The organism is Flaviaesturariibacter aridisoli, assembly GCF_004343705.1.
Classification (GTDB): Bacteria; Bacteroidota; Bacteroidia; order Chitinophagales; family Chitinophagaceae; genus Flavisolibacter; species Flavisolibacter aridisoli.
Window position 1 is genome coordinate 1 of the sequence record NZ_SKFH01000009.1, and the last position, 55872, is coordinate 55872.

General features: G+C 60.0%; 55 protein-coding genes (1 of these 55 only partly in view). 31 read left to right on the plus strand and 24 right to left on the minus strand.

The features are described from left to right. Window positions 1-99: 99 nt before the first annotated feature. Together E0486_RS07430 and E0486_RS07435 are read left to right on the plus strand one after the other, a co-directional pair. On the plus strand, window positions 100-678 hold the full coding sequence (locus E0486_RS07430) for a Crp/Fnr family transcriptional regulator (RefSeq protein WP_131851522.1): 579 nt from the start codon (window positions 100-102) through the stop codon (window positions 676-678). A gap of 76 nt (window positions 679-754) precedes the next feature. Next, window positions 755-1270: a cupin domain-containing protein gene (locus E0486_RS07435; RefSeq protein WP_131851523.1), complete on the plus strand. Its 516-nt coding sequence runs from the start codon at window positions 755-757 to the stop codon at window positions 1268-1270. Between the two features lie 3 nt (window positions 1271-1273). Here E0486_RS07435 and rfbD read toward each other — a convergent pair whose 3' ends face one another. From rfbD to E0486_RS07465, 6 genes are read right to left on the minus strand one after another with little or no spacing between them, the layout of a single operon-like run. After that, window positions 1274-2134, minus strand: coding sequence for a dTDP-4-dehydrorhamnose reductase (gene rfbD / locus E0486_RS07440; RefSeq protein WP_131851524.1), 861 nt, complete (start codon window positions 2132-2134; stop codon window positions 1274-1276). After that, on the minus strand, window positions 2131-2691 hold the full coding sequence (gene rfbC / locus E0486_RS07445; protein ID WP_131851525.1) for a dTDP-4-dehydrorhamnose 3,5-epimerase: 561 nt from the start codon (window positions 2689-2691) through the stop codon (window positions 2131-2133). The genes rfbD and rfbC overlap by 4 nt, the downstream gene beginning before the upstream one ends. A gap of 2 nt (window positions 2692-2693) precedes the next feature. After that, window positions 2694-3983: a nucleotide sugar dehydrogenase gene (locus tag E0486_RS07450; RefSeq protein ID WP_131851526.1), complete on the minus strand. Its 1290-nt coding sequence runs from the start codon at window positions 3981-3983 to the stop codon at window positions 2694-2696. Between the two features lie 13 nt (window positions 3984-3996). After that, a complete protein-coding gene (locus E0486_RS07455; protein WP_131851527.1) occupies window positions 3997-4980 on the minus strand; it encodes a UDP-glucuronic acid decarboxylase family protein in 984 nt (327 codons plus the stop codon). Between the two features lie 2 nt (window positions 4981-4982). Further along, window positions 4983-6296 carry a UDP-glucose dehydrogenase family protein gene (locus E0486_RS07460; RefSeq protein ID WP_131851528.1) on the minus strand — a complete coding sequence of 438 codons (1314 nt, stop codon included), beginning with the start codon at window positions 6294-6296 and terminating at the stop codon, window positions 4983-4985. A gap of 6 nt (window positions 6297-6302) precedes the next feature. After that, on the minus strand, window positions 6303-7433 hold the full coding sequence (locus E0486_RS07465) for a DegT/DnrJ/EryC1/StrS family aminotransferase (protein WP_131851529.1): 1131 nt from the start codon (window positions 7431-7433) through the stop codon (window positions 6303-6305). Between the two features lie 102 nt (window positions 7434-7535). Between E0486_RS07465 and E0486_RS07470 the strand changes: the two genes are divergently transcribed. Next, complete coding sequence (locus E0486_RS07470) at window positions 7536-8783, plus strand: 3-deoxy-D-manno-octulosonic acid transferase (protein WP_243697399.1); 1248 nt, start codon at window positions 7536-7538, stop codon at window positions 8781-8783. Here E0486_RS07470 and E0486_RS07475 read toward each other — a convergent pair. Next, window positions 8756-9613, minus strand: a complete 858-nt coding sequence (locus tag E0486_RS07475) for a hypothetical protein (RefSeq protein WP_131851531.1) — start codon at window positions 9611-9613, stop codon at window positions 8756-8758. The two genes, E0486_RS07470 and E0486_RS07475, sit on opposite strands and share 28 nt — an antisense overlap. Before the next feature lie 107 nt (window positions 9614-9720). Between E0486_RS07475 and E0486_RS07480 the strand changes: the two genes are divergently transcribed. Next, complete coding sequence (locus E0486_RS07480) at window positions 9721-10299, plus strand: thymidine kinase (protein WP_131851532.1); 579 nt, start codon at window positions 9721-9723, stop codon at window positions 10297-10299. A gap of 71 nt (window positions 10300-10370) precedes the next feature. Here the strand turns inward: E0486_RS07480 and E0486_RS07485 are convergent, their stop codons facing one another. Continuing rightward, a complete protein-coding gene (locus E0486_RS07485) occupies window positions 10371-11222 on the minus strand; it encodes a DUF6263 family protein (protein WP_131851533.1) in 852 nt (283 codons plus the stop codon). Window positions 11223-11342: 120 nt separating this feature from the next. Here E0486_RS07485 and E0486_RS07490 point away from each other — a divergent pair, with 120 nt between their 5' ends. The 6 genes from E0486_RS07490 to E0486_RS07515 all read left to right on the plus strand — a co-directional run bounded on the left by E0486_RS07490 (window position 11343) and on the right by E0486_RS07515 (window position 16572). Continuing rightward, complete coding sequence (locus tag E0486_RS07490; protein ID WP_262709625.1) at window positions 11343-11978, plus strand: heme exporter protein CcmB; 636 nt, start codon at window positions 11343-11345, stop codon at window positions 11976-11978. A gap of 136 nt (window positions 11979-12114) precedes the next feature. Further along, window positions 12115-12849 carry a cytochrome c biogenesis protein CcsA gene (ccsA, locus tag E0486_RS07495; RefSeq protein ID WP_131851535.1) on the plus strand — a complete coding sequence of 245 codons (735 nt, stop codon included), beginning with the start codon at window positions 12115-12117 and terminating at the stop codon, window positions 12847-12849. Next, complete coding sequence (locus E0486_RS07500) at window positions 12849-13058, plus strand: CcmD family protein (RefSeq protein WP_131851536.1); 210 nt, start codon at window positions 12849-12851, stop codon at window positions 13056-13058. The genes ccsA and E0486_RS07500 overlap by 1 nt, the downstream gene beginning before the upstream one ends. Before the next feature lie 40 nt (window positions 13059-13098). Further along, window positions 13099-14517: a Glu/Leu/Phe/Val family dehydrogenase gene (locus E0486_RS07505; RefSeq protein WP_131851537.1), complete on the plus strand. Its 1419-nt coding sequence runs from the start codon at window positions 13099-13101 to the stop codon at window positions 14515-14517. Window positions 14518-14705: 188 nt separating this feature from the next. Further along, on the plus strand, window positions 14706-14966 hold the full coding sequence (locus E0486_RS07510) for a hypothetical protein (protein WP_131851538.1): 261 nt from the start codon (window positions 14706-14708) through the stop codon (window positions 14964-14966). A 61-nt stretch (window positions 14967-15027) separates the two neighbouring features. Next, a complete protein-coding gene (locus tag E0486_RS07515) occupies window positions 15028-16572 on the plus strand; it encodes a protein adenylyltransferase SelO (RefSeq protein ID WP_131851539.1) in 1545 nt (514 codons plus the stop codon). A gap of 55 nt (window positions 16573-16627) precedes the next feature. On the opposite strand, the gene E0486_RS07520 is transcribed toward E0486_RS07515, so the two are convergent. The 3 genes from E0486_RS07520 to E0486_RS07530 all read right to left on the minus strand — a co-directional run bounded on the left by E0486_RS07520 (window position 16628) and on the right by E0486_RS07530 (window position 19251). Then, window positions 16628-17215: a hypothetical protein gene (locus tag E0486_RS07520; protein ID WP_131851540.1), complete on the minus strand. Its 588-nt coding sequence runs from the start codon at window positions 17213-17215 to the stop codon at window positions 16628-16630. A 209-nt stretch (window positions 17216-17424) separates the two neighbouring features. Then, entirely contained in the window at window positions 17425-17928 is a 504-nt protein-coding gene (locus tag E0486_RS07525) for a pyridoxamine 5'-phosphate oxidase family protein (RefSeq protein ID WP_165917236.1), read from the minus strand. A gap of 258 nt (window positions 17929-18186) precedes the next feature. Beyond that, window positions 18187-19251 (minus strand): App1 family protein phosphatidate phosphatase, encoded by a 1065-nt coding sequence (locus tag E0486_RS07530; protein ID WP_207906217.1) that lies wholly within the window; start codon window positions 19249-19251, stop codon window positions 18187-18189. A gap of 13 nt (window positions 19252-19264) precedes the next feature. Between E0486_RS07530 and E0486_RS07535 the strand changes: the two genes are divergently transcribed. The 9 genes from E0486_RS07535 to E0486_RS07570 all read left to right on the plus strand — a co-directional run bounded on the left by E0486_RS07535 (window position 19265) and on the right by E0486_RS07570 (window position 27314). After that, a complete protein-coding gene (locus E0486_RS07535) occupies window positions 19265-20164 on the plus strand; it encodes a diacylglycerol/lipid kinase family protein (protein WP_131851542.1) in 900 nt (299 codons plus the stop codon). 546 nt (window positions 20165-20710) lie between these two features. Continuing rightward, entirely contained in the window at window positions 20711-20899 is a 189-nt protein-coding gene (locus tag E0486_RS07540) for a CsbD family protein (protein ID WP_131851543.1), read from the plus strand. A gap of 199 nt (window positions 20900-21098) precedes the next feature. Next, a complete protein-coding gene (locus E0486_RS07545) occupies window positions 21099-21638 on the plus strand; it encodes a DinB family protein (protein ID WP_131851544.1) in 540 nt (179 codons plus the stop codon). 418 nt (window positions 21639-22056) lie between these two features. Beyond that, window positions 22057-22401, plus strand: coding sequence for a four-helix bundle copper-binding protein (locus E0486_RS07550; protein WP_131851545.1), 345 nt, complete (start codon window positions 22057-22059; stop codon window positions 22399-22401). Window positions 22402-22508: 107 nt separating this feature from the next. After that, window positions 22509-23078 (plus strand): DUF1572 family protein, encoded by a 570-nt coding sequence (locus E0486_RS07555; protein WP_131851546.1) that lies wholly within the window; start codon window positions 22509-22511, stop codon window positions 23076-23078. Between the two features lie 283 nt (window positions 23079-23361). After that, window positions 23362-24318: a cytochrome c family protein gene (locus E0486_RS07560; protein WP_131851547.1), complete on the plus strand. Its 957-nt coding sequence runs from the start codon at window positions 23362-23364 to the stop codon at window positions 24316-24318. A gap of 148 nt (window positions 24319-24466) precedes the next feature. Further along, window positions 24467-24595 (plus strand): hypothetical protein, encoded by a 129-nt coding sequence (locus E0486_RS19275; protein ID WP_262709623.1) that lies wholly within the window; start codon window positions 24467-24469, stop codon window positions 24593-24595. Between the two features lie 60 nt (window positions 24596-24655). Continuing rightward, window positions 24656-26539, plus strand: a complete 1884-nt coding sequence (locus E0486_RS07565) for an ABC-F family ATP-binding cassette domain-containing protein (protein WP_131851548.1) — start codon at window positions 24656-24658, stop codon at window positions 26537-26539. Between the two features lie 142 nt (window positions 26540-26681). Next, window positions 26682-27314 carry an MgtC/SapB family protein gene (locus E0486_RS07570; protein ID WP_131851549.1) on the plus strand — a complete coding sequence of 211 codons (633 nt, stop codon included), beginning with the start codon at window positions 26682-26684 and terminating at the stop codon, window positions 27312-27314. Here the strand turns inward: E0486_RS07570 and E0486_RS07575 are convergent. After that, window positions 27311-27928, minus strand: coding sequence for a MarR family winged helix-turn-helix transcriptional regulator (locus tag E0486_RS07575; RefSeq protein WP_131851550.1), 618 nt, complete (start codon window positions 27926-27928; stop codon window positions 27311-27313). The genes E0486_RS07570 and E0486_RS07575 overlap by 4 nt on opposite strands. Window positions 27929-28024: 96 nt before the next feature. On the opposite strand from E0486_RS07575, the gene E0486_RS07580 reads away from it, so the two are divergent. Continuing rightward, a complete protein-coding gene (locus tag E0486_RS07580) occupies window positions 28025-30469 on the plus strand; it encodes a TonB-dependent receptor (RefSeq protein WP_131851551.1) in 2445 nt (814 codons plus the stop codon). Here the strand turns inward: E0486_RS07580 and E0486_RS07585 are convergent. The 4 genes from E0486_RS07585 to E0486_RS07600 form a co-directional block, all read right to left on the minus strand. Continuing rightward, window positions 30466-31479 (minus strand): glycosyltransferase family 9 protein, encoded by a 1014-nt coding sequence (locus tag E0486_RS07585; protein ID WP_131851552.1) that lies wholly within the window; start codon window positions 31477-31479, stop codon window positions 30466-30468. The genes E0486_RS07580 and E0486_RS07585 overlap by 4 nt on opposite strands. Window positions 31480-31539: 60 nt before the next feature. After that, the gene (locus E0486_RS07590; protein WP_131851553.1) at window positions 31540-32763 is read right to left on the minus strand and encodes an MFS transporter; all 1224 of its coding nucleotides are present in this window, start codon (window positions 32761-32763) and stop codon (window positions 31540-31542) included. Further along, window positions 32760-33437: a DedA family protein gene (locus tag E0486_RS07595; RefSeq protein WP_131851554.1), complete on the minus strand. Its 678-nt coding sequence runs from the start codon at window positions 33435-33437 to the stop codon at window positions 32760-32762. Before E0486_RS07595 ends, E0486_RS07590 begins: the two co-directional genes overlap by 4 nt. A 111-nt stretch (window positions 33438-33548) precedes the next feature. Next, the gene (locus E0486_RS07600) at window positions 33549-34787 is read right to left on the minus strand and encodes a dicarboxylate/amino acid:cation symporter (protein WP_131851555.1); all 1239 of its coding nucleotides are present in this window, start codon (window positions 34785-34787) and stop codon (window positions 33549-33551) included. 153 nt (window positions 34788-34940) lie between these two features. On the opposite strand from E0486_RS07600, the gene E0486_RS07605 reads away from it, so the two are divergent. The 3 genes from E0486_RS07605 to E0486_RS07615 all read left to right on the plus strand — a co-directional run bounded on the left by E0486_RS07605 (window position 34941) and on the right by E0486_RS07615 (window position 37884). Beyond that, window positions 34941-36491: an amino acid permease gene (locus tag E0486_RS07605; RefSeq protein WP_131851556.1), complete on the plus strand. Its 1551-nt coding sequence runs from the start codon at window positions 34941-34943 to the stop codon at window positions 36489-36491. Window positions 36492-36661: 170 nt separating this feature from the next. Continuing rightward, window positions 36662-37384, plus strand: a complete 723-nt coding sequence (locus E0486_RS07610; protein ID WP_131851557.1) for a YebC/PmpR family DNA-binding transcriptional regulator — start codon at window positions 36662-36664, stop codon at window positions 37382-37384. A gap of 101 nt (window positions 37385-37485) precedes the next feature. Then, window positions 37486-37884: a thiol-disulfide oxidoreductase DCC family protein gene (locus E0486_RS07615; RefSeq protein ID WP_131851558.1), complete on the plus strand. Its 399-nt coding sequence runs from the start codon at window positions 37486-37488 to the stop codon at window positions 37882-37884. Window positions 37885-38020: 136 nt separating this feature from the next. Here the strand turns inward: E0486_RS07615 and E0486_RS07620 are convergent, their stop codons facing one another. From E0486_RS07620 to E0486_RS07630, 3 genes are all read right to left on the minus strand, one after another. Further along, window positions 38021-38827: a PhzF family phenazine biosynthesis protein gene (locus E0486_RS07620; RefSeq protein WP_131851559.1), complete on the minus strand. Its 807-nt coding sequence runs from the start codon at window positions 38825-38827 to the stop codon at window positions 38021-38023. 140 nt (window positions 38828-38967) lie between these two features. Next, the gene (locus E0486_RS07625; RefSeq protein ID WP_131851560.1) at window positions 38968-39594 is read right to left on the minus strand and encodes a trimeric intracellular cation channel family protein; all 627 of its coding nucleotides are present in this window, start codon (window positions 39592-39594) and stop codon (window positions 38968-38970) included. 139 nt (window positions 39595-39733) lie between these two features. After that, the gene (locus E0486_RS07630; RefSeq protein WP_131851561.1) at window positions 39734-42115 is read right to left on the minus strand and encodes an alpha-ketoacid dehydrogenase subunit alpha/beta; all 2382 of its coding nucleotides are present in this window, start codon (window positions 42113-42115) and stop codon (window positions 39734-39736) included. Window positions 42116-42223: 108 nt separating this feature from the next. On the opposite strand from E0486_RS07630, the gene E0486_RS07635 reads away from it, so the two are divergent. The 5 genes from E0486_RS07635 to E0486_RS07655 all read left to right on the plus strand — a co-directional run bounded on the left by E0486_RS07635 (window position 42224) and on the right by E0486_RS07655 (window position 46734). Continuing rightward, entirely contained in the window at window positions 42224-42667 is a 444-nt protein-coding gene (locus E0486_RS07635; RefSeq protein WP_131851562.1) for a DUF1573 domain-containing protein, read from the plus strand. Between the two features lie 30 nt (window positions 42668-42697). Further along, the gene (locus tag E0486_RS07640) at window positions 42698-43195 is read left to right on the plus strand and encodes a DUF1573 domain-containing protein (RefSeq protein ID WP_131851563.1); all 498 of its coding nucleotides are present in this window, start codon (window positions 42698-42700) and stop codon (window positions 43193-43195) included. A 180-nt stretch (window positions 43196-43375) separates the two neighbouring features. Further along, window positions 43376-44569 (plus strand): pyridoxal phosphate-dependent aminotransferase, encoded by a 1194-nt coding sequence (locus E0486_RS07645; RefSeq protein WP_131851564.1) that lies wholly within the window; start codon window positions 43376-43378, stop codon window positions 44567-44569. Between the two features lie 217 nt (window positions 44570-44786). Further along, window positions 44787-45737, plus strand: coding sequence for an SRPBCC family protein (locus E0486_RS07650; RefSeq protein WP_131851565.1), 951 nt, complete (start codon window positions 44787-44789; stop codon window positions 45735-45737). Window positions 45738-45906: 169 nt separating this feature from the next. Continuing rightward, entirely contained in the window at window positions 45907-46734 is an 828-nt protein-coding gene (locus E0486_RS07655; protein ID WP_165917237.1) for a universal stress protein, read from the plus strand. 69 nt (window positions 46735-46803) lie between these two features. Here E0486_RS07655 and E0486_RS07660 read toward each other — a convergent pair whose 3' ends face one another. Further along, the gene (locus tag E0486_RS07660; RefSeq protein WP_131851567.1) at window positions 46804-47388 is read right to left on the minus strand and encodes a GNAT family N-acetyltransferase; all 585 of its coding nucleotides are present in this window, start codon (window positions 47386-47388) and stop codon (window positions 46804-46806) included. Between the two features lie 225 nt (window positions 47389-47613). Between E0486_RS07660 and E0486_RS07665 the strand changes: the two genes are divergently transcribed. Next, entirely contained in the window at window positions 47614-47862 is a 249-nt protein-coding gene (locus E0486_RS07665; RefSeq protein ID WP_131851568.1) for a hypothetical protein, read from the plus strand. Window positions 47863-47871: 9 nt separating this feature from the next. On the opposite strand, the gene kduI is transcribed toward E0486_RS07665, so the two are convergent. From kduI to E0486_RS07685, 4 genes are read right to left on the minus strand one after another with little or no spacing between them, the layout of a single operon-like run. After that, window positions 47872-48702, minus strand: a complete 831-nt coding sequence (gene kduI / locus E0486_RS07670) for a 5-dehydro-4-deoxy-D-glucuronate isomerase (protein ID WP_131851569.1) — start codon at window positions 48700-48702, stop codon at window positions 47872-47874. Window positions 48703-48739: 37 nt separating this feature from the next. Next, the gene (locus E0486_RS07675; protein ID WP_317129410.1) at window positions 48740-49507 is read right to left on the minus strand and encodes an SDR family oxidoreductase; all 768 of its coding nucleotides are present in this window, start codon (window positions 49505-49507) and stop codon (window positions 48740-48742) included. Between the two features lie 2 nt (window positions 49508-49509). Next, complete coding sequence (locus tag E0486_RS07680) at window positions 49510-51045, minus strand: RagB/SusD family nutrient uptake outer membrane protein (RefSeq protein WP_131851570.1); 1536 nt, start codon at window positions 51043-51045, stop codon at window positions 49510-49512. Between the two features lie 17 nt (window positions 51046-51062). Then, window positions 51063-54263 carry a SusC/RagA family TonB-linked outer membrane protein gene (locus tag E0486_RS07685; protein WP_131851571.1) on the minus strand — a complete coding sequence of 1067 codons (3201 nt, stop codon included), beginning with the start codon at window positions 54261-54263 and terminating at the stop codon, window positions 51063-51065. 246 nt (window positions 54264-54509) lie between these two features. On the opposite strand from E0486_RS07685, the gene E0486_RS07690 reads away from it, so the two are divergent. Next, window positions 54510-55220 (plus strand): FadR/GntR family transcriptional regulator, encoded by a 711-nt coding sequence (locus tag E0486_RS07690; RefSeq protein ID WP_131851572.1) that lies wholly within the window; start codon window positions 54510-54512, stop codon window positions 55218-55220. Window positions 55221-55241: 21 nt separating this feature from the next. After that, on the plus strand, window positions 55242-55872 hold the start of the coding sequence (locus E0486_RS07695) for a polysaccharide lyase 6 family protein (protein ID WP_131851573.1). It continues 1649 nt past the right edge of the window; only the first 631 of its 2280 coding nucleotides appear in the window; the start codon lies at window positions 55242-55244; its stop codon lies beyond the right edge, outside the window.

Consider the following 55872-nt stretch of genomic DNA (forward strand, 5'->3'; position numbering starts at 1 on the left):
CTTCGGGAGGCGTTTTTATTTGTTGAGCCGAACGCGGTAGTTTCTTTTGCAGGAAGACGCTCATTGTGCCACCTTGACCGATTACGCTATTTTCGAAAAATGGACGAGCGCTCATTTTTCCTGGACCGACTTCAATCTTACGGACCGCTCACGGACGAAAGCCGGGCGGCGATGGAAGGATGCCTGCGCCTCAAAACCTACCCCCTCAACGACTATTTCATCCGCGCCGGCGGCCGCGCGCGCACGGTGGCCTTTGTGTGCAAGGGACTGTTTTCGCAGAACTTCACCACCGACGATGGAGCGGTAATCATCAAGCGCTTTTTCCCGGAAGGATATTTCTGTACCTCCTTCGTATCGCTGCTTTCAGGAGCGCCCAGCGATTTCTCCATTAAGGCCCTGGAAGATTCGGTGGTGCTGGAATACGACTTCGACACATTTCGCGCCCTCACCCGCAATCACCCCGATATCGCTGCCATTTACATCCGCTACCTCGAAGTGCATTGGGTGATCGAAAAAGAACCGCAGGAGATCGCGCTGCGCCACGAGACGGCCCGCAGCCGCTACCTGGACTTCTGCCGGCAGTTCCCAACGCTGGAGCCGCGCCTCCGGCAACACGAGATCGCTTCCTACCTCGGCGTCACGCCCACGCAGCTGAGCCGCATCCGGGCCACGCTGTAATTTTTTCGGGTCTCAACATAGGTACATGTTTTCGCGAAAGAGCGCTTCTAGTTTTGCCGGCACAAAATCACCAGTTATGACAAACAGCAGCACCGAAAACGTATTTACCGACCGCCTGGAGAATGCAGCGACCATCATTCTTCCCGGCGAAGGCGAGCGCCTTACGGCCGGCGAAGGCTCTTGCACCTTCCAGGTTACGAGCGCCCTATCCGGCGGACAGATGGGCATTTACGAGATCGTGGTGCCGCCGCATACCACCGGTGCGCGGCTGCATTACCACCGCTATATGGACGAAGTGTTCCTCGTGCGCAAAGGACTGCTTACCGTGCAACTGGGCACCGAACAGCGCGAGCTGCCCGAAGGCGCCGTCGTGTATGTGCCGCGCTTCACGCCGCACGCTTTCTCCAACGGCAGCGACGAGCCGCTCGTGCTCACGCTGATCTTCAACCCGTCGGAAAAAAGGGAAGGCTATTTCAAGGGATTGTTTACGCTGCTCAACGAACCGGAGCTGGACGTGCAGCGCTTCCTCCAGCTATCGCACAAATACGACAGCCAGCCGGTGGATGAAGTGCAGCTGCGTACCTCCTGGTAAGGATCAGGATTGTGCGGACAGCAGCGCAAGGCATTCATCGAGGCACTCTTCCCAGCTACGGATGCTGAGGCCCCAGGTGTCGCGGATCTTGGCCGTATCGAGCACCGAATAGGCAGGCCTGCGGGCCGGCGTCGGGTACTGGTCGGTAGTGATCGGCTGCAGGGCGCAGGTGAGGCCCGCGCGGTCGCGGATCGCTTCCGCGAAGCGGAACCAGGTGGTGGGTCCTGCGTTGCTGAAATGGTAGATACCCGGCACCCACTTGCCCGAGTCGATGATCTGCAGCAGGGCCCCGGCGAGGTCGGCAGCATAGGTCGGACATCCCTGCTGGTCGTTTACCACCGAGAGGCTTTCGCGCTCGCGCATGAGGCGCAGCATCGTCTTCACGAAGTTGTGGCCGAAAGAAGAATACACCCAGGCGGTACGCACTACGATGCTGTCGGGCGCCACCTCGAAGGCGAGCTCCTCTCCTTTCCGTTTCGATGCGCCGTACACACCCTGGGGGCCCGTAGGATCGTCTTCGCGGTAGGGCCGCTCGCCGTCGCCGGCGAACACGTAATCGGTAGATACGTGGAGAAAGCGTGCGCCCTTGGCGGCGCAGGCCGCGGCGAGAAAGCGCGTGCCTTCGGCATTGACGCGGAAGGCCGGCTCGGGCTCGGTCTCGGCCTTGTCGACGGCCGTATAAGCGGCGGCATTGATGCAGTAGTCGGGCTCTTCATCCGCAATGGCCTTCCACACGGCTTCGGCATCGGTGATGTCGAGGTCGGTTACGGAGCGGAACACAAACTGGTCGGTGGGGCGTGCCGCAGCCAGCACTTCGAGCTCGGAGGCCAGCTGCCCGCCGGCGCCGGTGACGAGTATCTTCATCGGTCGAACGTAAAGTTGTGCGATACGTCGCGCAGCAGTGGCAGCGAGCGATCGCGGTCGGAAGTAATGGCCTTGTCCATGTCGATGCCCCAGTCGATGCCGAAGGCCGGGTCGTCGTAGCGCACACCACCTTCGCTTTCCTTGTGGTACAGGTGATCGCACTTGTACAGGATGGTGGCCGTGGGCGACAGCACCGAGAACCCGTGGGCGAAGCCCGCCGGGATGAACAGCTGCTTCTTGTTGTCGGCCGACAGCTCCACGGAGTAGTGCTGCCCGTAGGTGGGCGAGCCCTTGCGGATGTCGACCACCACGTCGAGAATGCGGCCTTCGAGGGCGCGGATCAGTTTGGCCTGTGCGTAGGGATGCAGCTGGAAATGCAGCCCGCGGATCACGCCGTACGACGACTGCGACTGGTTGTCCTGCACAAAGCGGTTGTGAATCCCCGCGGCGGCGAAAGCGGCCTCGTTATACGACTCATAGAAATAGCCCCGGCTGTCTGCGAAGACGCGGGGCTCAATGAGGAAAAGACCAGGGAGGGGCGTGGTCTGTACATTCATAATTAGAAGCTCCAGTATTGGCGGTTCTTGACTGTAGTGCGGAAGACACCTTTGATGTCGGCGATCATTGCGTTGGGCTTGGTGATCGACGTAAAGAAGGCGTCGTCGTAGGAGGCATAGGTATCGTGGCAGACGGTAACGATCACGGCGTCGTAGTCCTTGCCGATCTCGGGCGTCAGTCCGAAGCCGTACTCGTGGCGCAGCTCGGCGTCATCGGCGTAGGGATCGTGCACGTCAACGTTGAGGAAGAACGACTGCAGCTCGGTCACCACATCGGCCACCTTCGAGTTGCGGATGTCGCTCACATTTTCCTTGAAGGTCGCGCCGAGCACCAGCACGCGGGCGTTCTTCACGTCGTTTACATTCTTGATGATGTGCTGCACCACTTTACGGGCGAGGTAGTTCGCCATGTTGTCGTTGATGTAGCGGCCGGCGAGGATCACGCGCGAGTTGTAACCGAGCTCGGAAGCCTTGTAGGTGAGGTAGTAGGGATCCACGCCGATGCAGTGACCGCCCACGAGGCCCGGGGAGAACTTCAGGAAGTTCCACTTCGTGCCGGCGGCTTCAAGCACCTCGTAGGTGTTGATTCCCATCTTATCGAAGATGATGGAAAGCTCGTTCATCAGGGCGATGTTGAGGTCGCGCTGCGTGTTCTCGATGATCTTGGCGGCTTCGGCCACCTTGATGGAGGATGCGCGGTGCACACCGGCGTCCACCACCAGCTCGTAGGTCTGTGCGATCTCTTCCAGCGACTCGGCGTCGCAGCCCGCGGCCACTTTCACAACGGTGCGGATCGTGTGCTTCTTGTCGCCCGGGTTGATGCGCTCGGGCGAGTAACCGAGCTTGAAGTCGACGCCCATTTTGAGTCCCGACAGCTTCTCGATGATGGGCAGGCAGTCCTCTTCGGTGCAGCCCGGGTACACGGTGGATTCGAACACCACGTAGTCGCCTTTCTTGATCACCTTGCCGATGGTTTCGGAGGCTTTCTTCACCGGCGTCAGGTCGGGCACGTTGTGCTCGTCTACGGGCGTCGGCACGGCCACCACGAAGAAGTTGGCTTCGCGCAGCTCGTCGATGGAGGCGGTGAAGTAGATATCGGTGCCGTCGAAGGCTTCCTTTTCGAGCTCCTGGCTGGGGTCGATGCCCTGGCGCATCAGCTCCACGCGCTTTTCGTTGATGTCGAAGCCGATCACGGAGATGCGGCGGGCGAATTCGAGCGCGATGGGGAGGCCTACGTAGCCAAGGCCGACAACGGCCAGCTTGGCCTTTTTATCTAAGAGTTCCTGGTACATGGTCGTATTGTGCTTAGTGGGATTTCGTAAATTCCTTGGGTTGCTTGCTCCACTCCTCTTTCGGGAGATTCTTGAAATAATCGTAGGTAATGCGGAGGCCTTCGCTGCGGTGCACTTTGGGCTCCCAGCCGAGCAGTTCCTTCGCCTTGGTAATATCGGGCTTGCGTTGCTTCGGATCGTCCTGCGGCAGCGGCTTGTAGGTGATTTTGACGGCATTGCCGGTCAGCTTGAGCACTTCCTCGGCAAAGTCCTTCAGCGAAATCTCGTCGGGGTTGCCTACGTTCACGGGCTGGGCGTAATCGCTCAGCAGGAGGCGGTAGATGCCTTCCACGAGGTCATCGACGTAGCAGAAGGAGCGCGTTTGCGAGCCGTCGCCGAACACCGTGAGGTCTTCACCACGCAGGGCCTGGCCGATGAATGCCGGCAGGGCGCGGCCATCGTTGAGGCGCATGCGCGGACCGTAGGTATTGAAGATGCGCACGATGCGCGTTTCCACGCCGTGGAAGGTATGGTACGCCATCGTGATCGATTCCATGTAGCGCTTCGCTTCGTCGTATACGCCGCGCGGGCCCACGGGGTTCACGTTGCCCCAGTATTCTTCGGTCTGCGGGTGCACCAGCGGGTCGCCGTATACTTCGGAGGTGGAGGCCACCAGCATGCGCGCGCCCTTCGCCTTGGCAAGTCCGAGGCAATTGTGGGTGCCCATGGCGCCGACTTTCAATGTCTGGATCGGGATCTTCAGGTAGTCGATCGGCGAGGCTGGCGACGCGAAGTGCAGGATGTAATCGAGGCGGCCCGGCACGTGGATGAATTTCGTCACGTCGTGGTGGTAGAATTCAAACTGTGCGAGCGGGAACAGGTGCTCGATATTCTTGAGGTCGCCGGTAATGAGATTGTCCATCCCCACCACCTGGTAACCTTCCTTGATAAAGCGGTCGCAGAGGTGCGAGCCGAGAAAACCGGCGGCGCCGGTAATGAGTACACGTTTCTGCTCCATGGTTATACGGTTATAGGTTTACGGCCAATGCTTTCATAATGGAAGCCCTTCTTTTCCATATCTGCAAGGTCAAAGAGGTTGCGGCCGTCGAAGATGACCCTTTCCTTCAGGAGCTCGGAGATCTTGTCGAAGTTGGGCGTGCGGAACTCGTTCCACTCGGTAGCGATAATGAGGGCGTCGGCGCCTTCCAGGCACTCGTACTGGCCCTCGGCATAATTGATTACGGAGTCCATCACCCGGCGTACGTTTTCCATCGCTTCCGGATCGAACACGGTCACGGTGGCGCCTTCGCCGATGAGGGCTTTGATGATGTACAGGGCCGGCGCCTCGCGGATGTCGTCGGTGTTGGGCTTGAAGGCCAATCCCCAGAGGGCGAAGTGCTTGCCCAGCAGGCTGTCGCCGTAGTATTTTTTGATCTTGGGAAGGAGGTGCAGCTTCTGCTCTTCGTTTACCTGCATCACCGACTCCAGGATCTTGAAGTCATAGTCCACTTCGTGTGCCGAGCGAACGAGCGCCTGCACGTCTTTGGGGAAGCAGGAACCGCCGTAGCCGATACCGGGAAAGAGGAAGCGTTTGCCGATGCGCTCGTCGGTGCCGATGCCGCGGCGCACCATGTCCACGTCGGCGCCGACCTTTTCGCACAGGCGGGCCACTTCGTTCATGAACGTGATCTTGGTGGCGAGGAAGGAGTTGGCGGCATACTTGGTCAGTTCGGCCGAAGGCTCGTCCATGTAGATCACCGGGTTGCCCTGGCGCACGTAAGGGGCGTACAGGTCGCTCATTACTTTCTGGGCCCGCTCGGAGGTGGTACCGATCACCACGCGGTCGGGCTTCATGAAGTCTTCCACGGCCACGCCTTCACGCAGGAACTCGGGGTTGGAGATGACGTCGAATTCACCCTTGTAATTGGCGGCGATGGCATCGCGAACCTTTTTGGCCGTGCCTACCGGCACCGTGCTTTTGTTCACGATCACCTTGTAGTCGGTGAGCAGCTTGCCGATGTCGTTGGCGACGCCGAGCACGTATTTCAAGTCCGCGGAGCCGTCTTCGCCGGGAGGTGTAGGCAGGGCAAGGAAGATCACTTCCGCGTCCTTGATGCCTTCGGCCAGGTTGGTGGTGAAGGTGAGGCGCTCCTCTTTGAGGTTGCGCAGGAAGATCTTTTCGAGACCGGGCTCGTAGATGGTGATCTTACCGCCCTGGAGCTTCTTCACTTTGTCTTTATCGATGTCCACACAGGTGACCGTGTTGCCCGTTTCGGCAAAGCAGGTGCCCGATACGAGCCCTACATACCCGGTTCCAATTACCGCGATGTTCATGTTGGTTTATTTATTTGTATAGTTAAGGACGGAAGTGATGATGTGCTGCTGCTGCTCTTCTTCCATCTCGGTGTGGATGGGCAGCGACACAACGCGTTCGGTGAGCCAGTCGGTCACGGGCAGGTCGAGCTCGCCGATGTTGAAGGAGGAGAACATCTGCTGGCGGTGCGCCGGCACGGGGTAATAGATCATGGCCGGCACGCCCTGCGTGGCGAGGTATTCCACGAGACCGTTGCGGTCCACGCCGTCGAGGATGAGCGTGTACTGGTGGAACACGTGCTTGTTGTTGGCGGCGCGGAAGGGCGTCGTGATTTTCGGGTTATTGGCGAAGGCCGCGTCGTAGGTGTCGGCCACCTTGATGCGCGCGTCGATATAGGTGTCGAGGTGCTTCAGCTTGATCTCCAGGATAGCAGCCTGGATCGTGTCGAGGCGGCTGTTGCAGCCCACCACGTCGTGGTAGTAGCGTTTGCTCTGGCCGTGGTTGGCTACCATGCGCAGCTGGCCGGCAAGGGCGTCGTCGTTGGTCATGATGGCGCCGCCGTCGCCGTAGCAACCGAGGTTCTTGGAAGGGAAAAAAGAGGTGCCGCTTACGTTGCCGATTGTGCCCGTCTTCACGGTGCGGCCGTCGGAGAAGTGGTAGTCGCCGCCGATGGCCTGCGCATTGTCTTCGATCACGAACAGGTTATGCTTGCGGGCGATGGCCATGATGGCTTCCATGTCGGCCGACTGACCATAGAGGTGCACCGGCACGATGGCCTTTGTTTTAGGCGTGATGGCGGCTTCGATCTTTGCCGGGTCGATATTGAAGGTCTTGGGGTCCACATCCACGAATACGGGGCGGAGACGCAGGAGCGCGATCACCTCGGTGGTGGCGATATAGGTGAAGGAGGGCGTGATCACTTCGTCGCCGGGCTCGAGGCCGAGGGCCATCATGGCGATCTGCAGGGCGTCGGTGCCGTTGGCGCAGGGGATCACGTGCTTCGAGCCGTTGTAGGACTGAAGGGCCTCGGCGAAGCGTTGAACCTGGGGGCCGTTGATGAAGGCGGTGCTTTCCAGCACGCCCAGCACAGCTGCATCGATCTCGGATTTGATCTTGGCATACTGCTGCTTCAGGTCAACCATCTGGATGGGGCGCATAACGTAAAGGGGTTTGGTAAAAGTGGCGCAAAAATAGGAAAAAGCAGGGCCGGAAGGGCGGCAGCGGCTACATTTGTCGCGTAAGCCACCCATTGTCAAATCGTGTTTTTTTATAATTTATTCATTACGCTCTACGGCCTGTTGCTCCGCCTCGCCGCTCCTTTTGTACCAAAGGCGAAGGCCTGGCGCACCGGCCGCCGCAGTTGGGAAAAAGAACTGCAAAAAAAGCGGGCCGCGGGTCCCTGGATCTGGATGCACTGCGCGTCGGCCGGTGAATTTGAGCAAGGAAAGCCGGTGCTGGAGGCCCTCCGCGCCGCCTGGCCCGGACACCGCATCCTGGTGTCGTTCTTCTCCCCTTCCGGCTACGAGGTGGGGGTGAAATACAAGGGAGCCGATGCCGTTACCTACCTCCCGCTCGACACAGCCGCCCATGCCCGCCGCTTTGTGTCGATCGTGGATCCCGCGCTGGTCGTGTTCGTCAAATACGATTTCTGGTACCACCACCTGGAGGCGGTGCACGAGCGGGGCATCCCGCTCCTCCTCGTTTCGGCGCTGTTTCGCCCCGGACAGTCTTTTTTTAAATGGTACGGCGGCGTGCAGCGGCGCCTGCTGCATTTCTTCACCTGGCTGTTTGTGCAGGACGAAGCTTCGGTAACGCTGCTGAAAGGCATCGGCGTCACCCACTGCAGCGCAGCCGGCGACACCCGCTTCGACCGCGTGGCCACCATTACGCAGGCCCCGGCGCCGCTCCCGCTCATCGAAGCCTTTGCGCAGCACGGCAACGAGCCCATACTGGTGGCCGGCTCCACCTGGCCGGAAGACGAGGCCCTGATCGAGAAGCTTCCCTGGCAGAACGGGCTCCGCCTCATCATCGCCCCCCACGAGATCGACATCGCCCATATCGACGCCCTGCGCGCGCGCTTCGGCGCGGCGGCGGTAGCCTACAGCGAGCTCGAGCTGCACGACAGCGCAGCGGCGCTGCGCGTACTCCTCATTGATAATTTCGGGATGCTCTCGCGGCTGTACCGCTACGGCTCGATCACTTATATCGGCGGCGGCTTCAATAAGAGCGGCATCCACAACACACTGGAAGCGGCCGCCTGGGGCAAGCCCGTTATTTTCGGGCCCAACTACCACAAATTCCGCGAAGCGCGCGGGCTGGTGGCCGCGCGCGCAGCCTTTTCCGTAAGCACGTCCGACGAGTTGGCCGAGGTCGTCGACGGCCTGCTGGCGCACAGTGCCAGGCGGCAGGAAGCCTCCGAAGCGGCGGCGCGCTACGTGCAGCAAAACATCGGTGCCACGCCGCGCATCATTGCCTGGATTCAGGAAAAGCGCCTTCTCACCAACTGATCGAAGAGCCGCACGGTAGTGGTATCAGGCCAGCCCAACTTCAGCTTCAGCTCGCGGTTGATCCAGTATTCGGCTTCCGGCAGGATGTGAAACGCATTGATCGTTTTGATACTGCGGTCATACATCGCCTCGTCGCCGCGGAAAAGCTCCGACACGAAGAGGTAGCGGTCGTTGATGCCGATGCCCTTGCGGAGGTCGCGGATGGGCGTATCCACCAACTTGTGCCCCAGCTCCTGCTCCTCGCGCCGCAGGCGATCGTTGAGCGATTCGCCCGGTGTATGCTGCTCGAATACTTCGCGGCCTGGCCCGGGCGGCGTTTGCTGCGTCAGCGTGGGCACCTCCTCGATCGGGTTGAAAGCGGGTGGCCTCAGGTAATAGGGTTGGGAAGGTTCTGAGGGTTCTGAAGGTTTTGCCGGTTCAGAAGGCGGAACAGGTTCAGACGGTTCAGCGGGTGCGGGAGGTGGAGCAGGTTCAAAAGCGGGCCCGGAAATGGGCGCCGGTTCTTCGCGCTCCGGTGTGGAGAAATGGTCCTGCGCTTCTACCCGTTCATCGCCGGCCGAAGCCTTCGGCGAAGGCAGGGGGGAAGAAGTCGGAGAATGGGTTTCGACCATGGGCTGGCGCAACGCCCCTTCCCTTTGAGTAGGGACCGGGGCATGCGTCCCGGCGGGCATGAGCACCGCCACGCGGCTGCTTTGCGGAAACACCGGGCGAGGAAGCAAAGCCTCCAATTCGGCGGCGAGCTGCCGCACGGTAGACAGCAGGTCGGCGGGGCCTTCCCCGGCGGCTTCCTGCGCACTGATCTTGTGGATTAAATCACGAACACGTTCCATTTGTTTACCCTAGTTTTGGCGGCCCCTGTCCCCCGCGCTTTGTGAAGGATGGGCCGTCGTGCCTAAAAGTACAAAGCACGCGCAATTAACCGGCATAAAGCTGCCTTATGTTTATCGAACCCCATATAAAAGGCGAATTCGGAGGATGGATCGAGGTGGTCTGCGGATCGATGTTTTCCGGTAAGACCGAAGAACTCATCCGGCGCCTGAAGCGGGCCAAGATCGCCAACCTGAAGGTCGAGATCTTCAAGCCCGCCATCGACACCCGCTACGACGAGGTCAACATCGTCTCGCACAACGAAAACTACATCCACTCCACCCCCGTGGATCATTCCAACAAGATCCTCCTGATGGCGCAGGACTGTGACGTGGTGGGCATCGACGAGGCGCAGTTCTTCGACGACGGCCTCCCCGACGTGTGCGACGCGCTGGCCCGCAAAGGCATCCGCGTGATCGTGGCCGGTCTCGATATGGACTTCCTCGGCAAGCCCTTCGGGCAGATGCCCTTCCTGTTGGCCAAGGCCGACTACATCACCAAGCTCCACGCGATCTGTATGAAGTGCGGCAACATCGCTTCCTATTCGTATCGCAAGATCCCCAACGAAGACCGCATCATGCTCGGCGAAAAAGACGTGTATGAGCCGCGCTGCCGGCGCTGCTATACACTCGACGGCGAGCTCGACTAACGCATTTCCTACCCGGGTAAAATAAAAGAGGGCGCCTTTCGGGCGCCCTCTTTTATCAGGTAACGGTGCGTTTATTTCAGCTTGCCCGAAAACGTGCACACGGTGTTCATGATCATGTCGCCGTTGAACGACTGGCGCAGCTCGCCGCTGCGCGTGAGGCCGGTGGCGGTTTCCAGCACCATGTTGCCGCTCTGCGTGCCCTTCATAGACACTTCGCCCGTGAGCTCCAGGTCGGACACTACATCCACCATCACGAGGTCGCCCTTGATGGCCTTTACGGTATAGGTGGTGTTGATCGACATCGGGGTGTTCTGGCTGCGGAAGGAACGCTTCCAGCTGTCGCCTGCCTTCACCACTTTGTTGGGGTACAGGTTGAAGGCCTGCGAAAAGCTTTCCTTCAGCGAAGTGGCGTTGAACTGACGCTCGAAGCCCGCGCGCACAGCGCCTTCGCGGTCGGCGGGGAGGTTCATTTCGCGGAACACGGCGGCGGTCATTTCTTCCACGCTGTCAACAGCTACGACCTCGCCCTCGCGGCTCACGGTCATGTAAAAAGATTTCTCGAGGATGGCGTGCAGCATCCGGTCCATCATCGCGTCGGCCGAAAATACCGCGGTATCCAGCGGGTGGTCGGAGTCGCCGGAGATCGACATCGTGGGCAATTCCATCGAGATGGCCATGCGGCGGTACGTGGAGCGAACGCGCAGGTTGTCGCCGGCAACGCCGGTCACCGAGAGGTCGTAGAGTCCCTCGATGCGCATATGGATCTTCTGGCCCTGGATCTCCTGGTTGATATCGTAGTTGGCGCCATACGAGTAGGTTTTGCCGGCCTGCAGGTTGAAGGCGAGCAGCACTGTAGATTGGGCCTGTGCGGCGGCGCCCAAAAGCAGGAAGAAGAGTACGGTCAGCAGTTGGTTTCGTTTCATATTTATTTTTAAAGTGATGCAAATTACTGATTTTGACGAACGCCGCCGACCGGCGTATTTTCGCAACCTTCCAAAAACATCACAAAACCGGTCAACGCCATCAAAACCTTCTCCGCGATACTGTCGCTTTTCAAGAAAGACCTGCTGCTCGAGATCCGGCAGCAATACAGCTTTTATGGGGTGGTGCTGTACATAGGCTCCACGATCTTCGTGCTGTACATGGCGCTGGAGTCGCCGGAAAGCCGCGTGTGGAATGGATTATTCTGGATCGTGCAGCTCTTTATCTGTATCAACGCGGTAGCCAAAAGCTTCCTGCAGGAAGCGCCGGGGCGGATGCTGTATTACCAGACGCTGGTGAGCCCGCTGGCCTTTGTGCTGTCGAAGCTGTTGTTCAACGCCGGCCTGATGCTGCTGATGAGCACCCTCAGCTACGGGCTGTTCGCCCTCTTCCTCGACCACCCGGTGCTGCGTCCCGGCCCCTTCTTCGGGTTGGTGCTGCTGGGCGGGGTCAGTCTATCGCTGGTGTTCACCTTCCTGGCGGCCATCGCCGCAAGGGCACAGCAGAACGCGGCCATCATGGCCATCCTCGGCTTCCCCATCATCATCCCGCAGCTGATCATGCTGATGCAGATCTCGGCGGCCGCCTTCAGTGCGTCCGGCACCTTTCCCGCCGCACCGATCCTGATGCTCTTTGCCATGGACGTACTGGTGATCCTGCTGGCGGCCATCCTGTTTCCTTTTCTCTGGAAAGACTGATACGGGGAAGAGGATAAGTGGAAAGTCGGAAGTCGGAAGTCGGCGCAGGGATACAGGAATCACTTCCGACTTCCCACTTCGGACTTAAATACTTTGTTTATTCACTTACTTTTGCGCCATTAAATGGCCGTTTCGTATGCGTAAAGCTTGGTGGAAAATACTCTCCGTGGTGCTGCTGGCCTACGCTGTTTTATTCGGACTCAACGTCTTCAACATCCGCTGGTTCGACGTGCCGCGCACACCCATTCTCCACGAAACGATCCGGAATCTCTATTACCATGTAGGCATGTGGTTTTCGATGATGATCCTCTTTATCATCTCGGTAGTGCACGCCGTCAGCTTCCTGCGCACCAACAACCTCAAATACGATATCCTGTCGCGCCAGTACGCCGTTATCGGGATGCTCTTCGGGGTGCTCGGCTACCTCACGGGTTTTATCTGGGCTTCGGTCACCTGGGCCGACCCGAACCAGCCTGCGGGAGCTTCCTTTGGGGCCATTGCCCGCGAGCCGAAGCTCGTCGGCGCCGGTATCGCGCTGCTGATCTACGCCGCCTATCTGGTGCTGCGCGATTCCATCAGCGACATCGACAAGAAAGCCCGCATCTCGGCGGTATATAACATTTTCGCGTTCGCGTTCCTGTTTCCGTCCATCTGGATCATCCCCCGCCTGTTGCCGAGCCTGCACCCGGGTGGTGAGGTGGCGCCGGGCGTCCGCAGCGACAATCCGGCCCTCGATCCGAAAGCGCTCAGCAGCCATATGCGCGCGGTATTTTACCCGGCCGTACTGGGCTGGACCCTCCTGGGCGTGTGGATCGCCACGCTGAAGATCCGCCTGCGCCTGCTCCAACAAAAAACGTTAATCAACGACTGATGAAAAAAGCTTTCTTTGCGCTGCCGTTGCTCTTCCTCCAGCTGTGGGCGTCCGCCCAGGGCAACCGGACGGAAATGGCGGACACGTTCCGTTCCAACGGTAAAATTTATGTCGTAGTTGCGGTGATCCTGACCATCTTTGCGGGAATCATCCTTTACCTGGTGCGCCTCGACCGGAAGATCAGCCGGTTGGAAAGGCACCGGGACTAATAAAACCGGGTATTTAACCTTTTAATAAACGATTCGCTTTATGTCTACAACTGGATACAGCTTCTTCGAGAGCGTTGTGAAAAGCTTCGACAAGGCTGCCAAATTTACCAAATGGGATCCGGGTATCCTCGAACAGATCAAAGAATGTAACTCCGTTTACCAGATGCGCTTCCCGGTGCGTATGGACGACGGCCGCATCGAGGTGATCGAAGCCTACCGCGTGCAGCACTCGCAGCACAAGACCCCCACCAAGGGTGGCATCCGCTTCGCCGCAGAGGTGAACCAGGATGAAGTAATGGCCCTCGCCGCGCTCATGACCTACAAGTGCGCCATCGTGAACGTTCCGTTCGGCGGCGGCAAGGGTGGCATCAAGATCTCCCCCAAGAAATACAGCGTGTACGAGCTCGAGAAGATCACACGCCGCTATACGGCCGAACTGGTGAAGAAGAACTTCATCGGCCCCGGCACCGACGTTCCGGCGCCCGACTACGGCACCGGCCCGCGCGAAATGGCCTGGATCGTAGACACCTACCAGAGCCTGCGCCCCGGCGAGATCGACGCCGCCGGCTGCGTAACCGGTAAGCCCGTCACCCAGGGTGGCGTGCGCGGCCGCACCGAAGCCACCGGCCTCGGCATCTTCTACGGCATCCGCGAGGTGTGCTCCATGACCGACGTTATGGAGAAGCTCGGCCTCCCCAACGGCCTCGAAGGCAAGCGCATCATCGTGCAGGGCCTCGGCAACGTGGGCTACCACGCCGCCAAGTTCTTCCACGAAGCCGGTGCCAAGATCGTAGCCCTCGCCGAATACGAAGGCTCCATCTACAACGACAACGGCCTGGATGTGGATGCTGTCTTCCAGCACCGCAAATCGTCCGGCTCCATCCTCAACTTCCCCGGCGCGCAGAACTTCGCCAAGAACACCGACGCCCTCGAGTACGACTGCGACATCCTCATCCCCGCGGCGCTTGAGAACGTGATCAACGGCGACAACGCCCTCCGCGTAAAAGCCCGCATCATCGGTGAAGGCGCCAATGGCCCCCTGACCCCCGAGGCCGACGAAGTGTTCATCACCAAAGGCACCCTTGTGGTTCCGGATATGTACCTCAACGCCGGCGGTGTAACGGTATCGTATTTCGAATGGCTGAAGAACCTGAGCCACGTGCGCTACGGCCGCATGGAGAAGCGCTTCACCGAGAACATGAACCACCACATCCTCGGCCAGATCGAAGAGCTGACCAGCAAGAAGGTGAGCGATGCCGAGCGTAAGTTCATCATGCACGGCCCCGAAGAAGCCGACCTCGTATACAGCGGCCTCGAAGAAACGATGATCACCGCCACCCGCGAGATCATGGAGGTATGGAAGGCCAACCCGCAGATCCCCGACATGCGCACGGCCGCTTTCGTGGTAGCGATCAACAAGGTAGGTACGTCCTACGCCGAGCTGGGCATTTTCCCTTAAGCCTTCGGCTGCGCTCAGGCTGACAAAGTTCATCGTGAGCCCGTTAACAAATAAACAGGAGCCCTGCAGTGATGCGGGGCTTTTGTTTATTGGTTGGTCCGTCGGTTGATTGGTAACCGGGCCGTACCAGCCTCCTGAACCGTCTGAACCTACGAAACCATCTAACCTCCTGAACCTATCTTTACGCCATGACACCTGACGAAATGAGGAAGCGGCTGGCGGAGCTGCAGGAAGAGTGGAAGCAGTACGAGTACCTCGTAAAGGCAACATTTCCTACCGATACAGAGTGGAAGGCGTTCCAGGCCGCGAACAAGACGCAGCTGGAGCGGGCGCGGGCGCTGAAGGAAGAGCTCATCCGCCTCCGCTGGACACTGCTTTCGCCCGAAGAGCAGGAAAAGGCCCGTGAAGTAGGCCGCATCATGCGGGATGAAGACGAAAAAAAATCCTGAGCGGCCGTGGCCCCTGGCCGGCCGGTAACTTTACCCGGCACAATCCCTGCACCACAAACGCATGGCACAACTTCACAACAGCAGCTACCGCAACGAATTCACGGCGGCCTTCCCGGGCGATGACAGCGGCGACCGCCGGCCCCGACAGACGCTTGGAACATTCTGGGCAAAGGCGGAACCCACCGCCGTGCCGAAGCCCGCGCTGCACGCCTGGTCGGATGCGCTGGCCGAAGAACTCGGTCTCGACCGCCCCGATGCAAAAACCGTAGAAATACTGGGAGGCAACGGACTCGCCCCAGGGATGCATCCCTACGCGGCCTGCTACGCCGGGCACCAGTTCGGCAACTGGGCCGGCCAGCTCGGCGACGGACGCGCCATCACCCTGGGGGAACTCGTAACACCCAACGGCGAAACGCGCGAACTCCAGCTGAAGGGCGCCGGCCCCACGGCCTATTCGCGCCGCGCCGACGGCCGCGCCGTACTCCGCTCCTCGGTGCGCGAATACCTGATGAGCGAGGCCATGCACTACCTCGGCGTCCCTACCACGCGCGCCCTCAGCCTCGTCGGAACCGGTGAGAAGGTGCTGCGCGATATGTTTTACGACGGACACCCGTCGCGCGAGCCGGGTGCGATCGTAGCCCGCGTGGCGCCTTCCTTTCTCCGCTTCGGCTCTTACGAAATGCCGGCGGCACGGGGCGAAAAAGAAGCGTTGCAACAATTGGTCGACTGGACGATCGACCGTCACTTTCCGCAACTGGCGGCATCGGAAGAACGCATCCTGCATTGGTTCGGCGAAGTGGTCCGGCGTACGGCTTTCCTCATGGCCGAATGGCAGCGCGTGGGCTTCGTGCACGGCGTTATGAATACAGACAACATGTCGATTCTCGGGCTTACCATCGACTATGGTCCGTACTCATTCGTGGATGCCTTCGAGCCGAACTTCACGCCGAACACCACCGACCTGCCGGGTCGCCGCTATGCCTTCGGCAAGCAGCCCGCCGTGGCCAAGTGGAACCTCGGCTGCCTCGCCGGTGCCCTCCTGCCGCTGTTCGACAACCAGGACGGCCTTGTGGCAGTGCTCGACACCTACGACGGCATTTACTGGAAATACTGGTTCCGCATGATGGGCGACAAGCTCGGTCTCGCCACCATTACTTCCGACGACCAGGCCCTGTTGGAACAATGCGAACTCGTGCTGGCCACGCTCCAGCCCGACTACACGATCTTTTTCCAGCTCCTTGCCGAATGGGCGCCCACGGAAAAAGATGCGCTGGCCCACTTCGCTCCGTGCTTCTACGGCGCGCCGACCGACGATGGCGAAAGCCTGCTGCTGGAATTTCTCCGCAATTGGAAGGAACGCATCGCCACGGAAGAATCCGCGGACCTGCAAAGCCGGATGCGCCGCGCCAACCCGCGCTTCATCCTGCGCAACTACCTGCTGGTGCAGGCCATCGAAGGACTGGAAAAGGGCGACGATACCCTGTTCCGCGCACTCGAAGCGGCACTGCAGGAACCCTACAGCAGCAATCACGATCAGTTTATGGAAAAGCGTCCCGATTGGGCGAATGCGCGCGCCGGCTGCTCGATGCTGAGCTGCAGTTCCTGAGAAATTTCAGGTGCCAGCTGTTGGATTCCAGATTTTTTAAACGACAAATCAGGAATCAGAGATCTGAAATCAATCCATCCACCAGCGCTTTCCACTGCAGTTTCGAGGCACCGGCGATGGCGCTGCTGCCGATCAGGGCATTACGGGCCTTGTCCCAAAGCGTTTCGGCACCGGCATTGGGCCTTTCGTTGCGGCCGTGCACGGCGGCGATGACGTCGTTGCCTTCGCGGCGCACGAGAAAGTTGGAGGTGGCGTCGCCGGAAAAGAAGTGGGCGACGTCGTTGTGGTCGTTGTTGGGATTGCTGGCGGGGCGCACACGGATGAGCGTGAACGGGCAGTCTTCCGTCTCACCTTCTTCCACGGCTTCGACCTGCACCCAGTCGAAGCCGGCGCCGGTGGCGGGCCCGGGGCCCGGGATGTCGATCTTGAAATGATCGCCAGGCTGCACGGCGCGGTCCACCTCGAGGCCGGAGGCGTCGGTGAGCTGGAAGCGCGCCGTGGCATCACCCGCCAGCAGCTGCCAGCGGTTGACGTTGCGCAGGCGCTTCGCCACCACTTCATAAAAAGCCTGCGCTTCGTCGCTGTCGCCGAAGGAGCGGCGTGCTTCTGTATCGCTCTGGCCACCCGTTTCCTGCTGTGGCACCAAACCTTGTTTTTCGGGATCCATGACTACACAAAACGAAAAGTCGTGCCGGAGGAAACACGACACGACTAGTCATTGCCAAACAAGGGAAATACCTTGATGAAGTTTATAAGTGGGAAGTTGGAAGTCGGAAGTAGTTGGGTTCCTGTGCATCAATTGCCAACAAGGGCGGAAGCAGTCTTCCCACTTCCCACTTCCGACTTTCTTACTTAAATCTTCAGGTTGCCCTGCGCGCTGTCGGCGATCCTGGAATTGCCGGTTGCTGCGCCCACGGCCATTTTGAGGAACTGGACCATCTTGCCGCTTTCACTGTCCCAGTAATAGCAACGCTCGGGATGCACGTGCAGCAGGGCCACGTTGGGATCGTCGGCGCCGCCGGGGAACCAGGCCTTGACGATCGGGCTCCATTTTTCCTTGATGAGGGCGCGGTCGGTCACCACGTGCGACATACCCCAGAGGTCGAGGTAGCTTTCCTTGCCGGGGTGGGCGAAGGTGAGGTGCACCTGGCGGGCCTTTGCTACTTCCTCCACCTTGATGGAGCGGATATCGGTAAAGAACCAGAGCTTGCCATCCTCGTCTGTAGACACCACCGACATCGGGCGGGTGTGGTCCACGGCGTCGTCGGCATTGGTGATGAACATACACACGCGGATCTCCTCGACCAGCTTTTTGAACTTGGCCAGGGCTTCTTCGTTCTGCAAATGCTTTTCCATACTGAGGGATTGTTTTTGTGCGGTGGATACGGTTAAAACATCATGCCACAGACCCATCCTCCCGGTGCCTCCGCAGACCCATCCTCCCGGCCTCTCCGCAGACCCATCCTCCCGGCCTCCTTCCCAAGGGGAAGGAGGAGTGCGACCTCACCCCGGCCCTCTCCGAAGGAGAGGGTGCCTCAGGGGCGACGTCTTTTTTGTTCCTTACAGCTTGTTGGTTGACGTCTCTGAAAAACGCTTGCGGAGGCCGGGGATGGGTCACGCCTTACTCAGTTCTTTCGCCACCTCGGCATCACTGATAAGCCCGATTTTCCGCGAATGCAGGATCGCGTCCTCGCTGTGACCGAAAAAGCAGGTCGCCACGCCCATCGCCTCGATGTTCCGGAGCACGGTCTTGACCTTTTCGTGGTTCTTCTTATATACATCCCGGATATACACCGCGTGAATGCGGCCGGGGAAGTGCTTCACCAATGATTCGTAGATGTAGGGATCGTGCTGCGAGGAATCGCCCAGCAATACAAAGCGCTGCTTCGGGAAGCCCTCGATGATGCGCACGATCCGCGCAAACTTACCCTGGTGGTTGTTTTGTCCCGTCTTGAGCAACTCGTTGAGCTGCTTCAGCACATTGAGCAGAAACACACCGCTGGGCAGGCGCTGCACGCGGGTAAACTCGAGCAGGTAATCGTAGAGGTTCCACTCCGAGCTCGACACGTAAAAGAACGGGTTGGGCGCATCGGGCGTTGTATTGCCGAGAGCCAGCAGCTGGTAATGACGCACGACGCCTTCGAAGGGCATGCGGCTCCGCGCGTTTTGCGTAAACAGCACAAAGAGGCGCTTGCGCATATTGGCCGAGTGCGACACCAGGAAGGTATCGTCCACATCGGAGATAAAACCGTACTGTGTGGGGTAAGGGATGTAGATGGACCCCGTGCCGGTAGCGAGCACCGAGTCGTCATCACCAAGGAGCTCTACCTCGATCTCGTTCCAGCCCTGCTCGAGCGGTGGGATGTCTTTCCATTCAAACTTATAAAAGCCCGCTTTGTCGGCCTCGGTGCAAAGCGTGATGCCGTTCCAGTGCGTGCGCAGGCGGGCGCAGGCCCAGGGCTGCACCATAAAGAGGCGCAGCAGGGCCCAGCTGTTGTTGAGCACACTCTGCCGGTAGCGCTTGCGCGGGAGCGCGCTCTGGCGGAAAACATGCCCGTACAGCACGAGCTGCTCCGCATGCCCATAGCCGTGGTATACTTTTATTACCGTCTCGCGGGTAAGGCCCAGCCTGTGGAAAGCCCAGCTTTTCAGCCGGTGATAAAGCCTGCGTAATCCCATATCAAAGTAAGCTATGCAGAAAGAAGGCCAACTCCGTGTGCTGTTTGTGATCAACCCTGTGTCGGGCGGCAAGGCAAAGACGGATTGGGAGACGCAGATCCGGAATACGATCCGCGACTCCATTCACGAGATGGAATTTTTCCTGCTTACGGGCGAGGACGATGAAAGCTCCGTGCGCCACCACATCGAGCGGGTGCAGCCCGACCGCGTGGTGGCCGTGGGCGGCGACGGCACGGTGAAACTGGTGGCGGGCCTCCTGCTCGACCGCAACATTCCCCTGGGCATTTTGCCGGCGGGCTCGGCCAACGGCATGGCCCGTGAGTTCGGCCTGCCCCTCGACGTGGAAAGTGCCCTCAAGGTCGTGCTCGGGGGTATCCCCACGCCCATCGATCTCCTGTCGGTCAACGACGGCGACATCTGTATCCACCTCTCCGACCTCGGCCTCAACGCGATGCTGGTGAAATATTTCGAGGGCTCCAAAAAACGCGGGATGTGGGGCTACGGCCGCGCTGTGCTCCGCGTGTTGTGGCAGAAGCAGAAGATCCACGCATCCATTGAGACCGACAAAGAATCCGTGCGGCGCGGCGCCTACATGATCGTGCTGGCCAATGCCCGCAAGTACGGCACCGGTGCCAACATCAACCCCGACGGCGACCCCTCCGACGGCTACTTCGAGGTAGTGATCGTGCGGCGCCTCAACCTCGTGGAGATCCTCAAGGCGCTGTTTACGAACCGCTCCTTCGATGCGTCCAAGATCGAGGTGCTGAAGGCGCGGCAGGTGACCATTCAAACGAGCAAGCGGACCTACTTCCAGGTGGACGGCGAATACCGCGGTAAGACCGGCCGCGTAGTGGCGCACATCCTGCCCGCCGCGGTGAAGGTGCTGCTGCCGGCGAAAGATCGTGAAAGCTGAGTCGTCGTCCCTTCGTCATCGTTCCTGCGGAAAGGGGTCCTGTGCCCCCCGGCAGCCTCGACCTGGGACCAACGTCCTGCTTTTGGCCCGGCCCCAACCCTGGGAGGGGTTAAACCGCGTGGATTGAACCGTTCCATAGCCTGGGAAAGGACTAATCGGGCGCGTTCAGCCCCTCCCCACCCTATGGAAAGGACTAATCGGGCGCGTTTAGCCCTTTCCCTACCCTATGGAAAGGACTAATCGGGCGCGTTTAACCCCTCCCCACCCTATGGAAAGGACTAATCAGGCGCGTTTAACCCCTCCCGACCCTATGGAAAGGACGAATCGGGCGCGTTTAACCCCTCCCCACCCTATGGAAAGGACTAATCGGGCGCGTTTAGCCCTTTCCCTACCCTTGGGGAAGGACCAAATTCAAGCGTTTAGCCCTTTCCCTACCCTTGCGAAAGCGTGCTATCAATACGGTGGCCCTTCCCTGCCCCTACAGCCGGGCAGCGAGGCGCCGGAACTGGCACAATTCTTTTCCCCTTTGCCCTAAACTCCCCGATCATGGACAGACTGGAATTAAAAGGCAAATGGAACGAGTGGAAGGGTAAGGCCAAGCAGGCCCACGGCGATCTGACCGATGACGACCTGCGCTACGAAGACGGCAAGGAAGACGAACTCTTCGGCCGCCTGCAGCAAAAGCTGGGCAAAACCCGCGACGAGGTCATCACCTGGTTGCGCGGCCTCGGCTAAGCGCTTTTCCCTGCAACATCCCCAAGCCCGCCCCGTGCGGGCTTTTCTGTGTGAGCGTAGGGCGGGTGCGGAATTGTGCCCTGGAGGGCAGCTGAAAAGAATAGTATACGTTGGTGAGCGACGACGACAGGCTACTGTACCTTAAAAAAAGCGCGTAGCTGTACCGATCAAAAGCACCGGTTGCGGTGTAGCTTAGCTGATGCAAACTTCCGCAGCGCCCAACCCCATTTCGATCGAACGTTCGATCGAGCTCCTCGAACGCACCCCGTCGGTGCTTCGCAGTCTTTTGCAGGACCTGCCCGCGCATTGGACCACCGCCACCGAAGGTCCCGGCACCTGGAGTCCCTACGACGTGGTAGGCCACCTGGTGCACGCCGAACGCGTGGCCTGGATCGCGCGTGCGGAACTCATTCTTTCAGACCGGGAAGACAAGACCTTTCCACCGCTCGACCGCTTTGCCCAGTTCGAGGAAAGCAAGGGCAAAACAATGCACCAACTGCTCGATGATTTCGATGCCCATCGTTCCGCCAACCTGAATGCCTTACGGCAATTACCTTCGGGCGAGGCGCTGCAGCGTACCGGTGTTCACCCGCAATTCGGCAACGTCACCCTCGCGCAGTTGCTCGCAACGTGGACGGTGCACGACCTCGATCATATCAACCAGATCGTACGCGTGCTGGCGAAGCAGTACGGCGAAGCCGTTGGTCCCTGGAAGGCCAACCTGCGGATCCTCCGCTGAACCGCGCCCCGGCACCCCTCTTTGTTTTAGTCGTGCCTGGAAAAAGTTCCCGCGGCAAGCAACAAAAATGCCTTGGCCGGTCGGACCATTTCCAGGCATCGGTGGCGGAACAATTACCACATTCTTCAGCTTTCCTGCACGCGGGGGCACCGGCGCCGGAAACGCCGGCGGATACTAGCAGGCTGGCAATCATATTTTTAGCGCACTTGCTTCGCCCGGCGCGCCGTCTTTTAATTTCCGGGCCACGCAGGGGAACGGTTTTTTTATTTTACGGGATATCCCCTTCTCTTCCCTTCGCTCCTTCCCCGGAGCCACACAGCGGGCCACACCCCGAATACAGAAAGAACAACAAAGCTTTCCGGCGGTTTCCCAACCGTCTCCATCGTTCTTTCATTTATCAACATAAACCGTCCAAAACATGGAACACAATTCCCGCAAGTACCAGTACTGCATCGAAGCCTGCCAGCGCACCGCCGCCCTCTGCCAGCAATGCGCGAGCGCCTGTACGAGAGATGAAAACATTTCGAAGATGGCCCGCTGCATCCAGTTGACCATGGAGTGTGCCGCCCTGTGCACGGCTACGGCGCAACTACTGTGTATGAACAGCAGCATGGCCATGGAGCTGTGCAACCTCTGCGAAGAGCTTTGCGAACAGTGTTGTGCCGAATGCACTGCCTGCAACTCCGACATTTGCCGTGCCTGCGCCGAAGCGTGCAAGCGCTGCGCCGAGGAGTGCCGCCAGCTGGCCCCTGTTGCCGCCTGACCGGTCCAATGAACAAATGCAGCATGCAGGCCCTGGTGCCTGCATGTTGCATTTGTGGCTAACTTTCCGGACCGTTGTTTCTCGTCGCCTCCTGTAAAATATCTGCCATGCATCCCTCTTATCTCGAAAGCGTCATCAAGCAATTCGAATACTATAAGCTGCTGGGCGAAAAGACCTTCGCGCAGCTGAAAGAAGACGACCTCTTCTGGCAACCCAACGACGAGAGCAATTCCATCGCACTTATTGTAAAGCACCTCTGGGGCAACATGCGCAGCCGCTGGACCGATTTCCTTACCACCGATGGTGAAAAGGAATGGCGCGACCGCGAATCGGAGTTTGACAACGACACAGAGAACGCCGCCGCGGTGCACGCCCGCTGGAACGAAGGCTGGTCCGTGCTGCTCGACACCCTACGCTCGCTGACGGAAGCGGACCTGCAAAAGACGGTGTATGTCCGCAACCAGGGACATACGGTGCTCGAAGCCATCAACCGCCAGCTGGCGCATTATCCCTACCACGTGGGCCAGATCGTTTACATCGGCAAGCTCCGCGCGCAGCACTGGGCCTCGCTCTCCATCCCGCGCGGCGGCTCCCGGGCCTTCAACGCCGAAAAGTTCGCGCAGCCCAAACACGATGCCCACTTCACGGATGAATTCCTGAAGCGGTCCTCGGGCTAAAGCCCGAGGCAAAAAAGTAATGCCGCTACGCGGCAAAGCGCCGTGCCCTGTAAGCGCCAGCCTCCACTGCTTGCAACCCTCCCTCACCCCGGATTCCAAACGACCTTCCCTTACCGCAGCACCGCCCGGGTGCTCGTTGGTAGCACACGCGTTCCTGTGCGCTTGGTGAATCGCGCTTCGGCCCATGCAGCAAAATCAACGGTTCATGCGCCCCGCCCCTTCCGCCCTCCGAAGGAAATCGAACCTTTGTGCCGCATTCGCAACGAAACCCAAAAACACCAACATGAAAAAAGTATTGCGGTACCTGCTGTTTACCGTGCTCGGCCTGGTCGTCCTCGTCGGCCTGGCCGCTTCCTTTGTCGCCGTGCGCGGCATTCCCACGCAAAAGGCGCAACATATCGACCTGAAAGTGGACCCTACCCCGGCGCGCCTCGCCCGCGGCGAGCAACTGGCCTCCCTCCTGTGCAAAAGCTGCCACCTCGATCCCAACACCAATAAATTCACCGGCAAGCGCCTCGACGACGCTCCGCAGTTCGGCAGCATCTATTCGCGCAACATCACGCAGCATCCCGAATTCGGCATCGGCAAGTGGAGCGACGGCGACCTCGCCTACCTGCTCCGCACCGGCGTACGTCCCGACGGCACCTACATCCCGCTGATGGTAGCGCTGAAGGAAAGCTCCGACGAAGACATCTACTCCATCATCGCCTTCCTGCGCTCCGGGCACACCTGGGTGCAGCCCGACAACACGCGGCAGCCGCAGACGAAGTATTCCTTTCTTACCAAGTTCCTCACCAACGCCGGCATCCTGCTCAAGCCGGGCACCTATCCCACGAAGCCCATCCCGCAGCCCGACACGACCAACAAGGCCGCCTGGGGCCGCTACATCGCCCTTCAGCTCGATTGCTGGGTGTGCCACTCCAAAGACTTTCTGAAGCTCGACTCCGACCATCCCGAAAACTCGCTCGGCTACTTTGGTGGCGGCAATGCCCTCAAGACGCCCGACGGCAAAGACATCTTCAGCCGCAACCTCACCATGGACGAGGCCACCGGCATCGGCCGCTGGAGCGAAGCGGATTTCCTGCGCGCCGTGAAGTTCGGCCAGGCGCCGGCCGGCCAACCCGCCCTCCGCGAGCCGATGCCCAAGTTTTCCACGCTCAGCGACGCCGAAACGCGCGCCATCTTCGCCTACCTCAAAACGGTGCCGAAGATCAGCAACCCCGTGGAGCGGAAATTCTAGCGGCGCGGGCGGCAAATGCCGGCGCAATGAACGAAAAAGGTACCTTTGCAGCCCTGCCAGCTGCAGTTCCGGGGGAAGGACCGCATCTTCCGTAGAACTACTGAAAGGCCTCCGTATCTTCATTCCTGCCGCCCAAAACGACCGCCCTATGCAAATAAAGAAACTCCTGGCCCTCATCGTGGTGGCGATCCTCATCATGGTGGTGCTCTTCCTGATCAATTCGCAGTTCGACACCTTCAAGGATCCCGCGGAAATGCAGGAATACACCGAGAACTGACCGGGCGACACCCGCCGAATCGCATAAGGCCCCCTTACACAGGGGGCTTATCTTTGCGCCATGCATTATGTGACGGCACAGGCACTGACGAAGTCGTACGGCGTAAAGCCGCTGTTCGAGAATCTTACCTTTCATATTTCCGAAGGCGACAAGATCGCCCTGGTGGCCCGCAACGGTTCGGGCAAATCCACCCTGCTCAAGATCATCGGCGGACAGGAGATCGCCGACGACGGAACGGTGTGGGTGAATAAAGACGTGGACACAGCCTTCTTTGAGCAGGAACCCCGCCTCATCGAGCACGCCAACATCCTCGACAACATCTTTTACCACGACAACCCCGTGCTCAACTGCATCAAGGCCTACGAGGACGCCCTCGATGCCCGCGACGAAGCCCGCACCAACGAGCTGCTGCTGCAGATGGACGAGCTCGGCGCCTGGGATTTCGAGGCCAAGGTGAAGCAAATCCTCGGCAAGCTCAACATCCACAACCTGCAGCAGGCGGTGGGCACACTTTCCGGTGGCCAGAAAAAACGCGTGGCCCTCGCCCGCACCCTCATCGACATCGGCTTCGAGCACAAACACGTGCTCCTCATCATGGACGAACCGACCAACCACCTCGATGTGGAAATGGTGGAATGGCTCGAGCACTACCTCAATAAGGAAAACACCACGCTGCTGATGGTGACCCACGACCGCTACTTCCTCGACGCCGTGTGTGAAGAAGTGTGGGAACTCGACAACGGCATCCTCTACATACATAAGGGCGACTACGCCAACTACCTGGAAAAGAAAGCCGCGCGCGAGGAGAGCGAAGCCGCCTCGATCGAAAAGGCACGCAACCTCTATCGCAAGGAGCTCGAATGGATGCGCAAGCAGCCGAAGGCCCGTACCACGAAAAGCAAGAGCCGCCAGGATAATTTCTACGAGGTGGAAAAGCGTGCCAAGCAAAAGATGGCCGAGCAGCAGCTCGAGCTGCAGGCGAAGATGAACCGACTCGGCGGTAAGGTGGCCGAGCTCAAGAAGGTGTACAAAAGCTACGGCGACAAGGCTATCCTCAAAGGCTTCGACTATACGTTCAAGAAAGGCGAGCGCGTAGGTATCGTGGGCAAGAACGGCGCCGGCAAATCCACCTTCGTCAACATCCTGCAAGGCATCGAGGAAGCCGATTCGGGCAAAATCAATATCGGCGACACCGTGGTGTTCGGCAACTATTCGCAAACGGGTCTCGAGCTGAAGAGCGACCTCCGCGTCATTGAGTTCGTGAAGGGCATCGCCGAAAACTTCCCGCTGGCCAACGGGCGCTTTCTCAGCGCGGCGCAGTTCCTGGAGCTGTTCCTGTTTTCGCCCGAGCAGCAATACACCTATGTGAGCAAGCTCAGTGGCGGCGAAAAACGGCGCCTGCACCTGCTGTCGATCCTGTTTCGCAACCCCAATTTCCTGGTGCTCGACGAGCCCACCAACGACCTCGACCTGCCCACGCTGTCGGTGCTGGAAAACTTCCTGCTCGAATTCAGTGGCTGCCTGCTGATCATCTCCCACGACCGCTACTTTATGGACCGCCTCGTGGATCACCTGTTCGTGTTCGAGGGCGACGGCGTCATCCGCGATTTCCCCGGCAACTACTCGCAATACCGCGAGCAGCAGAAGCTCGACCAGGAAGCCGAAGCCGAGGCGCGCCGGGAAGAAAAGGCCGCGGCAGCCACCGCACCTGCCGCCACCGTTGCCGAGAAGAAGCGCAAGCTGTCGTTCAAGGAACAGCGCGAATTCCAGCTGCTCGGCGACGAGCTCGCGACCCTCGAAAAAGAACGCGCAGCGCTGACGGAAAAGATGACAGGCAACCTGCCCTACGACGAATTGCAAAAGGCCGCCGACCGCGTGGCTGCCATCAACGAAGCAATCGATGAAAAAGAAATGCGCTGGCTCGAGCTGAGCGAGCTGGGATAGAGCAAGAACGCAGATCCCGCAAGCGGGATACGCGGATTGATTAAGATCAGGTATGATATTTCATTGATTACATCCGCGTTGATCTTAATAATCATTAAAATCGGCGTTCTTTCTCTATCCCACCGGGGCTAATTTTACAGCAATGCTTACCTGGCCACAACTTATCGGGCAACTGCTGATGGTCGTTCTTGTGGGCGGGCTGATCGGCGCGGAGCGCGAGTTCCGCAGCAAGTCGGCCGGCTTCCGCACGATGATCCTTATCTGCCTCGGCTCCTGGATCTTCACCACGCTGTCGATGACCATTTCGCACAGCTCCGACGACCGCATTGCCTCCAACATCGTTACCGGCATCGGCTTCCTCGGCGCCGGCGTCATCTTCAAAGCCGACAACCGGATCAACGGGATCACCACCGCCGCCACCATCTGGGCAACGGCCGCCTTGGGCATGGGCATCGCAGACGGAGCCTATAAACTCGTGTTGCTGGCTACCCTGCTGGTGCTGGCCGTGCTCTGGCTGCTCACACGCCTCGAGACCTATATCGACCGGGTCAACCAGTCGCATACCTACCGTGTTGTGTCCGATTACCGCGAAGACCTGCTCAAGGAATACGAGCAGCTGTTCGACGACTGCCACCTGCGCTACAAGCGCCTCAAGCGCACGCGCCGCGGCGACAGCATCATCGGCACCTGGTACGCACAGGGTTCCGAAAAAAACCACAACCGGTTCACCAGGCTGCTGATGCACCATCCTTCGGTGCGCGAATTTGAATTTTAACCACGCGGTCCCAACAGGTCTTTCAAGGGCCGCAGCTGGTGCAGCGGGCTTTGGGCGGCATCGATCTTATCGAGCAGGGCCGACAGTTGCGCGCGCTCGGCCGCATCGAGCACAGCCAGCGGGTCGGCGGGGCCGGCGAGCGCCTTGAGGGCGGCGAGCAGCAAGGCATGCCCCTTCGGCGTCAGCACCACGAAGCTCGAGCGCCCGTCGTCGGGGTTGGCTTCCTCGCGCAGCAGGCTGTCGGTGCGTAGCCGCTTGAGTAGCAGGCTCCCTGCGGCGGATTCCAACAGGCACTGGCGCAGCAGCTCCGACTTGGTAGAGCGTCCCATAAAAAGCAGGGTGGCCAGCAAGGTCAGGTCGTCGCTGCCGGAAAGGCCGGCTGCACGCAGGGTGGGCTTGCCGGCCAGCGCAAACAGGCGGTGAAGCCGTGCGATGAGGATGCCCGTCAGTTGCTGCGGCGAAGGCGCAACCTTAGGGGGAACCGCCGCGGCGGGTTTACCGGCGGGGCTCAAACGCGGTTGCTCACGGATCAGCCATACCCCGAAGGCCGTGGCATCGGCAGCACCACCCGCGGCCAGGTACCGACTCCAAAGCTGTTCCATTTGCTCGGTCATGCGCAATATTAGGGGTTGATCGGAAAACAATGTTTGAACAAAAACGTGCGCCACCTGTTTTGGACCGAAACAAGCACCCGGTAAAACTTCTTGATAATGACTTTCCCGCAGCAACGCTTCCTGCTCCTTCTCCTGTTCCTGGCTTGCGGCCTCGAAACGCTTTGCCAGTCCACGGGCCGCCTCACCGGAACCATTGTGGACCGCAACAGCCAGCGACCACTCCCCGGCATTACGCTCACCATTGAGCCCTCGGGCCGCAGCACCGCCAGCGACAGCCTTGGAAATTTTGTTCTGCCCGACCTCGCCCCCGGCTCCTATTCGCTCCAGGTTACCGGCGCGGGTTGGGTTGCGCGCAGTGTGCCCAACCTCGTAGTAACGACGGGCAATGTGCAAACAGTGGTCGTAGAGCTCGAAGCAGCGGTGAAAGAATTGAACGCCGTGATCGTTCAGAGCCGCCGGCCGTCGGTGCGGGCCGCCACACTTGAAAGCCCGCTGAGCGTGCAGCGCCTCAGTACGGAAGAGATCAGGTCTAACCCCGGCGGCAACTTCGACATCAGCCGCGTCATCCAAACCCTGCCCGGCGTCGGGGGCGGCGTTGGCGGCGGGTCGTTTCGCAACGACATCGTGATCCGCGGCGGTGCACCGAGCGAAAACGTATTTTACCTCGACGGCATCGAGGTGCCCGTCATCAACCACTTTTCCACGCAGGGCAGCGGCGGCGGGCCGCAGGGCATCCTTAACGTCAGCTTTATCGAAGACGTAAAGCTCAACACTTCCGCCTTTGAAGCCCGCTACGACAACGCCCTGAGCAGCGTGTTCCAGTTCCGCCAAAAGACCGGCAACCCCGATCGCCTGCAGGGCAACCTCCGGCTCAGTGGCACCGAAGCGGCCGCCACTTTCGACGGCCCGCTGGGAAAGAACACGACCTTCCTCGCCTCCGCCCGCCGCTCCTACCTCCAGTTGCTGTTCCGCCTTATCGACCTGCCTATCCGTCCCAACTACTGGGACTTCCAGTTTAAGACCACGACGCGCCTCAGCCCGCGCACGACCCTCAGCGTACTCGGCCTCGGCGCCATCGATGAATTCCGGTTCGCCGCCCCGCGCACCGCAACGCCCGAAAAGCTCTACGCCATCAGCAGCAACCCGACGATCAACCAATGGAGCTATACCGTCGGTGCCACGCTGCGCCGGCTGACGCCACGCGGCTTCTGGAACCTATCCTTGAGCCGCAACACCCTCAACAACCGAGCGGAGGGGTACCAGGACAACCTCAACCCGGCACCCGGGGAGCAGAACCTCGACATCCGCAGCAACGAAACGGAAAACAAGCTCCGGTTCGACGCCAGCAGCAACTACGCAACGTGGAAACTGAGCTGGGGCGCCGTGGCGCAATACGTGGACTTCGACAACCGCTTCTACCAGCTTTTCCGGCCGCTGCTGACCGATCCGCAGGGGGCCACGCAGCCGGCGCAGGAGTTCCGCACCAATGCAAGCACCCACTTCCTGCGCTACGGCGCTTTCGTGCAGGCGGGCACGCGCTTGCTGAACCGGCGCCTCGCGCTTAGCGGCGGGTTCCGGGTGGATGGCAATGGCGCCGAGAACGGCGAGTCCAACCTGCTTCGGCAGTGGAGCCCGCGCGCCAGCGCTTCCTATGCAATTGCTGATAAATGGAACGTCAGTGCCTCCTACGGCCTGTACTACCGGCTGCCCGGCTACACGCAACTGGCTTTCGGCGGCAACGGCGGCGTACCGCTCAACCCGGGCCGCTACATCCGCAGCACCCACTGGGTGGGCGGCGTGGAATTCCTGCCGACTGCCAACAGCCGAATTACGCTCGAAGGTTTCCGAAAAAAATACGCCCGCTATCCCGTCAGCATTTCCGACGGCATTTCGCTGGCCAACAAAGGCACCGAATTCGGCGCCATCGGCAATGAGCCGATCGTGCAAAGCGGTGAAGGAAGGGCCTGGGGGATTGAGCTCTTTGCCCAGCAAAAACTGACGAAACGGCTCTATGGCTTATTCAGCTATACGTTTTACCGGAGCGAGTTCTCCAATGCCAACGGACGCTATGCGCCTTCCACCTGGGACAACCGCCACCTGCTATCGCTCACTACCGGCTACAAGGCCGGCCCCAACTGGGAGTTCGGGCTGAAGTTCCGCTACCAGGGCGCCGCTCCGTTTACGCCCTACAACCTCGAGGCGAGCCGCCTTAACTACTTCTCGCTGGGCCGTGGCGTCCCCGACTATCTCCGTATTAATACGGAACGGCTGCCGGCCTTCCATGCTGCCGACATCCGCGTTGACCGGCGGTGGAACTTCCGCAGGCTGTCGCTCGACGTGTTCCTGGACATACAGAACGTGTATGGCGCGGGGGGCTCTTCGCTGCCGTTCTACACCTTCCAGCGCAATGCCGACAACAGCGCTTTCGTCACCACTGATGGACAGGCGCCCCAACGTAACGGCAGCAATACCGTCCCGGTGGTGCTGCAGGACAACGACGGCCGGCCGCTGCCCACGATCGGGTTCATCCTGGAATTTTAAGAGGAGCGGAACAAGCGGGCCTCGGCCTTTCCCACCAGCTCGTCGATACTGATGTCTTTCATGCATTTGAAGTGCCCCTGTGGACATTTGTCGCGGCCGATCTTGGTGCAGGGGCGGCACCAGAGCTTGTGTACCTGCACGTCGTCGTACGGACGCCCATGGTGCAGCAGGTAGTTGTCGCCGTAGTAAGGCACCATGCCGAACGACGGTGTCGTGCTGCCCCACACCGCGATGACGGGCTTCTTCAGCGCCGCCGCGATGTGCATCAGGCCCGTGTCGTGGGCTACCACCAGCTTCGACTTCCGCACCAGGTCCACGCTTTCATTAAGCTTGAACTTGCCGCAGGCGTTGTATACTTTGACCGGATCCACGGACGCGATCTCTTCGCCTTCGGCGGCCTCTTCGGGGCCGCCCAGTAGCAGGACGGGATAGGGCATCTTGCGGCACAGCTCCTGTAACTTATAAATGGGAAGCTTTTTCGTTTTGAACGACGCGCCGATCACCACGGCAACAAAACCAAGCTGGTGCGAGGTGGGAATGTCGCTCCAGGGCACTTCGTCTTCGGGGCCGGTGAAATAATCCATCCCCTTTCCATCATTGACGACACCGAAAGACGCCACCGTTTCGAGGTAACGGTCGATGATGTGCACCTTCGGCATCACGTTCCATTTGAGCTTCACGAAAATGAGCTTCTGGAAGTTGAGCTTGTTGAAGGAATGCGCCGGCAGCTTCAGGCTGCGCTTCAGCCGCAGCGTGCGCAGGTTGTGGTGCAGGTCGATGATGTGGTCGAAGCCCTCGGCCTTTAGTTCCGCGATCATCGCTTCCCAGTCGGCCTGCAGCACGTGGATCTTGTCGATATACGGGTTGTGCTGCACCACCGCGCGGAACTGCGGCTTTACCAGGAAATGCACTTCGGCGCCGGGCACCTGCGTCTTGAGGCAGCGCACGACGGGCGTGGTGAGCACGATGTCACCGATGGAGGAAAAGCGGACAACGAGAAACTTGGGCATCGCCGCAAAGCTAGAGAAACCTTGGTAAGGATGTCATTAATCCATGAACCGGTTGATGGATTATTCCTCCACATAGTTCAGGTCCTTCCCGAAGGTTTCCTTCGTCATCAGCGCCGCGGCCACGGTAAGCACCATGATGACCAGCGCGGTGAGCCAGCCGCCGGTGTAGTAGTCGGTGGCGCCGCGAAGGGCTTTGAACAGCGGCAGGATGAGCACGGCGAGCATGCCGCGCACCATGTTGGGAATGGTGGTGGCGGTGGTGGCCCGCAGGTTGGTGCCGAACTGCTCGGCCGCCATCGTAACGAAGATGGCCCAGAACCCGGTACCGAAGCCGAGGCCGGCGCAGACCCAGTACATCGCCGCGGGCGTCGCGTTCTGCAGGGCGGTGAAAAACAGGATAATGAACAGGGCCGTGATCGCGTAGAAGAGGAACAGGGCCTTCTTGCGGCTGCGGAACCACTGGCTGACGAGCCCGATGAGGATGTCGCCGATGGAGATGCCCACATACGCATACATGATCGCCTTGCCGGGATCCACGGAGCCGCGCACACCCATGGCCTTCCCGAAGTCGTTTGCGAAGGTCACGAGAACGCCGATGACGAACCAGGTAGGCAGGCCGATGAGGATACCGAGCAGGTAGCGGCGGAAGCGGTCGCCATTGGTAAACAGCATGAAGAAGTTGCCGCGTTGCACGGTGCTTTCCTTTACATTTTTAAATAGTCCCGATTCGAACATCGATACGCGCAGGAACAGGAGCAGGAAACCGAGGCCGCCACCGATAAAATAGGCGGTGCGCCAAGGAAAATTTTCTTTTACAATAAAGGCCGCTACGGCGCCCGTCAGCCCGATGCCGGCCACCAGCGAGGTAGCCACGCCGCGCTTTTCCTTCGGTGTCAGTTCCGACACCAGGGTGATACCAGCGCCCAGCTCGCCGGCGAGGCCGAGGCCGGCGATGAAGCGGATCCATTTGTATTGGTCCACCGTCTGCACAAAGCCGTTGGCGATGTTGGCAAGCGAATAGAGCAGGATGGAGCCGAAGAGCACGCTCATGCGCCCCCGCTTGTCGCCCATCACGCCCCAGATGATCCCGCCGAGGAGGAGGCCCCACATCTGCCAGGTAAGGATGCTTTCTCCACCCGCTTTCAGCGCATCGCCGCCGAGGCCCAGCGACTGCAGGCTCGGGATGCGGATAATGCTGAACAGCAGCAGGTCGTAGATGTCTACAAAGTACCCCAGGGCCGCTACGACGAGTGCGAAGCTGAAGATGGAGTGGCGCCGGCTCATAACACGGAGTTCGGGTCGTTGGGGCTGTTGGGCACCACTTTCTTCCGGGCGAAGAACAGCTTCCAGATTACCGGGAGTGTTGTAATAAGGATGATGATGATGGCAATCATCTCGATGTGGGCGGCCAGGCTGAAGCCGAAGCGGCTGCTCACCCAGCTTTCCAGGAAGTAGCCGCCAAGCATCATCGAGCACACCCAGGCCAGCGAGCCGAGCAGGTTGTACAGCATGAAGGTGCCGCGGTCCATCCGCACAATACCGGCGATGATCGGCGCGAAGGTGCGGATGATGGGCAGGAACTTGGCAAGGAAGATGGTGCCTTTACCGTTCTGCGTATAGAACTCCTGGGCACGGAGCAGGTGCTTCTTGCGAAACAGCCAGCTTTCCTTGCGCTCGTAGATCAGCGGTCCGGTCTTGCGGCCAAACCAGTAACCGACAACGTTGCCCAGCACGGACGCAAAAACAACGAGGAAGAGGATGAGGGCCACCTTCCAGGCAGTAACGGAGCCGTCGCCGATCTGGCCGCAGAACTTGGAGATGTAAATGCCCGCAGTAAAAAGCAGGGAGTCGCCGGGGAGAAAAAAGCCCACGAAGAGTCCGGTCTCGGCAAAAATGACGAACAGCAAAATGTAAAGTCCGCCGTTTTCAATGATCCAATGGATAAGATTATTCAGCATGAAAAAAGGTTCTGTAGGTTCTTAACGTTGTAAAGGTTTTGGAAGCTCCCGGAGGGTTTTGAAAAGTTAGTTGATGACCTCCTTCGCCATTCCTTGTTCCAAATTCCTGGTTTATGATTCACTCAGCTCTCCTTCCCACTTGCTCACCACCGAGGTGGCGATGGAGTTCCCCACGACGTTGGTGGCGGTGCGGAACATATCGCAGAAGTGGTCGATGGGGAGGATGAGGGCCACGCCTTCGGGCGGGATCTTGAACATGGCGCAGGTAGCCAGCACCACTACCAGCGACGCGCGGGGCACGCCGGCCACGCCCTTGCTCGTAAGCATCAGCACCAGCAGCATCGTGAGTTGCTCGCCCATCGGCATGTGCATGCCGTAGGCCTGCGCGATGGCCAGCGAGGCGAAGGTCATATACATCATGGAGCCGTCGAGGTTGAACGAGTAGCCGAGCGGCAGCACGAACGACACGATGCGGTCGCGGCAACCGAAGCGCTCAAGTTCCTCGGTCAGCTTGGGGAAGACGGCCTCCGAGCTGGTCGTGCTGAACGCCACCAGCAGCGGCGACGAAATACGGCGCATCAGTTCCTTCATCCGCGCGCCGAGGATCAGGTAGCCTACGCCCAGCAGCAGCAACCAGAGCAGGGCGATGCCCATGATGAAGTAAAGGAAATAGCTGGCGTAAAACGTAAAGATGCCGAAGCCGCGCGCAGCCACTACCGAGGCAATGGCCCCGAAAACGCCGAGCGGTGCAAAGTTCATCACGTAATTGACGACTTTGAGAATAATGTGCGAAGCACGTTCGAGGGCCAGCACTACAGGTTTGGCAAAGTCGCCGATGGAGGCGGCCGCCACGCCGAAGAAGATCGAAAACACCACGATCTGCAGGATCTCGTTGGCGGCCATCGCCTCGAAAAAGCTTTTGGGGATGACGTGCTCCACGAAATTCTGGAGCGAGAAGGCCTTGCCTTTCGTGGCCAGGTCGGCGAGGCCGGCTTCGTCGCGCTGCAGCCCCTTGATGAGGGCGCCGGGCTCGAAGTAGTTGACCAGCACCATTCCCAGCAGCAGTGAGGCGAGCGACGCGGTAACAAACCAGAGAATGGCCTTGCCCCCCACGCGGCCCACGGCCTTCAGGTCGCCGAGCTTGGCGATCCCCACCACGAGGGTGGAGAACACGAGCGGCGCAATGATCATCTGCACGAGGCGGATGAAAATGGTGCTGAGGAGTTTGATGTTGGTAGAGAAGGAAGTCTTGAAATCCGGTGCTCCCTGGTAATAGACCAGGGCGCCGGCCGCCACGCCAAGCAGCATGGCCAGTATGATCATGAGGGTAAGACGGCTTCCTTTATTCATAGTCACGCATTCGGGCGCCGAAAATCGGAAAAAATACGGTGCCCCCCGAAACTTAATTCCGGCGTGCGTTTCCGCTTGTATAAATAGCGCGCGAACCGTATCGCTTAAATGCTTTATTTTACGACCTTATTATCGATCAACAATTAATTGTTTATGAGTCTGTTCCTTAAAAAGCCCCTCGACCAGATCATGGCGCAGGCGGCTGACAACGAGAAAGGCCTGAAGCGCACCCTCGGCGCCGGCAACCTCGTGGCCCTCGGTATCGGCGCCATCATCGGCGCGGGCCTGTTCGTGCGTACCGCCGCCGCTGCCGGCCAGGCTGCCGGTCCGGCCGTGACGCTCTCGTTCATCATTGCTGCCATCGGCTGCGCCTTCGCCGGCCTTTGCTACGCCGAATTTGCCTCGATGATCCCCATCGCCGGTTCGGCCTACGCCTATTCGTATGTAACGATGGGCGAGCTGATCGCCTGGATCATCGGCTGGGCCCTTATTATGGAATATGCGCTGGGGGCCGCCACGGTATCCATCGCCTGGAGTGAATACCTGAACAAGCTGCTGGGAGGGAGCATACCATACGAATGGTCGCACTCGCCTTTTGAAAGCATTACCGATGCCGCCGGCGTACTGCACCATGGCATGATCAACGTTCCCGCCCTGATCATCCTGCTCCTCCTCACCCTGCTGCTGATCCGCGGCACCCAGGAAAGCGCTATGGTAAACGCCATCATCGTATTCATCAAAGTCGCCATCGTGATTTTGTTTATCGCGATCGGCTGGCAGTTCATCCGCCCCGAAAACCATACGCCTTATATGATCCCGGCCGGCACCCCCCCGGTGCTTGACGGATCGGGCAAAGTGCTGCATAGCTACGACGGCGTTTTCAAGCACGGCTGGGGCGGTGTGCTCGGCGGCGCGGCCATCGTGTTCTTCGCCTTCATCGGCTTCGATGCCGTTTCTACGGCGGCACAGGAAGCCAAGAACCCGAAGCGCGACATGCCCATTGGCATTCTCGGCTCGCTTGTTGTCTGCACCATCCTCTACATCCTCTTCGGCCACGTGCTCACCGGCGTTGCTCCCTGGAAAGACTTCGTTGACCCCACCAAAGGATCCGAAGCTTCCGTAGCCTATGCCATTTCGCAATACATGCACGGCTACGGCTGGCTGTCCACCGCCGTTACGGTGGCCATCCTCGCCGGCTTCTCCTCGGTGATCCTCGTGATGCTGATGGGCCAGAGCCGCATCTTCTACACGATGTCCAACGACGGCCTGCTGCCCAAAGCCTTTGGCGCCCTGCACCCGAAGTACAAAACGCCTTATAAGGCCAACTGGATCCTGTTCGTCTTTGTAGGTCTTTTTGCGGCCTTCGTGCCCGGCTCCGTTGCCGGCGACCTGACCTCCTTCGGCACCCTGTTCGCCTTCGTGCTGGTCAGCCTCGGCGTGCTGATCCTGCGCCGCAAGGAGCCCAGCATGGTGCGGCCGTTCCGAACGCCGGCAGCGCCGGTGGTTTCGATCCTCGGGGCGGTGATCTGCACGGGTATGATCGTGGCCATCGACACCCGCACCCTGCTCGTGGCCTTCGTCTGGATGCTACTCGGCCTCGTGGTGTACTTCGCCTACAGCAAGAGCCGCAGCACGCTCCGCCGCGGCACCCCGATGGCGGACCTGCTGCCGACCGCCGACGATTTCGAACGCACCCGGCACTAAACGACCTGCTTAACGAAAAAGCCGCCTCTCCCGGGGCGGCTTTTTCGTGGGGTATAATTCGTAATTTTGCGCACCTGTCCTTCGACGGCGCCCCGGATGACAGCAGCCCTGTCAGGGTGAGCGCAGTCGAACCACAAACCACAAACTCCAAACTACAAACTCGTTTTTTTATGGGTCGCATATTCGAAGTACGTAAATCCGCCATGTTCGCCCGCTGGGACAAGATGGCCAAGAACTTTACCCGTATCGGTAAGGAGATCATTATCGCCGTGAAAGCCGGCGGCTCCGACCCGGGCACCAACGCGGCCCTGCGCCGCTGCTTCCAGAACGCCCGCAGCGTGGGCATGCCCAAAGACCGGGTGGAAGCGGCCATCAAGCGCGCCCAGGGCAAGGAACTGGTCAACTACGACGAGATCCTCTATGAAGGCTATGCCCCCCACGGCGTGGCAGTGCTCGTGGAAACGGCTACCGACAACCACGTGCGCACCGTTGCCAACGTAAAATCGATCTTCAACAAAGGCGGCGGCACGCTGGGCAACAGCGGCTCCGTGGCGTTCCAGTTCAAGAAAATGGGCGTGTTCAAGCTGAAGCCGGAAGGCCTCAGCGCCGAAGACCTCGAGCTCGAGCTGATCGACTTCGGCCTCGAGGAACTCGGTGAGGGAACCGGCGAAAACGGCGAGGAAGTACTCGTGCTCCGCTGCGCCTTTTCCGACTTCGGCAACCTGCAGAAAGGGCTCGAAGAAAAAGGCCTCAACCCGCTCAGCGCCGAACTTGAATGGATCCCCAGCACCACCGTGGAGCTGTCTGAAGAGCAGGCCCAGGACGTGCTCAAGCTCGTAGACAAGCTGGAACAGGATGAAGACGTGCAAAAGGTGTTTCATAACCTGCAATAGCGCGTGGCTGACGACTGATGTCTGATATAAAAACGGATCGCTTTGCGATCCGTTTTTTGTTGGCGTGAAATCCGGCTTCCGACATCCGCGATCTTTGCACCATGGAGCCCCCAGTAATCCTCTTCGACGGTGTGTGCAACTACTGCAATGCGATGGTCAATTTCGTGCTCCGTGCGGACCGGGAAAAGAAGCTACGTTTTGCGGCGCTCCAGTCGGAGGCGGGGCAGCGGCTGCTGGCAAAGCACGGGCTTCCGCCCGACAGCCTCGAGTCTTTTGTCTTCATTGAGCGGGGACAAGTCTGGGATCGCTCAACGGCGGTATTGCAGGTGCTGCGGTACCTGCCCTGGTATTTTCAGCCGGCCCGGATCGGCTGGCTCCTCCCCCGCTCCTGGCGCGACGGCCTCTACAACCGGATCGCCCGCAACCGCTATCGCTGGTTCGGCAAGCGCGATGCCTGCATGATCCCGACGCCGGAAGTAAAAGCGCGCTTCCTTGACTAGGGAAGAACGCAGATTCTATAGATTTTTATGATTCGCCCAGATAAACGTTCGCATGCGCCAGCAAAATCATAATGAATCTTAATAGATCTGCGCATCCAGCTTGCGGCCCCGAAGCCTCGGGACTGCGCTCCTTCTCTTAGAGGCTGATCTCCCCTTGCAGGAAGAGCGCGCACTTGCCGCTCATCAGCACGCGGTCGCCGTCGAGGCTGCACCAGAGGTCGCCACCGCGCGGGGACAACTGCCGGCAATGGAGCTTTGTAGTGCCCAGCTTCTGCGCCCAGAACGGCACGATGTTGCAATGGGCCGAACCGGTGACCGGGTCTTCGGGAATGCCGGCGCCCGGGTAAAAGCAGCGCGACACGATATCGGCCTCCCGGCCTTTCGCCGTAACGATCACGCCGATGGTATCGAGCTCCTTCATCAACGTATAGTCGGGCTCCACAGCCAGCACCGCGTCTTCATCGGGCAACACCACGAAATAATCGCGCGAGCGCCGTATTTCTACGGCTGCAGACAGGCCGAGGCTGGGCAGCAGGTTCGTCGGCACGTCGCAGTCTTCGGGCATGCGGGCAGGAAAGTCGAGGGTGTACAATCCGTCTTTCGCGCTCGCCTTCAGCGGTCCTGCTTTTTCGGTGGTAAAATGAATGTCCTGCACATGCGGCTCCAGGAAATTCTTGATCACGTAGGCGGAAGCCAGGGTGGCATGCCCGCAGAGGTCGATCTCGTATTCGGGTGTAAACCAGCGAATGTGATACGAGCCCTCGAGGCCGAACTGCGCGTCTTCGTTCTTCACAAAAAAGACGGTCTCGCTCAGGTTGTTCTCCATAGCGATCTGCTGCATCAGGGCAACATCGATCCATTCTGCAAGCGGGATCACCGCGGCGGGATTGCCTTTAAAAACGGATTCCGCAAAGGCGTCGACCTGGTAGAGGGGAAGTTTCATGCTGTAAAAATACAATCGGGCGACACCGCTTCAGCAGTACAGTTAGGGCTGGAAGCAGCCATCACAGACCTTCCCGGTAAAGAAGAAAAACCGGTCCCCCGGGCCTGGCGATCTCGTATTGCTTTCGGATGCGGACGCGATCAGGCCGCCGGGTCGCGGTAAAAGCGGGGTAGCCCGAGGGCGTAGCGCACCGCGATCCAGCGGATAAAAAAGATCAGGAGGATGCACCCGATCTTGCTCAGGTCTTCGTCGATCGTGGTCCGTCGCAGGAAGTAATAGGCCGTAGCGCCACCGATGGAGGCGAGGGCGTAGATCTCGCGCCGGAAGAGCAGCGGAACCTTATTCAGCAGCACGTCGCGGAGCACGCCACCAAAGCAGCCGGTGACGGTGCTAAGGGCGATGCAACTGTAGCCGGGCAACCCGTTCTTGATGGCGATCTCGAGGCCGATGATGGTAAACAATCCGAGCCCCAGTGCGTCGAAAAGAAACAGCGCCGTCTGTAATTGCTTCAGGTAATGGCCAAACAGCATCGTAACCACCGAGGAGCAGAAGATAACGAGGATGGCCGTTCCGTTCTGCAGCCAGCTTACCGGCAGGTTGCCCACCAGCACATCGCGCAGGGTACCGCCCCCAATAGCCGACACGAAGGAGATAATCAGCACGCCAAAGGGATCGAGCTTCCGCTCCATGGCCGAAAAAGCGCCGGCGATGGCGAAGGCCGCGGTGCCGAAGATGTCGATGAGGGAAAGGAACTGGTTGTAGTGCATGATCGTGAGGCGTGAACCGTGAGGCGTGAGCAGAAAGTTCTAAAGTACAAAGAGGCGTCTAAAAACAGAAACGTGTAGCGCTCCACACGTTTCTCCCGGCGTAAGTGTACTCACGCCCGACGCCTCACGGTTCACGATTTCACTCCTCCATCATCTGGAGCACCACGTCCTGGATCTCTTCGGCGTTGGGCTTCGAGAAGTAATCGCCGTCGGAGCCGTAAGCGGGGCGGTGGGCCTTGGCCGTGATGGTGCGCGGGGCCACATCGAGCCAGCGATAGCCGCCCTGTTCTTCCATCACCTTGGTGAACATAAACGCCGCGGCGCCGCCGGGAACGTCTTCGTCGATGAAGGCAATACGGTTCGTTTTTTTCAGCGATTCGATGATCTTGTGATTGATGTCGAAGGGCAGCAACGTCTGCACGTCCACCACCTCGCAGGAAACGCCCTGCTGTTCGAGCAGCGCGGCGGCATCGAGCACGATGCGGAGCGTGGAGCCGTAGGTTACCAGCGTGATGTCGGTACCTTCGCGCACCACCTCGGGCACGCCCAGGGGCACGGTGTATTCGAGGAGGTTGGCCGGCAGCTTTTCCTTCAGGCGGTAGCCGTTGAGGCATTCCACGACGATGCCGGGGTCGTTGGCGCGCAGCAGCGTGTTGTACATACCAACGGCCTGCGTCATGTTGCGGGGCACGCACACGTGCATGCCTCGGAGCGAGTTGAGCACCATGCCCATCGGCGAGCCCGAGTGCCAGATGCCCTCGAGTCGGTGCCCGCGCGTGCGCACGATGAGCGGGCAGCTTTGCTGGCCGCGGGTGCGGTAGTGGAGGGTCGACACGTCGTCGCTCAGGGGCTGGAGGCCGTAGAGCAGGTAGTCGAGGTACTGGATTTCAGCAATGGGGCGCAGGCCGCGCATGGCCAGGCCGATGCCCTGTCCCATGATCGTGAGCTCGCGGATGCCGGTGTCGAAGATGCGCTGCTCGCCGTACTTCGCCTGGAGGCCTGCAAAGCCCTGGTTCACGTCGCCGATGTAGCCGAGGTCCTCACCGAAGGCAAAGGTTTTAGGGTTCGACGCAAACAGCTGGTCGAAATAATGATTGAGTACTTCAAAGCCGTTGAGCACGGGCGCATCGCCGGCAAATTCGGCGGCTACTTTGGGCACCCGCAGCGCGCTCTTCGGGCCTTCATTGTATAAATACGTATTGTACAGGTCCTTGTTCTCTTTCCGCAGGTCGTTGTAATAATCGCGCAGCCAGTAGGCCGACTCGTGCTTGCCGGTGGCGAGCAGGGCGGCGTTGAGGGTGCGGAGCACGTCGCGGCGCAGGGGCTCGCGCTGGGCCGCCAGCTCTTTGGAGAGGGCGGACAGCTTTTCCGCGGCGGCGGGAATCTTGGCGGCGGCATCCTGCAGCAGGTCGGTGGCGCGGACCACCTGTTGCTTGATGGGCGCGAGGTAACCGTCCCAGGCCTGCTGCTTGGCGGCACGCACCTCTTCGCGCACGGCGCCGTCGATCTCGTCGAGTTCTTCCTCGGTGGCGAGGGCATTGGCCACGATCCACTCACGCAATTTCACGAGACCGTCCCACTGGCGCTCCCATTCGAGGCGCTCGCTGTTTTTGTAGCGTTCGTGCGACCCCGACGTGGAGTGGCCCTGCGGCTGGGTGATCTCCTCCACGTGAAAGAGCACGGGTGTGTGGGTTTCGCGGGCGAGGCGGATGCCTTCCTCGAAGGTTTCGCAGAGGGCGGCGTAATCCCAGCCTTTTACTTTAAAGATCTGGAAGCCGTTGGTGCCGTCTTCTTTCTGGAAGCCGGCAAGGGCCTCGGAGATGGAAGCTTTGGTGGTCTGGTATTTCTTCGGAACGGAAATACCGTAGCCGTCGTCCCACACGAATACGGCGAGGGGCACCTGCAGCACACCGGCGGCATTGATGGTTTCCCAGAACTGCCCTTCGGAAGTGGAGGCGTCGCCGATGGTGGTAAAGCACACCTCGTTGCCGTTGCGGGAAAGACCGGTTTCAGCCGCCAGTTCCGGCACGTTGCGGAAGCACTTGGAGGCGAAGGCGAGGCCGAGGCCGCGCACCATCTGGCCCGCCGTGGGCGCGATATCGGAAGAAACGTTTTTGCGGTCGGTAAGCGGCAGCCACTGCCCGGCCTCGTCTACCCAGCGGGTGGCGAAGTGGCCGTTCATCTGGCGGCCGGCGGAGAAGGGCTCGCGCTCGAGGGAAGGATCGGCATAGAGCTGCGCGAAGAACTGGTCGACGGTGGCCAGGCCGGCGGCGAACATAAACGTCTGGTCGCGGTAATAGCCCGAGCGGAAGTCGCCGGGCTGGAAGAACTTGGCCATGGCCACCTGGGCTACTTCCTTGCCGTCGCCAAAGATGCCGAACTTGGCCTTCCCGGTCAGCACTTCCTTGCGGCCCAGCAGGCTTGTTTCGCGGCTGAGCACCACCCAACGGTAATCCTGCAGCACTTCGTCGCGGAACTTATCGAAGGACAGGGCCTCCGCCGATTCATTTCTCGATTCCATGCGGCAAAAATAAGCGCTTCGCCCTACCTCGTTAAAAAAAGCCTATCGGCAGAAGCGGGCTTTCTCTTTCCGCCGGATTGCCGTATTTTTGGAGCCATCCCGTTGTCTATGAAGCGATTTCTGACCCTCGCCCTCTTCGTTTGCCTGGCCGCCGCCGGCCGTGCACAGGATGCCTCCGCGACCGACCCGCTGCAGGTAAAGGAGGCGGAGTTCAACTTCGGCAAGATCCCCCAGGGGAAGCCGGTATTCCATTTCTTTGAAGTGGTGAACAGTGGCGCCACGCCGCTGGTGCTCAGCAATGTACAGGCCTCCTGCGGCTGCACCACGCCCGAGTGGGACAAGGAACATCCCATCGCTCCGGGCGGCAAAAGCACCATCAAAGTGGGCTACAATGCCGCGGCGCATGGCGCCTTTGAAAAATTTATTACGATCTCATACAACGGTTCGGGTTCCAAAATCATCAAGATAAAAGGAGAAGTGTGGCAGGCCCCGGCCGGTGCGGCCCCTGCGAACGCTTCCGTGGATTTTCTGAAACAGCAATTCAACAACTAGATAACTCCTAAAAAAAACAATAACCGAAAAATGAGAAAGCTCCTCCTCGCCGCCGCCCTGATCGTTGGCGGTTTTGCAGCCAACGCCCAAGACGTGAAAGTTGACCAGGTGGTTAAAGTAAGCACCGAGAAGTACGACTTCGGCAAGATCAAGCAGGGTGTACCCGTGAACACGGCCTTCGAGATCAAGAACATCTCCGACAAGCCCGTTGTGATCGAAAGCGCTACCGGCTCCTGCGGCTGCACCACGCCGACCGTTCCCAAAGAACCCATCGCTCCCGGCGCCACGGCCAAGCTGCCCGTGAACTACAACGCCGCCGCCATGGGCGCCTTTACCAAGACGGTAACCGTGAAATTCGCTGGTGTAAACGAACCCAAGGTACTGACCATCACCGGTGAGACCATGGACGCCACCGCCTGGGATGCCAGCCACAGCGCCAAGCCTGCCGCTCCCGCCGCCGCTGAAAACAAGACCAAGGTGAAGACCAGCAGCACGAAAGAAAAGGCAAAGACGAAATCGTCCAAATAAGTTAAAGCCCCATTCTCTTCTGAAAAGCCCCCGCCTCCAGCGGGGGCTTTTGTTAATTGGTCTATCCGTTTCCTGGCAACGGGCAGGAAGTCGTACAAATGTGCTCTCTCTTCATGCATCATCCCCCCATTCGCACAACTTGCCCCGCAAAGTGCGGGGTTACCCCATTAATTTTGCGCCATGCTTCAGATCTCCCAGCGCGGTCAGCAGATGCCGCCCTCCCCTATCCGGAAACTCGTTCCTTACGCCGAAGCCGCCAAGCGCGCCGGCACCCATGTGTTTCACCTGAACATCGGCCAGCCCGATGTGGAAACACCGCCGGCCATCCTCGACGCCGTGCGTCACGCCGATATCCGGGTGCTCGAATACAGCCACAGCGCCGGCAACGAAAGCTACCGCCGCAAGCTGACGCAGTATTATAAAAAGGTCGGCATCACGGTCTCGCCCGAGGAGATCATCATCACCACGGGCGGCTCGGAAGCCATCCAGTTCGGCTTTTTCACCTGCCTCAACCCCGGCGACGAAGTGATCATTCCGGAGCCTTACTACGCCAACTACAACGGCTTCGCCGTGGCCGCCGGCGTTACCGTGGTGCCCATCACCGCCCGCATCGAAAACGGTTTCGCCTTACCGCCGATTTCCGATTTCGAAAAGGTGATCACCGAAAAAACGCGCGCGATCATCGTGTGCAACCCCAACAACCCCACCGGCTACCTCTACAGCCGCGAAGAAATGGAAGCGCTCAAGACGATCTGCCTGAAGCACGACCTGTACCTGTTCTCCGACGAAGCCTACCGTGAATTCTGCTACGACGGCGCTTATATCAGCGCGTTGCACCTTGAGGGCATGGACCAGCACGTGGTGCTGATGGACACGGTAAGCAAGCGCTACAGCGCCTGCGGTGCCCGCCTCGGCGCTTTCGTTACCAAAAACAAGGACGTGCTGGCCGCGGCCATGAAATTCGCGCAAGCGCGCCTCAGCCCCCCGGGGCTGGCCCAGATCCTGGGTGAGGCAGCCGTGGACCTGCCCGATGCCTACTTTGACGCCCCCAAGGCCGAGTATATGGCCCGCCGCGACCTGCTCGTGCGCCGCCTCAATGCTATGGAAGGTGTGTATTGCCCCAATCCCGGCGGCGCCTTTTACGCCATCGCCCGCCTGCCCATCGACGACTCCGACCGCTTTTGCCAGTGGCTGCTCGAATCGTTCCAATACAAAGGCAATACGGTAATGCTGGCGCCGGCCACCGGCTTTTACGGTACCCCCGGCCTCGGCAAGAACGAAGTGCGCCTTGCCTACGTGCTCAACCAGGGCGACCTGGATGCGGCGATGGATTGCCTCGAAGAAGCCCTGAAGGTGTACCAGCCCAACCCCTAACCCCTTTTTAAAAAAAATGGGACTGCAAAGCCCCGGTGCAACCGGCACCGGGGCTTTGTTTTGGCCGTTCGCTCCGCCCCCCTCCTTCCTGGTGAGGAGCCGGTGCCGTGGTCTGCTCCCCTTCCCGTTAGGAAGGGGCCGGGGAATGGGTCTGGGTCGGAGGCACAAGAATTGCAAACATGCCAGCATCACTTCATTTTAAACAACCCTCTTTGTTATGGCTAATAACGAAAACTACGGCAGCTGGCATGCCGACAACGAATTCCAGCCCCAGGAAGGACAGAGCGGCGTGGTGAATGTGGGACAGACCGAGCGTCTTTTCAGCACCGCCATGGGCGCGTTCCTGCTTTCTTCCGGACTGGGCAACCTGTTTCGCCACCCCGTCAACGGCTTGCTGAAGACTGCTATCGGCGGCTTATTGCTCTACCGCGGCGCCTCCGGGCACTGCCCCGTGTATTCCGCTATCGGCAAGCAGGCCGGTGTGGAGCGCACCGACGCCATCAACATCCGTACAAACCTCATCGTGAACAAACCCAAGGATGAAGTGTATCGCTTCTGGCGCAAGCTCGAAAACCTGCCCCTGTTCATGAAGCACCTCGCTTCGGTTACGGAGATCGACGAAAAGCACTCGCATTGGGAGGCCACCATACCCGGCGGCATCGGCAAGATCAAGTGGAACGCCGAGATCGTGAAAGAGGAAGAAGGCTACATGATTGGCTGGCAGTCGATCCCCAACGCAACGATCTCCAATGCAGGCAAGGTGGTCTTCCACGACGCCCTCGGCGGACAGGGTACGGAGCTGGAAGTGATCATCTCCTACCACGCCCCCGCCGGTGAGCTGGGTGCGGGCCTGGCCAAGGCGCTCAACCCGGTATTTGAGCGGATGATCCGCCAGGACGTGATGAACTTCAAGGAATACATCGAAACGAAGCATAACCCCAACGCGGGAGGCAGCAGCAATACCGCTACCAGCGGTGGCAGCAACGCCACCGGTAGCCATACCGCCGGCGGCACGGGCAGCCAGATGGGCTCCGGCGCCGCTTACGGCAACACGCCGCAGGACAGCCAGCCCGCGGCTTCGCGCAGCAACAGCGAGGGCTCGCCTTCGATGCACGCCGGCAACCAGGGTGGCGGCACTACCGACAACCCGGGCTACCAGGCTCACTGATGTTTCCCGAAAAATGACCGATTCAAAAAGGGCCGCAACTGCGGCCCTTTTGCTTTTGCTTCCTGAGCGGCGTCACCAACCGACCTATTCAGCATCAGGAGTGCGGCGCCCGGGGGTCATGAACGGGGCCGGACAAACGGCGCAGCTTTGTGGGAACAAAATAACAATTATGAAACGGATTCTCGTTCCCACCGATTTTTCGCCGGCCGCCGACCGCGCCTTTCATTACGCCGTACTGCTGGCCGAACGCAGCGGCGCCGAGCTGATCGTGCTGAACGCGCTTTCGCTGCCCCTGCCCTCTTACGCCATTCAGCCCGAAGGCATCCAGGAATACAACCAGTGTCGCGTAGCCGAAGCCGGCGCCCGCTTCGCCGACTACCGCGAACGCTGTCCCAAAGACATCTCCATGACCACGCTCGTGGTCAACGGTGAACTGAAAGACGCCGTGCAAAACGCCGTGGAGCGCTACGACCCCGAGCTGCTGGTAATGGGCACCCGCGGTGCCGAAGGCCTGCGCACGGTGCTGGGCACCAACGCCGCGGCCGTACTTGCCGCCTGCACCGTGCCGGTGCTGGTGGTGCCCGTGCACTACAGCGGGGGCCTTCCCGCCCGCATCGTGCTGGCCGTGGAAAACGAGGAACGCGAATCGCTGCTGGCGCCGGTGTTCCGCCTGCAGGCCCTTTGCGGCGCTACCCTGCGTTCGCTGCACGTAACCGAAGAAAATACCGACCCGGTCCGCCGCAAGGAGCGCGCCGGCGCTCTTAGTGCGCTGTCGCAGAAATGGGAAGCGGATTTCGGCCTCGACGTGATTACCAGCGAAGTGATCAGCGGGAATGACGTCAACGAATCGCTCGAAAAATACGTGCGCGATCAGCAGATCGACCTCGTGGCGATGGTGACCCACCGCAAGCGCGGACTGCAGGCGCTCTTTCATAAAAGCCTCACCCGCGAACAGGCGTTTCATACCCGCGTACCGCTGTTGTCGCTGCACGCCTGATCGCTATAGCCAGACCACTTGCCTGCAAGGCCGCCTTCGGCGGCCTTTTTGCTTTCCGGTTTGCGTTGGCTATTTGGGGGAAAGGTGGGCGGCAAGCGCCTCCGCAGGCAGCTGCGCAAAGCGCAGCGGCACCTCCGGGCGGTCGCTGAAACCGGCGAGGTCGAGTCGCCACCAGCCGACCTTGTGCCAGCTTCCGAGCTTGAACCCGATGTTTTCAAAAGTGGTGAAGTAGTGAAAGCCGCAGCGCTCGTGCAGGCGCACGCTCGGCTCGTTGGGCAGCGTGATGAGCGCAAACACGCTCCGGTAGCCCTGGGCGCGCAGCAGGGCGAACAGTGTCTCGTAAAGCGGCCGGGCCACGCCCTTGCCCTTGAATCCTTCCGCCAGGTACACCGACGACAGGCAGGCCCACTGGTAGGCCGCCCGCTCGTTGTAGGGCGCCGCATAGGCATAACCGGCCACCTGCCCGTCCACTTCGGCCACGAGCCAGGGATAGCGCTGCAGGCATTGCGCAATACGGGCGGCAAAGGCCTCCGTTGAGGGGGACTCCTCTTCGAAGGTGATGGCGCTGTGCTCGATATAAGGCCGGTAAATGTGCAGCAACGCGTGGGCGTCTTCGGTAGTGGCGGGGCGCAGGCGGATCGCGGGCGGGGTCATGCCGCAAATGTCGGGGGTTCCACCGGCATCCGGGCGCCGCCCCAGCGGGCAGGGTTAAAAATTTCTTAGTGCTGAACAACGGTAACGGCGGAGTGTTATATTTGACGAAACCAATCCCCCGCCAACCCCTTTTTTCTCTTTGGCGGCCCCAGCCTCTCGCCTCAATTTTCAGAGCCTCGCATTCAGTACGCCTTTATTCGTTAACCACGTTTAAAACATCTTACTATGCTGCTATCTGATTTTATCGGCCTGTCCGCGGAAGAAAAAATGGTGATCCTCATGCACGACGGCACCGTGGTAGCCCGCCGCCGCCACGCCGGCGGCCAGTATTTTCTCTTTCAGCTCGATCACTTTTACGCCGAGGTCGTGTATGGTTCCGACGACGATGACCCCGCTGAATTCCGTTGCTTTACGGGCACAGCATCGCTGGCCCCCTACCTGGAAGCCATTTCACTCGACGAGATTCTGCGCTAAAGGTCGCGCCTAAGCCAGCGTGTGCAGCGGTACGGCATCTACGTCGGTATAGTCGCGGTTTTCGCCGGCCATACCCCAGATAAAACCGTAGTTGGCCGTGCCGCAGCCCGCATGGATCGACCAGGGCGGCGAGAGCAGCGCTTCGTGGTTGGCTACCACCAGGTGCCGCGTTTGCTGCGGCTCGCCCATCAGGTGAAATACCCGCTGCCCATCCGGCACATCGAAATAAAAATAGACTTCCATCCGCCGGCTGTGCAGGTGCGGCGGCATCGTGTTCCAAACGCTGCCCGTATCCAGGCGCGTCAGGCCCATCACGAGCTGGCAACTTTGGATGCCTTCGGCGTGAATATACTTGTAAATGGTCCTTCGGTTCGACGTGGCGGCATCGCCCAGCGTTACGGGCGCCGCTTCCGCGGCTGTGCATCGGTGCGCCGGGTAGACAGCGTGCGCGGGGGCCGACAGCAGGTAAAAATGAGCCGGGGCCGACGCATCGTCGGAGGCGAAGGTCACGGCCTGCACGCCGCGGCCCACATACAGGCCGTCGAGCTTGTCGAGCGAAAAGCTCTTGCCGTCCACCTGCACCGTTCCGGGTCCGCCGACGTTGATCACGCCCAGCTCGCGGCGCTCGAGGAAATAATCCGACTTCAGTTCACTGTGCGTGTCCAGCTTCAGCGGGTTGCCCAGCGGCACAGCGCCGCCCACGATCATGCGGTCGTAGTGGCTGTAGACCAGCCGCACGACGCCCGGTTGCATCAGCGACTGGATGAGGAAATTGCTGCGTAATTCTTCGGTGTTCATTGACGCGGTTTCGCGACGGCTCGATTCGTATCGTACTTCCATTTCTCGGTTCGTTGTGGTGATAACAATTCATAAAAGGTCAGCGGCCCATCCAGCCACCATCGACGGTGAGCAGGGTGCCGTGCACGTACGCTGAAGCCTGGGAGGCCAGGAAAACCGCGGGCCCTTTGAAGTCTTCCGGCTCGCCCCAGCGACCCGCGGGAATGCGGCCCAGGATAGCTGCGCTGCGCGGCGGGTCGTCGCGCAGGGCCTCGGTATTATCGGTAGCCACATACCCCGGCGCGATGCCGTTGACGTTGATGCCGCGGCCCGCCCATTCGTTGGCGAAGGCCTTGAGCAGCGAGCCCACCGCCCCTTTGCTGGCAGCATAACCGGGCACGTTGATGCCGCCCTGGAACGACAGCAGCGAGCAGGTGAAGATGATCTTCCCGCTCCCACGCGCCAGCATTCCCTTGCCAATCTCGCGGGTGAGGATAAAAGCCGCGTCGAGGTTGATGGCGAGCACCCGGTCCCAATAGTCGTCAGGATGCTCGGCCGCTGGTGCACGGAGGATCGTTCCGGCATTATTAACGAGGATGTCGATCTCCGGGTGGTCTTCGCGCAGCTGCCAGATGAAAGCGTAGAGGCTGTCGCGGTTGCCGATGTCGGCGGCATAGGGCCAAAAGCGGCGGCCCGTGGCGGTTACCATACGCTCGGTGTCGCTGCCCGGCCGCAGGGTGGCGGAATGACCGATGATGTCGGCGCCGGCTTCAGCGAGCCCGACGGCGATAGCCTGGCCGATGCCGCGGCTGCAGCCGGTAACGAGGGCTTTTCGCCCGGCGAGGGAAAAAGATTGCGGTGTCATCATGTTTAATATCCGGGGTTTTGCGTCAGCGGTTGCTGGGTGCTGTTATCGATCTCCCGTTGCGGGATCGGCAGCAGGAGGCGCTCGCGCGTCACGCGGCCCTGCAGCTCCGACAACGTCGTTACCGGCGCGGGGAACAGCGCATAGTGGCGTGCAAACTCGTGGGCGAAGTGGTCCTTCATCGTTTGCTCGGCGCTGACCGTAGTGAGCGTTGTGTTGAAACGAACGAGGTCGAACCAGCGCTGGTTTTCAAAGGCGAACTCAATGCGGCGCTCGGTGGAGAGGGCCTGCTCGAACTGCGCGGTCGTAGTAATCGTGGCCGGGTCGATGGGCGGCTGCTGCGCGTTGCGCACGTGCACCCGGTTGATGAGGTCGATGCTGGCGGGCGTATTGCCCTGCGCCTCGGCGATCAGCAGCAGGATATCGGCATAACGAAGTACCGGCCAGTCGTTTTCTGCATCGCTCACGGTGGTCACCGGCGAGAGGTATTTCTTTGGATAGAGTCGGGTGTTGAAAGCGCCGATCAGCACCGGCTTCCGGGGATCGCCGTTGGTCAGCGTGTCGAGTTCGGCCGTGGGTGCGTTCAGACCTTTGCCGTCGCCATTGATAACCTGCGTGCCGCTGTTGAGGGGCGCAAACAGGTTGGCGAAGGGCGAGCCGGTGCCGAAGCCACCTGCGCGGAAACGGATGGCAAACAGGATCTCACTGCTCATTTCGGAATTAATGGCGAAGATGCCGGCATAGGTCGGTGCGAGGCCGTAGCCGCTGTTGTCTTTCACATCAGTGAGCAGCGGCAGCGCCTCGGCTTTTCGGCCCTGTGTGAGATACACCTTGGCAAGCATTCCTTTGGCGGCCCAGGCGTTGGCGCGGCCGATGCTGGCCGAGGGGATCTGCCCGAAGGGCGCGCTGCCCAGGAACGAGACAGCCGTACGCAGGTCGCCTTCAATTAGCTTGTAGGTGTCGGCCACCGACGAACGCCCGATGCCGAGCGCCGCTACCGGTGAGGTGGGCTGCGTTACGAGCGGAAGACCGCCATACAGGCGCACGAGGTTGAAATAATGATAGGCCCGGATGAACAGCGCTTCGCCCGCAAACTGCTTGCGGTCGGCTTCCGAGATGGCGGCGCCGATGCTGCCGAGGCTGCTGTTGCCCGAAGCGGCATCGTAATTAACACCCAGCTTCTGCAGGATCAGGTTGCTGTTGCGGATATTGGCGTAAGACTCCAGCCAGTACGACAACACGCCGCCGTGCGTGGACGATACGGCGAACATATCGAGTTCGTTCAGGTCCTGGTTCGACACCGAAGTGCTGCCGGTCTCGCCCTGCTTTGCGTTGTCGCTGCGCAGCTCGGTCACCTGCCACTCGTAAAAGAGCGGACCGGAGAGCCCAGAGTAGGCGCCGTTGATGCCGGCTCGCAGCTCGTCGGTGTTGTTGTAATAAGTGAATGAAGTGAGGTTCGACTCGGGGTAGAGGTCGATATTTTTCTTACAGGCGCTGGTGCCGGCGAGCAGCACGCCCAGGAGGATTGCAGTACGTTTCATGAGGAGCTCTTTGGCGGTTAGAAGTTAACGTCGATGCCGAACTGGTAGCTTTTCGAAAGCGGGAAGGCGCCACGCTGGTAGCCATCGATCTGGGGGTCGTTGTAGCCGCCGGAGGTCATCCGCGCTTCGGGGTTGATGCCGCGGTAGCCGCTGGCGAAATGGTAATACAGGTTTTGCGCCGTGAAGTAAAAGCGCGCCGAGCTGAGGCGGATCGCTTTGGTCCATTTTGCGGGCAGCGTGTAGCCGACGATCAGCTCGCGCAGGGCCCAGTAGGAAGCGTCTTCCACCATATAGTCGGTAGCCACCCAGCTCACACCACCATTGGTGGAATAGGGTGTGCGGCCGTCGCCGGGGTTCATCGGGCTGATCCAGCGGTTGTCGATGTAGTTCCGGTTGACGCGCTTCGTTTCGTTGTAGCCGGCGTCTCCGTTCACGATCTGCCCGCCCTGCGATCCCTGGACCAGGAAGCTCAGGTCGAAAGAGCCCATCGTCACGTTGTTGTTGATGCCCCAGGTAAAGTCGGCGTACGGATTGCCGATCACCGTGCGGTCGTTCTGATCAAGCTTGTGGTCGCCATTGAGGTCGCGGATCTTGAGGCCGCCGGCGGTAAAGTAGCTGGTGGAAAGGGCGCTTGCGTTATACAGCAGGCTCAGCGAATCGGCTTCCGCCTTCGACTGGAACACACCGTCGGTCACGTAGCCCCAGTATTGTACCATCGGGCCGCCTACGATGTTGCGGTACTGGTCTTCGCGCTCGCCGGTCTTCGACAGCGTGTCGGGAAGCGAAACGAGCTTGTTGCGGTTCATCGAGAAGTTCAGAGCGGAGGTCCAGCGGAAGCGGTTGCGCACCACGTTGGTGCTGTTCAGCTCCAGCTCGATGCCCCGGTTGCGCACCTTGCCGATGTTTACATACGAAACCGTGGCGCCGGTGATGCCGAGGATCTCGGGACGCAGCAGCAGCTGGTCGCTCTTCGACTCGTACAGATCCAGCGAAACGTTGAGGCGGCCGCGGACCAGCGACAGGTCGAGGCCGGTGTTGAACTGGAAGGTGCGCTCCCAGGTAACGTCCTCATTGGCCAGCAGGTCGCTCGAGGGGATCATGCCGCCCGCCACCGTGCCGTTGCCCCCGCCGAATACGTAAGGCGAGGGGTATAGTTGCTCCACCCATACGAAGTCGGGGATGCGGTTGTTGCCGGTAAGGCCCCAGCTGCCACGCAGCTTCAGCTGGTTGATCCAGACCACTTTCTCCATGAATTTTTCCTGGCTCAATACCCAACCTGCCGACACGGCGGGGAAGGTGCCCCACTTGTGGCCGGGTGCAAACTTCGAAGAGCCGTCGCGGCGCAGCGAGGCGGAAAACAGGTAGCGGTCGTTGTAGCTGTAGAGCACGCGGCCGAGGAGCGAGTTGAGCCCCTGGCGCGATTTGCGGCTGAACGTAGCGAGCGGCGACACGTCTTTGGAAGCCGCCAGGTCGAGGGCCTGGATATCGTCGGTGGGGAAGTCGAGGCCGGTCACCTGCTGCGCGCTGTTGCGGGTGCTTTGCACCGTGTAGCCGCCGAGCAGGGTCATGTTGTGCTTGCCGAGTTTACGGGTATAGGTCAGCGTGTGTTCGGCAAGGAGGTCGATGCCCAGGTTGTTGTTGAACACACCCTTGTTGACCGTACCGTCGGCGCGCGCATTCTTCTTGTCGAAACGCAGGCGGTCGTTGGTATTGATATAAACGCTGCCCATAGCCTTGTAATCGAGGCCTTTGATGATGTTGATGGTAATGTCGCCCGAGCTCACCACGCGGTATTCGTTGGCGAAGTCGGTGGCGTTCTCCATGATCGACTTCGGTGTGTTGTTGGCCGAACTGAAGGGCGTTTGCGGGCCCGAGGAGGTCCACATCGTGCCGTCGGGCATCAGCCCCGAATAATTAAGGCCGCTGAAGTGGCGCGCTTGTACCCAGTCGCCGGCTTTGATGCCCGCCCAGGCCGGGTTCTGGCGCACGAATGCAGCCGTGGCTTCGGTGTGGTATACCGGGAGGAATGAATAGAAGCGCACGAAGTCCATGTAGTTCACCGAAGGCTGCTCGCGCTTCGAATAGGAAGGGTTGATGTTGAAGGCCACCTTCACGCGCTTGCCGAGGTTGGCGTCGAGCTTCGCGCGGATGTTGAACTTCTCGTATTCGCTGTGGTACATCAGGCCCTGGTCGCGCTGGTAGCCGCCCGACAGGTAGTAGCGCAGGTCGGAGCGGCCGCCGGATACGGAGAACTGCGCGTTCTTCTGGTTGGCATTGCGCAGTGCCTGGCTTTGCCAGTCGGTGGCCTGGCCGCCGAGGAGGTCGTTCTCGATCACGTAGCCCGCGCGCTCGTTGCTGGCGATAAGATTCGCATTGCCGGTAACGGTAGGATCTTTCGCCCGCAGCGACGCTTCGTAAAAAAGCAGGTTGGTGTACTCCGTTGTGGTCAGCATCGGGTAGGTCTGATACGCGTACTTGACACCGGTGGAAAACTTGAAGTTGTAGCGGGTGCGGTTGGCCGATCCGCTCTTCGTGGTAATGAGGATGACGCCTGCGGAGCCGCGCGAGCCGTAGATGGCGGCCGAGGCGGCATCTTTGAGCACTTCCACCGACTGTACGTCGGCGGGGTTCACGAACGCAAGGCCGTCGGGCACCGGGTGACCGTCCACCACCACCAGCGGGTCGGAGGAGGCGCCGAGTGAGGTGACGCCGCGCACGCGGATCCGCGGGTCGGAGCCGGCTTCGGAGCTCAGGTTCTGCACCTGTACACCGGCAATGCGACCCTGCAGCGCCTGGTCTACCCGCGACACGGGCGCCTGGTCGAGCTTTTCGTTCTGGTACTTCGAAACAGCGCCGGTAAGGTGCGACTTCTTCTGGGTGCCGTAGCCGATCACCACCACTTCGTCGAGCGCCTTGTTGTTGCGCTGCAGCTGTACCTCGATAACGGTGCGGTTTCCGATGGTAACCGTCTGGGTGCTGTAGCCGATGGAAGAAAAGATGAGCGATTTACTGCCCCCGTTCACGGTAACGCGGTAGGAACCGTCGCGGCCGGTCTGTACCGGGGTGTTCGTTTTCTCGGCCAGTACGCTGACGCCGGTCAGCGCTTCACCCGACGTGGCGTCGAGCACCCGGCCGGTCACTTCGCGCTGCTGGGCGTCGGCGGAAAGCCAAAACAGGCAATTCAGGGTAAAAAGCAGCAGCAATTTGTGCGTTCTCATAATAGCAGGTTTGGAATTCGGACAATCGTTTTGTTCGGTTCGTATCCGGACTAAATATAGAGACAAAATTGGTCGACCAATTGGCGAGTGAGCGTTGAAGTGACCACCATAAAAATTTGAGCGATTTGTATTCGTTTGTTTTTGAATGACTTACAATTACCGGTAACGCTACCGGAAATTCCTGAATTGGTCGACCAATTTTTTTAGCCGCGATTTTGCACTAAACTTGTCCCCAAACGACAGCTTATGAGTGAAGTATTGCCGGCCTTCCGGGAAGTAGCCCTCGAAGGGCCCGTCGACCTGATCATCCGGCAGATCAAAGAGCTCCTGATTTCCGGCGCCCTGAAGCCCGGCGACAAGCTGCCGCCGGAGCGCAAGCTCTCCGAGCAGATGGGCGTGGGCCGCACGCACGTGCGGGAAGCGCTGCGCAAGCTGGAGTTTTACGGCATTCTCCGCACCCGCCCGCAAAGCGGCACTTTCGTGGCCAGCATCGGCATCACGGCCCTCGAAAACCTGATCGCCGACGTGCTCAAGATCGATACGCCGTCCTTCGTGTCGCTTGTAGAAACACGGGTGCTGCTCGAAGTGGCCGCCGTGGAGCTCGCTTGCCAGCGCCGCACGGACGAAGACCTGCAACAACTGCAGGCCGCCCTGGACGCTTACCTGGCCAAGGCCGAGCGCGGCATCAAAGCCGTTGACGAAGACCTCATGTTTCATCTCAGCATCGCCGACTGTGCCAAGAACAAAGCACTGAAATCGCTGCTGCTCATCATCATTCCCGACATCATCACCAACTATTCCATCTTTAAGGTGTGCGACACCGTTACCAATAAGGCGCTGCAGGAACATCAGTCGCTCTTTGAAGCCGTGCGCGACGGTGATGCCGCCGCCGGCGGTGCCCTCATGCGCGAGCACCTGCAGGGCGTGGTCAACTTCGCCCAGTCGCTCGTGCAATAACCCCTACCAATCCCTTGCTTTATGAAACCAGCTTCCCTCTTCTCCTTCTTCGCCCTGCTCGCGCCGGCTGCACTCTTCGCACAGTCCGACATTGCGGCCATCAATGCAGCCGTGCGGTCCGCCCGTCCCGGCGACACGATCGTGATTGCTGACGGTGAATACCGCGATGCCGAGCTGAATCTCGTTGCCCGGGGCGATTCGCTGCGCCCCATCGTGCTGCGCGCCGCCACACCGGGCCGCGTGCTGCTCACGGGCAATTCGAGCCTGCGCCTCGCCGGCACCGGCATCGAAGTGAGCGGGCTGTATTTCACCCGCGGCTTCTGCACGCGCGGCGCCGCCATCGAATACCGCAGCGGCAAGGAAGTGGCCAACTGGTGCCGCGTGACGGCCTGCGCCATCGACGATTTCAATCCGCCGGCTCGGGAGACCGAATCTTCCTGGATCCTCCTCTACGGCCGCCACAACCGCTTCGACCACAATAGCGTGGCCGGCAAGTTGAACCAAGGCGTCACCTTCGCGGTGATCCTCGATGGCGAGCGCAACCAGCAGAACGAGCACCGCATCGAATACAACTACTTCGGCAGCCGCCCGCCGCTGGGGGCCAATGGCGGCGAAACGATCCGCGTGGGCACTTCGCAAACCTCGCTTACCT

Excerpts from the sequence above, each read along its gene's own strand:
- E0486_RS07555 (WP_131851546.1), top strand. The coding sequence starts at position 22,509 with ATGCATCCCTCTTATCTCGAAAGCGTCATCAAGCAATTCGAATACTAT.
- E0486_RS07505 (WP_131851537.1), top strand. The coding sequence starts at position 13,099 with ATGTCTACAACTGGATACAGCTTCTTCGAGAGCGTTGTGAAAAGCTTC.
- E0486_RS07680 (WP_131851570.1), bottom strand. The coding sequence starts at position 51,045 with ATGAAACGTACTGCAATCCTCCTGGGCGTGCTGCTCGCCGGCACCAGC.
- E0486_RS07500 (WP_131851536.1), top strand. The coding sequence starts at position 12,849 with ATGAAAAAAGCTTTCTTTGCGCTGCCGTTGCTCTTCCTCCAGCTGTGG.
- E0486_RS07575 (WP_131851550.1), bottom strand. The coding sequence starts at position 27,928 with ATGACCGAGCAAATGGAACAGCTTTGGAGTCGGTACCTGGCCGCGGGT.
- E0486_RS19275 (WP_262709623.1), top strand. The coding sequence starts at position 24,467 with ATGCAAATAAAGAAACTCCTGGCCCTCATCGTGGTGGCGATCCTCATC.
- E0486_RS07645 (WP_131851564.1), top strand. The coding sequence starts at position 43,376 with ATGCTTCAGATCTCCCAGCGCGGTCAGCAGATGCCGCCCTCCCCTATC.
- E0486_RS07430 (WP_131851522.1), top strand. The coding sequence starts at position 100 with ATGGACGAGCGCTCATTTTTCCTGGACCGACTTCAATCTTACGGACCG.
- E0486_RS07510 (WP_131851538.1), top strand. The coding sequence starts at position 14,706 with ATGACACCTGACGAAATGAGGAAGCGGCTGGCGGAGCTGCAGGAAGAG.
- E0486_RS07620 (WP_131851559.1), bottom strand. The coding sequence starts at position 38,827 with ATGAAACTTCCCCTCTACCAGGTCGACGCCTTTGCGGAATCCGTTTTT.
- E0486_RS07465 (WP_131851529.1), bottom strand. The coding sequence starts at position 7,433 with ATGCGCCCCATCCAGATGGTTGACCTGAAGCAGCAGTATGCCAAGATC.
- E0486_RS07570 (WP_131851549.1), top strand. The coding sequence starts at position 26,682 with ATGCTTACCTGGCCACAACTTATCGGGCAACTGCTGATGGTCGTTCTT.
- rfbC (WP_131851525.1), bottom strand. The coding sequence starts at position 2,691 with ATGAATGTACAGACCACGCCCCTCCCTGGTCTTTTCCTCATTGAGCCC.
- E0486_RS07655 (WP_165917237.1), top strand. The coding sequence starts at position 45,907 with ATGAAACGGATTCTCGTTCCCACCGATTTTTCGCCGGCCGCCGACCGC.
- E0486_RS07600 (WP_131851555.1), bottom strand. The coding sequence starts at position 34,787 with ATGAATAAAGGAAGCCGTCTTACCCTCATGATCATACTGGCCATGCTG.
- E0486_RS07535 (WP_131851542.1), top strand. The coding sequence starts at position 19,265 with ATGCAGAAAGAAGGCCAACTCCGTGTGCTGTTTGTGATCAACCCTGTG.
- E0486_RS07530 (WP_207906217.1), bottom strand. The coding sequence starts at position 19,251 with ATGGGATTACGCAGGCTTTATCACCGGCTGAAAAGCTGGGCTTTCCAC.
- E0486_RS07560 (WP_131851547.1), top strand. The coding sequence starts at position 23,362 with ATGAAAAAAGTATTGCGGTACCTGCTGTTTACCGTGCTCGGCCTGGTC.
- E0486_RS07615 (WP_131851558.1), top strand. The coding sequence starts at position 37,486 with ATGGAGCCCCCAGTAATCCTCTTCGACGGTGTGTGCAACTACTGCAAT.
- E0486_RS07630 (WP_131851561.1), bottom strand. The coding sequence starts at position 42,115 with ATGGAATCGAGAAATGAATCGGCGGAGGCCCTGTCCTTCGATAAGTTC.
- rfbD (WP_131851524.1), bottom strand. The coding sequence starts at position 2,134 with ATGAAGATACTCGTCACCGGCGCCGGCGGGCAGCTGGCCTCCGAGCTC.
- E0486_RS07635 (WP_131851562.1), top strand. The coding sequence starts at position 42,224 with ATGAAGCGATTTCTGACCCTCGCCCTCTTCGTTTGCCTGGCCGCCGCC.
- E0486_RS07525 (WP_165917236.1), bottom strand. The coding sequence starts at position 17,928 with ATGGAAAAGCATTTGCAGAACGAAGAAGCCCTGGCCAAGTTCAAAAAG.
- E0486_RS07455 (WP_131851527.1), bottom strand. The coding sequence starts at position 4,980 with ATGGAGCAGAAACGTGTACTCATTACCGGCGCCGCCGGTTTTCTCGGC.
- E0486_RS07665 (WP_131851568.1), top strand. The coding sequence starts at position 47,614 with ATGCTGCTATCTGATTTTATCGGCCTGTCCGCGGAAGAAAAAATGGTG.
- E0486_RS07460 (WP_131851528.1), bottom strand. The coding sequence starts at position 6,296 with ATGAACATCGCGGTAATTGGAACCGGGTATGTAGGGCTCGTATCGGGC.
- E0486_RS07660 (WP_131851567.1), bottom strand. The coding sequence starts at position 47,388 with ATGACCCCGCCCGCGATCCGCCTGCGCCCCGCCACTACCGAAGACGCC.
- E0486_RS07480 (WP_131851532.1), top strand. The coding sequence starts at position 9,721 with ATGTTTATCGAACCCCATATAAAAGGCGAATTCGGAGGATGGATCGAG.
- ccsA (WP_131851535.1), top strand. The coding sequence starts at position 12,115 with ATGCGTAAAGCTTGGTGGAAAATACTCTCCGTGGTGCTGCTGGCCTAC.
- E0486_RS07580 (WP_131851551.1), top strand. The coding sequence starts at position 28,025 with ATGACTTTCCCGCAGCAACGCTTCCTGCTCCTTCTCCTGTTCCTGGCT.
- E0486_RS07675 (WP_317129410.1), bottom strand. The coding sequence starts at position 49,507 with ATGATGACACCGCAATCTTTTTCCCTCGCCGGGCGAAAAGCCCTCGTT.
- E0486_RS07590 (WP_131851553.1), bottom strand. The coding sequence starts at position 32,763 with ATGAGCCGGCGCCACTCCATCTTCAGCTTCGCACTCGTCGTAGCGGCC.
- kduI (WP_131851569.1), bottom strand. The coding sequence starts at position 48,702 with ATGGAAGTACGATACGAATCGAGCCGTCGCGAAACCGCGTCAATGAAC.
- E0486_RS07515 (WP_131851539.1), top strand. The coding sequence starts at position 15,028 with ATGGCACAACTTCACAACAGCAGCTACCGCAACGAATTCACGGCGGCC.
- E0486_RS07650 (WP_131851565.1), top strand. The coding sequence starts at position 44,787 with ATGGCTAATAACGAAAACTACGGCAGCTGGCATGCCGACAACGAATTC.
- E0486_RS07565 (WP_131851548.1), top strand. The coding sequence starts at position 24,656 with ATGCATTATGTGACGGCACAGGCACTGACGAAGTCGTACGGCGTAAAG.
- E0486_RS07625 (WP_131851560.1), bottom strand. The coding sequence starts at position 39,594 with ATGCACTACAACCAGTTCCTTTCCCTCATCGACATCTTCGGCACCGCG.
- E0486_RS07585 (WP_131851552.1), bottom strand. The coding sequence starts at position 31,479 with ATGCCCAAGTTTCTCGTTGTCCGCTTTTCCTCCATCGGTGACATCGTG.
- E0486_RS07690 (WP_131851572.1), top strand. The coding sequence starts at position 54,510 with ATGAGTGAAGTATTGCCGGCCTTCCGGGAAGTAGCCCTCGAAGGGCCC.
- E0486_RS07540 (WP_131851543.1), top strand. The coding sequence starts at position 20,711 with ATGGACAGACTGGAATTAAAAGGCAAATGGAACGAGTGGAAGGGTAAG.
- E0486_RS07550 (WP_131851545.1), top strand. The coding sequence starts at position 22,057 with ATGGAACACAATTCCCGCAAGTACCAGTACTGCATCGAAGCCTGCCAG.
- E0486_RS07545 (WP_131851544.1), top strand. The coding sequence starts at position 21,099 with ATGCAAACTTCCGCAGCGCCCAACCCCATTTCGATCGAACGTTCGATC.
- E0486_RS07450 (WP_131851526.1), bottom strand. The coding sequence starts at position 3,983 with ATGTACCAGGAACTCTTAGATAAAAAGGCCAAGCTGGCCGTTGTCGGC.
- E0486_RS07485 (WP_131851533.1), bottom strand. The coding sequence starts at position 11,222 with ATGAAACGAAACCAACTGCTGACCGTACTCTTCTTCCTGCTTTTGGGC.
- E0486_RS07610 (WP_131851557.1), top strand. The coding sequence starts at position 36,662 with ATGGGTCGCATATTCGAAGTACGTAAATCCGCCATGTTCGCCCGCTGG.
- E0486_RS07685 (WP_131851571.1), bottom strand. The coding sequence starts at position 54,263 with ATGAGAACGCACAAATTGCTGCTGCTTTTTACCCTGAATTGCCTGTTT.
- E0486_RS07605 (WP_131851556.1), top strand. The coding sequence starts at position 34,941 with ATGAGTCTGTTCCTTAAAAAGCCCCTCGACCAGATCATGGCGCAGGCG.
- E0486_RS07435 (WP_131851523.1), top strand. The coding sequence starts at position 755 with ATGACAAACAGCAGCACCGAAAACGTATTTACCGACCGCCTGGAGAAT.
- E0486_RS07475 (WP_131851531.1), bottom strand. The coding sequence starts at position 9,613 with ATGGAACGTGTTCGTGATTTAATCCACAAGATCAGTGCGCAGGAAGCC.
- E0486_RS07640 (WP_131851563.1), top strand. The coding sequence starts at position 42,698 with ATGAGAAAGCTCCTCCTCGCCGCCGCCCTGATCGTTGGCGGTTTTGCA.
- E0486_RS07595 (WP_131851554.1), bottom strand. The coding sequence starts at position 33,437 with ATGCTGAATAATCTTATCCATTGGATCATTGAAAACGGCGGACTTTAC.